This window comes from Streptomyces sp. ICN903 (genome assembly GCF_022015835.1).
In the GTDB taxonomy this organism is placed as follows: Bacteria; Actinomycetota; Actinomycetes; order Streptomycetales; family Streptomycetaceae; genus Streptomyces; species Streptomyces fenghuangensis.
The window spans coordinates 1-55290 of the sequence record NZ_JAKMAY010000003.1; the positions used below are offsets into that span (position 1 = coordinate 1).

Annotated in this window: 56 protein-coding genes (1 of these 56 only partly in view); 28 read left to right on the forward strand and 28 right to left on the reverse strand. The window is 75.3% G+C overall.

Annotation, left to right across the window (positions count from 1 at the left end):
* The 4 genes from L7D48_RS00520 to L7D48_RS00530 all read right to left on the reverse strand — a co-directional run.
* Nucleotides 1–2402, reverse strand: a 2402-nt coding sequence (locus L7D48_RS00520; RefSeq protein WP_308312205.1) for a Tex family protein, incomplete at its 3' end; no start/stop codon positions are given.
* 90 nt (nt 2403–2492) lie between these two features.
* Entirely contained in the window at nt 2493–2618 is a 126-nt protein-coding gene (locus tag L7D48_RS29050; RefSeq protein ID WP_256462270.1) for an LPFR motif small protein, read from the reverse strand.
* Between the two features lie 139 nt (nt 2619–2757).
* Nucleotides 2758–3621, reverse strand: coding sequence for a hypothetical protein (locus L7D48_RS00525; protein ID WP_237875922.1), 864 nt, complete (start codon nt 3619–3621; stop codon nt 2758–2760).
* 9 nt (nt 3622–3630) lie between these two features.
* Complete coding sequence (locus tag L7D48_RS00530) at nt 3631–4425, reverse strand: enoyl-CoA hydratase/isomerase family protein (RefSeq protein ID WP_237875924.1); 795 nt, start codon at nt 4423–4425, stop codon at nt 3631–3633.
* A 261-nt stretch (nt 4426–4686) separates the two neighbouring features.
* Between L7D48_RS00530 and L7D48_RS00535 the strand changes: the two genes are divergently transcribed.
* On the forward strand, nt 4687–5301 hold the full coding sequence (locus L7D48_RS00535; RefSeq protein ID WP_308312204.1) for an ATP-binding protein: 615 nt from the start codon (nt 4687–4689) through the stop codon (nt 5299–5301).
* Between the two features lie 76 nt (nt 5302–5377).
* Here L7D48_RS00535 and idi read toward each other — a convergent pair whose 3' ends face one another.
* The 3 genes from idi to galE all read right to left on the reverse strand — a co-directional run bounded on the left by idi (nt 5378) and on the right by galE (nt 8210).
* Complete coding sequence (idi, locus tag L7D48_RS00540) at nt 5378–5938, reverse strand: isopentenyl-diphosphate Delta-isomerase (RefSeq protein ID WP_237875926.1); 561 nt, start codon at nt 5936–5938, stop codon at nt 5378–5380.
* 148 nt (nt 5939–6086) lie between these two features.
* On the reverse strand, nt 6087–7025 hold the full coding sequence (locus L7D48_RS00545) for a cation diffusion facilitator family transporter (protein ID WP_237875928.1): 939 nt from the start codon (nt 7023–7025) through the stop codon (nt 6087–6089).
* A 177-nt stretch (nt 7026–7202) separates the two neighbouring features.
* The gene (gene galE, locus L7D48_RS00550) at nt 7203–8210 is read right to left on the reverse strand and encodes a UDP-glucose 4-epimerase GalE (RefSeq protein WP_237875930.1); all 1008 of its coding nucleotides are present in this window, start codon (nt 8208–8210) and stop codon (nt 7203–7205) included.
* Nucleotides 8211–8499: 289 nt separating this feature from the next.
* On the opposite strand from galE, the gene L7D48_RS00555 reads away from it, so the two are divergent.
* The 11 genes from L7D48_RS00555 (at nt 8500) to L7D48_RS00605 (ending at nt 20622) form a co-directional block, all read left to right on the forward strand.
* A complete protein-coding gene (locus L7D48_RS00555) occupies nt 8500–10395 on the forward strand; it encodes a DUF5941 domain-containing protein (protein ID WP_237875932.1) in 1896 nt (631 codons plus the stop codon).
* A complete protein-coding gene (locus L7D48_RS00560) occupies nt 10392–11141 on the forward strand; it encodes a sugar phosphate nucleotidyltransferase (protein ID WP_237875934.1) in 750 nt (249 codons plus the stop codon). Before L7D48_RS00555 ends, L7D48_RS00560 begins: the two co-directional genes overlap by 4 nt.
* The gene (locus tag L7D48_RS00565) at nt 11129–12190 is read left to right on the forward strand and encodes an iron-containing alcohol dehydrogenase family protein (RefSeq protein WP_237875936.1); all 1062 of its coding nucleotides are present in this window, start codon (nt 11129–11131) and stop codon (nt 12188–12190) included. The genes L7D48_RS00560 and L7D48_RS00565 overlap by 13 nt, the downstream gene beginning before the upstream one ends.
* The gene (locus tag L7D48_RS00570) at nt 12168–12953 is read left to right on the forward strand and encodes a CDP-alcohol phosphatidyltransferase family protein (RefSeq protein ID WP_237875938.1); all 786 of its coding nucleotides are present in this window, start codon (nt 12168–12170) and stop codon (nt 12951–12953) included. The genes L7D48_RS00565 and L7D48_RS00570 overlap by 23 nt, the downstream gene beginning before the upstream one ends.
* Nucleotides 12954–12967: 14 nt before the next feature.
* A complete protein-coding gene (locus L7D48_RS00575; RefSeq protein WP_237876012.1) occupies nt 12968–13876 on the forward strand; it encodes a glycosyltransferase family 2 protein in 909 nt (302 codons plus the stop codon).
* Nucleotides 13877–13973: 97 nt separating this feature from the next.
* On the forward strand, nt 13974–14921 hold the full coding sequence (locus tag L7D48_RS00580; RefSeq protein WP_237875940.1) for an ABC transporter permease: 948 nt from the start codon (nt 13974–13976) through the stop codon (nt 14919–14921).
* Nucleotides 14908–15732 carry an ABC transporter ATP-binding protein gene (locus L7D48_RS00585; protein ID WP_237875942.1) on the forward strand — a complete coding sequence of 275 codons (825 nt, stop codon included), beginning with the start codon at nt 14908–14910 and terminating at the stop codon, nt 15730–15732. The genes L7D48_RS00580 and L7D48_RS00585 overlap by 14 nt, the downstream gene beginning before the upstream one ends.
* 454 nt (nt 15733–16186) lie before the next feature.
* Nucleotides 16187–17110, forward strand: a complete 924-nt coding sequence (gene hpnC, locus L7D48_RS00590; protein ID WP_237876013.1) for a squalene synthase HpnC — start codon at nt 16187–16189, stop codon at nt 17108–17110.
* A gap of 5 nt (nt 17111–17115) precedes the next feature.
* Nucleotides 17116–18087 (forward strand): presqualene diphosphate synthase HpnD, encoded by a 972-nt coding sequence (gene hpnD / locus L7D48_RS00595; protein ID WP_237875944.1) that lies wholly within the window; start codon nt 17116–17118, stop codon nt 18085–18087.
* Nucleotides 18084–19511: a hydroxysqualene dehydroxylase HpnE gene (hpnE, locus tag L7D48_RS00600; RefSeq protein ID WP_237875946.1), complete on the forward strand. Its 1428-nt coding sequence runs from the start codon at nt 18084–18086 to the stop codon at nt 19509–19511. Before hpnD ends, hpnE begins: the two co-directional genes overlap by 4 nt.
* Nucleotides 19512–19539: 28 nt before the next feature.
* The gene (locus tag L7D48_RS00605) at nt 19540–20622 is read left to right on the forward strand and encodes a polyprenyl synthetase family protein (RefSeq protein ID WP_374490523.1); all 1083 of its coding nucleotides are present in this window, start codon (nt 19540–19542) and stop codon (nt 20620–20622) included.
* Nucleotides 20623–20693: 71 nt separating this feature from the next.
* Here the strand turns inward: L7D48_RS00605 and L7D48_RS00610 are convergent, their stop codons facing one another.
* Nucleotides 20694–21488, reverse strand: a complete 795-nt coding sequence (locus L7D48_RS00610) for a tyrosine-protein phosphatase (RefSeq protein ID WP_237875948.1) — start codon at nt 21486–21488, stop codon at nt 20694–20696.
* 222 nt (nt 21489–21710) lie between these two features.
* On the opposite strand from L7D48_RS00610, the gene L7D48_RS00615 reads away from it, so the two are divergent.
* Both L7D48_RS00615 and L7D48_RS00620 read left to right on the forward strand, forming a co-directional pair.
* Nucleotides 21711–22352 carry an alpha-ketoglutarate-dependent dioxygenase AlkB gene (locus tag L7D48_RS00615; protein ID WP_237876017.1) on the forward strand — a complete coding sequence of 214 codons (642 nt, stop codon included), beginning with the start codon at nt 21711–21713 and terminating at the stop codon, nt 22350–22352.
* A gap of 289 nt (nt 22353–22641) precedes the next feature.
* Nucleotides 22642–23562 carry an alpha/beta fold hydrolase gene (locus L7D48_RS00620; protein ID WP_374490525.1) on the forward strand — a complete coding sequence of 307 codons (921 nt, stop codon included), beginning with the start codon at nt 22642–22644 and terminating at the stop codon, nt 23560–23562.
* 66 nt (nt 23563–23628) lie between these two features.
* Here the strand turns inward: L7D48_RS00620 and L7D48_RS00625 are convergent, their stop codons facing one another.
* Both L7D48_RS00625 and L7D48_RS00630 read right to left on the reverse strand, forming a co-directional pair.
* Nucleotides 23629–24552, reverse strand: a complete 924-nt coding sequence (locus tag L7D48_RS00625) for a transketolase (RefSeq protein ID WP_237875949.1) — start codon at nt 24550–24552, stop codon at nt 23629–23631.
* 32 nt (nt 24553–24584) lie between these two features.
* A complete protein-coding gene (locus L7D48_RS00630; RefSeq protein WP_237875951.1) occupies nt 24585–25235 on the reverse strand; it encodes a transketolase in 651 nt (216 codons plus the stop codon).
* Between the two features lie 156 nt (nt 25236–25391).
* Between L7D48_RS00630 and soxR the strand changes: the two genes are divergently transcribed.
* Both soxR and L7D48_RS00640 read left to right on the forward strand, forming a co-directional pair.
* On the forward strand, nt 25392–25853 hold the full coding sequence (soxR, locus tag L7D48_RS00635) for a redox-sensitive transcriptional activator SoxR (RefSeq protein WP_237875953.1): 462 nt from the start codon (nt 25392–25394) through the stop codon (nt 25851–25853).
* A 119-nt stretch (nt 25854–25972) separates the two neighbouring features.
* Nucleotides 25973–26317 carry a DUF3140 domain-containing protein gene (locus L7D48_RS00640; protein ID WP_237875955.1) on the forward strand — a complete coding sequence of 115 codons (345 nt, stop codon included), beginning with the start codon at nt 25973–25975 and terminating at the stop codon, nt 26315–26317.
* Between the two features lie 77 nt (nt 26318–26394).
* On the opposite strand, the gene L7D48_RS00645 is transcribed toward L7D48_RS00640, so the two are convergent.
* Nucleotides 26395–28590, reverse strand: a complete 2196-nt coding sequence (locus tag L7D48_RS00645; protein ID WP_279948761.1) for a bifunctional diguanylate cyclase/phosphodiesterase — start codon at nt 28588–28590, stop codon at nt 26395–26397.
* Nucleotides 28587–29402, reverse strand: a complete 816-nt coding sequence (locus tag L7D48_RS00650) for an SAM-dependent methyltransferase (RefSeq protein ID WP_237875957.1) — start codon at nt 29400–29402, stop codon at nt 28587–28589. Before L7D48_RS00650 ends, L7D48_RS00645 begins: the two co-directional genes overlap by 4 nt.
* A 193-nt stretch (nt 29403–29595) precedes the next feature.
* On the opposite strand from L7D48_RS00650, the gene L7D48_RS00655 reads away from it, so the two are divergent.
* A complete protein-coding gene (locus L7D48_RS00655; RefSeq protein WP_237875959.1) occupies nt 29596–29946 on the forward strand; it encodes a hypothetical protein in 351 nt (116 codons plus the stop codon).
* A gap of 138 nt (nt 29947–30084) precedes the next feature.
* Here the strand turns inward: L7D48_RS00655 and L7D48_RS00660 are convergent, their stop codons facing one another.
* On the reverse strand, nt 30085–30519 hold the full coding sequence (locus tag L7D48_RS00660) for a DUF2267 domain-containing protein (RefSeq protein ID WP_237875961.1): 435 nt from the start codon (nt 30517–30519) through the stop codon (nt 30085–30087).
* Between the two features lie 160 nt (nt 30520–30679).
* Between L7D48_RS00660 and L7D48_RS00665 the strand changes: the two genes are divergently transcribed.
* The gene (locus L7D48_RS00665) at nt 30680–31081 is read left to right on the forward strand and encodes a ChaB family protein (protein ID WP_237875963.1); all 402 of its coding nucleotides are present in this window, start codon (nt 30680–30682) and stop codon (nt 31079–31081) included.
* A gap of 93 nt (nt 31082–31174) precedes the next feature.
* Here L7D48_RS00665 and L7D48_RS00670 read toward each other — a convergent pair whose 3' ends face one another.
* The 12 genes from L7D48_RS00670 to L7D48_RS00725 all read right to left on the reverse strand — a co-directional run bounded on the left by L7D48_RS00670 (nt 31175) and on the right by L7D48_RS00725 (nt 44243).
* The gene (locus L7D48_RS00670; RefSeq protein WP_237876023.1) at nt 31175–32089 is read right to left on the reverse strand and encodes a glycosyltransferase family 2 protein; all 915 of its coding nucleotides are present in this window, start codon (nt 32087–32089) and stop codon (nt 31175–31177) included.
* Nucleotides 32090–32135: 46 nt separating this feature from the next.
* Nucleotides 32136–33008: a glycosyltransferase family 2 protein gene (locus L7D48_RS00675; protein WP_237875965.1), complete on the reverse strand. Its 873-nt coding sequence runs from the start codon at nt 33006–33008 to the stop codon at nt 32136–32138.
* On the reverse strand, nt 33005–33964 hold the full coding sequence (locus L7D48_RS00680) for a glycosyltransferase family 9 protein (RefSeq protein ID WP_237875967.1): 960 nt from the start codon (nt 33962–33964) through the stop codon (nt 33005–33007). Before L7D48_RS00680 ends, L7D48_RS00675 begins: the two co-directional genes overlap by 4 nt.
* Before the next feature lie 62 nt (nt 33965–34026).
* A complete protein-coding gene (gene rfaE2, locus L7D48_RS00685; RefSeq protein WP_237875969.1) occupies nt 34027–35643 on the reverse strand; it encodes a D-glycero-beta-D-manno-heptose 1-phosphate adenylyltransferase in 1617 nt (538 codons plus the stop codon).
* A gap of 4 nt (nt 35644–35647) precedes the next feature.
* On the reverse strand, nt 35648–36376 hold the full coding sequence (locus L7D48_RS00690) for an SIS domain-containing protein (RefSeq protein ID WP_237875972.1): 729 nt from the start codon (nt 36374–36376) through the stop codon (nt 35648–35650).
* Nucleotides 36373–37593, reverse strand: coding sequence for a glycosyltransferase (locus tag L7D48_RS00695; RefSeq protein WP_237875974.1), 1221 nt, complete (start codon nt 37591–37593; stop codon nt 36373–36375). Before L7D48_RS00695 ends, L7D48_RS00690 begins: the two co-directional genes overlap by 4 nt.
* Nucleotides 37590–38555, reverse strand: coding sequence for a glycosyltransferase (locus L7D48_RS00700; RefSeq protein WP_237875975.1), 966 nt, complete (start codon nt 38553–38555; stop codon nt 37590–37592). Before L7D48_RS00700 ends, L7D48_RS00695 begins: the two co-directional genes overlap by 4 nt.
* Nucleotides 38552–39616 carry a glycosyltransferase family 9 protein gene (locus tag L7D48_RS00705; protein ID WP_237875977.1) on the reverse strand — a complete coding sequence of 355 codons (1065 nt, stop codon included), beginning with the start codon at nt 39614–39616 and terminating at the stop codon, nt 38552–38554. The genes L7D48_RS00700 and L7D48_RS00705 overlap by 4 nt, the downstream gene beginning before the upstream one ends.
* Complete coding sequence (locus L7D48_RS00710; RefSeq protein ID WP_237875979.1) at nt 39613–40323, reverse strand: HAD-IIIA family hydrolase; 711 nt, start codon at nt 40321–40323, stop codon at nt 39613–39615. Before L7D48_RS00710 ends, L7D48_RS00705 begins: the two co-directional genes overlap by 4 nt.
* A complete protein-coding gene (locus L7D48_RS00715; protein WP_237875981.1) occupies nt 40320–41381 on the reverse strand; it encodes a glycosyltransferase family 2 protein in 1062 nt (353 codons plus the stop codon). The genes L7D48_RS00710 and L7D48_RS00715 overlap by 4 nt, the downstream gene beginning before the upstream one ends.
* Nucleotides 41378–43015: a carbamoyltransferase C-terminal domain-containing protein gene (locus tag L7D48_RS00720; protein ID WP_237875983.1), complete on the reverse strand. Its 1638-nt coding sequence runs from the start codon at nt 43013–43015 to the stop codon at nt 41378–41380. Before L7D48_RS00720 ends, L7D48_RS00715 begins: the two co-directional genes overlap by 4 nt.
* A gap of 262 nt (nt 43016–43277) precedes the next feature.
* A complete protein-coding gene (locus tag L7D48_RS00725) occupies nt 43278–44243 on the reverse strand; it encodes an NAD-dependent epimerase/dehydratase family protein (RefSeq protein WP_374490540.1) in 966 nt (321 codons plus the stop codon).
* A gap of 83 nt (nt 44244–44326) precedes the next feature.
* Here L7D48_RS00725 and L7D48_RS00730 point away from each other — a divergent pair, with 83 nt between their 5' ends.
* Together L7D48_RS00730 and L7D48_RS00735 are read left to right on the forward strand one after the other, a co-directional pair.
* A complete protein-coding gene (locus tag L7D48_RS00730) occupies nt 44327–44554 on the forward strand; it encodes a DUF6480 family protein (protein WP_237875987.1) in 228 nt (75 codons plus the stop codon).
* 14 nt (nt 44555–44568) lie between these two features.
* Nucleotides 44569–45603 (forward strand): polysaccharide pyruvyl transferase family protein, encoded by a 1035-nt coding sequence (locus L7D48_RS00735; protein ID WP_237875989.1) that lies wholly within the window; start codon nt 44569–44571, stop codon nt 45601–45603.
* Between the two features lie 29 nt (nt 45604–45632).
* Here the strand turns inward: L7D48_RS00735 and L7D48_RS00740 are convergent, their stop codons facing one another.
* Both L7D48_RS00740 and L7D48_RS00745 read right to left on the reverse strand, forming a co-directional pair.
* On the reverse strand, nt 45633–46766 hold the full coding sequence (locus tag L7D48_RS00740; RefSeq protein ID WP_237875991.1) for an NAD-dependent epimerase/dehydratase family protein: 1134 nt from the start codon (nt 46764–46766) through the stop codon (nt 45633–45635).
* Nucleotides 46763–46954, reverse strand: coding sequence for a hypothetical protein (locus L7D48_RS00745; RefSeq protein WP_237875993.1), 192 nt, complete (start codon nt 46952–46954; stop codon nt 46763–46765). The genes L7D48_RS00740 and L7D48_RS00745 overlap by 4 nt, the downstream gene beginning before the upstream one ends.
* A gap of 171 nt (nt 46955–47125) precedes the next feature.
* Between L7D48_RS00745 and L7D48_RS00750 the strand changes: the two genes are divergently transcribed.
* The 8 genes from L7D48_RS00750 (at nt 47126) to mnhG (ending at nt 54223) form a co-directional block, all read left to right on the forward strand.
* Nucleotides 47126–47509 carry a hypothetical protein gene (locus L7D48_RS00750; RefSeq protein WP_237875994.1) on the forward strand — a complete coding sequence of 128 codons (384 nt, stop codon included), beginning with the start codon at nt 47126–47128 and terminating at the stop codon, nt 47507–47509.
* A complete protein-coding gene (locus tag L7D48_RS00755) occupies nt 47506–47706 on the forward strand; it encodes a DUF2180 family protein (protein WP_237875996.1) in 201 nt (66 codons plus the stop codon). Before L7D48_RS00750 ends, L7D48_RS00755 begins: the two co-directional genes overlap by 4 nt.
* 147 nt (nt 47707–47853) lie before the next feature.
* Nucleotides 47854–50772, forward strand: coding sequence for a Na+/H+ antiporter subunit A (locus L7D48_RS00760; protein ID WP_237875998.1), 2919 nt, complete (start codon nt 47854–47856; stop codon nt 50770–50772).
* On the forward strand, nt 50769–51233 hold the full coding sequence (locus L7D48_RS00765) for a sodium:proton antiporter (RefSeq protein ID WP_237876000.1): 465 nt from the start codon (nt 50769–50771) through the stop codon (nt 51231–51233). Before L7D48_RS00760 ends, L7D48_RS00765 begins: the two co-directional genes overlap by 4 nt.
* Complete coding sequence (locus L7D48_RS00770) at nt 51230–52912, forward strand: Na+/H+ antiporter subunit D (RefSeq protein WP_305853116.1); 1683 nt, start codon at nt 51230–51232, stop codon at nt 52910–52912. Before L7D48_RS00765 ends, L7D48_RS00770 begins: the two co-directional genes overlap by 4 nt.
* On the forward strand, nt 52909–53508 hold the full coding sequence (locus L7D48_RS00775) for a Na+/H+ antiporter subunit E (RefSeq protein ID WP_237876025.1): 600 nt from the start codon (nt 52909–52911) through the stop codon (nt 53506–53508). Before L7D48_RS00770 ends, L7D48_RS00775 begins: the two co-directional genes overlap by 4 nt.
* On the forward strand, nt 53505–53771 hold the full coding sequence (locus L7D48_RS00780; RefSeq protein ID WP_237876027.1) for a monovalent cation/H+ antiporter complex subunit F: 267 nt from the start codon (nt 53505–53507) through the stop codon (nt 53769–53771). Before L7D48_RS00775 ends, L7D48_RS00780 begins: the two co-directional genes overlap by 4 nt.
* Nucleotides 53768–54223, forward strand: coding sequence for a monovalent cation/H(+) antiporter subunit G (mnhG, locus tag L7D48_RS00785; RefSeq protein WP_237876002.1), 456 nt, complete (start codon nt 53768–53770; stop codon nt 54221–54223). The genes L7D48_RS00780 and mnhG overlap by 4 nt, the downstream gene beginning before the upstream one ends.
* A 28-nt stretch (nt 54224–54251) precedes the next feature.
* Here the strand turns inward: mnhG and ggt are convergent, their stop codons facing one another.
* Nucleotides 54252–55290 carry the 3' portion of a gamma-glutamyltransferase gene (gene ggt / locus L7D48_RS00790; protein WP_237876004.1) on the reverse strand. The gene runs 866 nt beyond the window's last position, so only the last 1039 of its 1905 coding nucleotides appear in the window; its start codon lies beyond the right edge, outside the window — the gene reads right to left on this strand; the stop codon is at nt 54252–54254.

Here is a 55290-nt window from a genome sequence, read left to right on the forward strand (position 1 = left end):
CCCCCGCCTCGCCGGTCGCCCTGGCGCGGGCGCGGAGCGGAGGAGCGCCGACCGCCCTCACGCCGACCGCCCTCACGCTGTCCGCCCTCACGCTGTCCGCCTCCGCGCTGCCCGCGCGCCGGGCGGCCGCCGTCGCCCGCGCCGGGGCCGGTCTCGTCGTCCAGCCGCAGCGTCAGCGAGATCCGCTTGCGCGGCACGTCCACGTCCAGCACCTTGACCTTCACCACGTCGCCGGACTTCACCACCTCGCGCGGATCCTTCACGAACGTCCTCGACATGGCCGAGACATGGACCAGGCCGTCCTGGTGGACGCCTACGTCCACGAAGGCGCCGAACGCGGCGACGTTGGTGACCACGCCCTCCAGGACCATGCCCGGCTCCAGGTCGCCGATCTTCTCCACGCCCTCCCTGAAGGTGGCCGTCCGGAACGCCGGACGCGGGTCGCGGCCGGGCTTCTCCAGCTCCCCGATGATGTCGGTCACCGTCGGCAGGCCGAAGGTGTCGTCCACGAACTCCTGCGGCCGCAGACCGCGCAGCACCTTGGTGTTGCCGATCAGCGCCGCGACGTCGCTGCCCGTCGCCTTCACCATCCGGCGCACCACCGGGTACGCCTCGGGGTGGACGGCGGAGGCGTCCAGCGGGTCGTCCCCGCCGCGGATGCGCAGGAAACCCGCGCACTGCTCGTACGCCTTGGGGCCGAGCCGGGGGACGTCCTTGAGCGCCTTGCGGCTGCGGAAGGGGCCGTTGGCGTCACGGTGGGCGACGATGTTCTCCGCCAGGCCCGCGCCGATGCCCGACACCCGCGAGAGCAGCGGCGCCGAGGCGGTGTTGACGTCCACGCCGACGCCGTTGACGCAGTCCTCCACCACCGCGTCCAGCGAGCGCGACAGCTTCACCTCGGAGACGTCGTGCTGGTACTGGCCCACCCCGATCGACTTGGGGTCGATCTTGACCAGCTCGGCCAGCGGGTCCTGCAGGCGCCGGGCGATGGAGACCGCGCCGCGCAGCGAGACGTCCAGGTCCGGCAGCTCGCGGGAGGCGAAGGCGGAGGCGGAGTACACCGACGCGCCCGCCTCCGAGACCATCACCTTCGTCAGCTTCAGCTCCGGCTGCGCGGCGCACAGTTCGGCGGCCAGCCGGTCCGTCTCGCGGGAGGCGGTGCCGTTGCCGACGGCGATCAGCTCCACCCGGTGCTCCCGCGCCAGCCGCGCCAGCGTGGCCAGCGACTCCTTCCAGCGGTTCTGCGGGACGTGCGGGTAGATCGTCTCGGTGGCGGCGACCTTGCCGGTGGCGTCGACGACGGCGACCTTCACGCCCGTGCGGAAGCCCGGGTCCAGCCCCATGGTGGCGCGGGTGCCGGCGGGAGCGGCCAGCAGCAGGTCGCGCAGGTTGGCCGCGAACACCGCGACCGCCTCGTCCTCGGCGGCGGTGCGCAGCCGCAGCCGCAGGTCGATGCCCAGGTGCACCAGGATGCGGGTGCGCCAGGCCCAGCGCACGGTGTCGGCCAGCCAGCGGTCGGCCGGGCGACCGCGGTCCTCGACGCCGAACCGGCGGGCGATCGCCCGCTCGTAGTCGGAGGGACCGGTGGTCTCGCGCAGGGCCCCGCCCTCGGCGGCCTCCCCGGCGGGCTCCGGCTCCGGCTCCAGGGAGAGGTCGAGGACCTCCTCCTTCTCGCCGCGCAGCATCGCCAGCACCCGGTGCGAGGGCAGCTCGGTGAAGGGCTCGGAGAAGTCGAAGTAGTCGGCGAACTTGGCGCCCTGCTCCCGTTTGCCTTCGCGCACCTTCGCCACCAGCCGGCCGCGCCGCCACATCGTCTCGCGCAGCTCGCCGATCAGGTCGGCGTCCTCGCCGAAGCGCTCGGTCAGGATCGCGCGGGCGCCCTCCAGCGCGGCGGAGGCGTCGGCCACCCCCTTGTCCGGGTCGACGAACGCCGCCGCGGCGGCGGCCGGCTCCACGGACGGGTCGGCGAGCAGGCCGTCGGCCAGCGGCTCCAGGCCCGCCTCGCGGGCGATCTGCGCCTTGGTGCGCCGCTTGGGCTTGTAGGGCAGGTAGACGTCCTCCAGGCGGGCCTTGGAGTCGGCGGCCCGGATGCGGGCCTCCAGTTCGGCGTCGAGCTTGCCCTGGGAGCGCACGGACTCCAGGATCGCCGCCCGCCGCTCCTCCAGCTCCCGCAGGTAGCGCAGCCGCTCCTCCAGGTCGCGCAGCTGCGCGTCGTCCAGGCCGCCGGTGGCCTCCTTGCGGTAGCGCGCGACGAACGGCACGGTCGAGCCGCCGTCGAGCAGTTCGACGGCGGCCCTGACCTGCCGTTCCCGTACGCCGAGTTCCTCGGCGATCCTGCCCTCGACGGACGCCGCGCCGGACGTGCCGGCCGGTGCCGCGCCCTCGACGGGCGTCTCTCCGATGGACTGTGTCACGATCCGTTCCGCCTTACTCGGTGCTGGGTGCTTCCCCGGTAGCCCGCATTGTTACAGGCCGCACCGACAGGCGGACGGTCAGACGCGGCGTCCGGCGTGCGAAGCCCCGCCGAAGAGGCGGGCCAGTAGTCGGAAGGGCAGCGTCACCACGGTCGCGATGGCGCCGCCGACGGTACGGAGTGCGTCTGCTATGGCTTTGAACATGCAGTACGCGTGACCGCTCACGCGCCGGACAAACAACCTTCCATCCGCTCCGGCCGGTTTCCGCCTCCCCGGCGCTCCCGCTCCGGGGCCCTCCCCGGAGCCCCGCCGGGCCTTCCCGGGAGAGGGCCCCGAGCCCGGCTCAGCCCTTGCCGAACAGGTCGGCGGGGAAGGCGCCCGAGGCGAGGGCCGCGCCGGTGAAGGCGCCGCACAGCTCGGTCAGCCGCTCGGTGCCCGCCGCGCCCAGGTGCTCGTACGGCGCGGCGTCCAGCCGGTCGGTCTCCGCCTCCAGTTCCTTGCGCAGGGCGGTGCCGGCCTCGGTCAACTCGCCCTCGCCGTCCAGCAGTCCGCGCCCGCGCAGCCGCTCCTGGGCCTCCTCCCAGTCCCGGCGGCTCCAGCCGCGGGTGGCCAGCGCCCACCCGGGGCTCATGCCGCGACCGCTGGCGGTGTGGCTGACCAGCGCCTCCATCGGGTCCAGCCCCGCGTGCTGGAGGACGGCGACATGGGCGTCGCCGCGGTGCTCGCGCAGCAGCGAGGCGCCGTGCCACAGCGCCAGGTGCGGCGCCTCGGGCACGGGGAGGTCGGCGAGCGCCGCGTACAGCGGGCGGCCCGGGCGGACGCACCCCTCGGCGGCGCGCAGCGCCAGCTCGGCGGCCTCGGCCATCTCCTTGGACGCCACCGCCTCCTCGCCCAGCAGGCGCCGCAGCATGGAGTCGGCGGCGCGCAGCCGGGCCGCGAGCACGGTCTCGGGGGCGGCCAGCTCCCACACGGCCGGCAGGTGGCGGGCGACGAGGGCGTGGTGGAAGTTGTGGAATGTCGCGGTGACGACCCCGGGGCCGACCCGGCCCAGCGCCGCGGCGCGGCCGGCGAAGTAGACCGCGGAGGGGTCCTCGATGCCGTAGGGGGCCAGCTCGCGGGCCAGGTCGGGGGCGAAGTAGAGAGCCGAGTGCAGCGGGTTGACGGCGTTGTGGCAGCGCCGTCCGGCTTTGGCGGGGAGGGACGTCATACCCGCACGCTACCCGTCGGTAAGTGGCCAGGTGAAGACCGGAGGGCGCCGTTCCAGGAAGGCGGCCACGCCCTCGGCGCGCTCACCGCTCTCCCGGGCGCGCTCCTCCCAGTAAGCGACCCGCTCCGGCGGCACGGGGCCGGCCCCGGCGCCGTTCGCGAACTCCTTGGCGGCGGCCTGGGTGAGCTGCGAGCGCGAGACGAGCAGCCGCGCGAACGCCGCGACCCGCTCCTCCAGTTCGCCCCCCGGGTGCACCTCGTCGACCAGCCCGGTGCGCAGGGCCCGCTCGGTGCCGATCAACTCACCCGAGAACAGCAGGTACTTGGCGGTGGCCGGGCCGACCAGGGAGACCAGGCGCCGGGTGGAGGAGGCGCCGTAGACGATGCCGAGCCTGGCCGGGGTGATGCCGAACAGGGCTCCCTCGGCGGCGAAGCGCAGGTCGCAGGCGACGGCGAGCTGGCAGCCGCCGCCCACGCAGTGCCCGCGCACGGCCGCGAGCGTGGGCCGCGGGAAGGCCGCCAGCGCCTCCTCGGCGGCCACCGCCAGACGGCGGGACTCCTCGTCGCCCTCGCGCAGGGCGGAGATGTCGGCGCCCGCGCAGAAGGTGCCGCCCCCGCCGGTGAGGACCAGGGCCCGTACGGCGGGATCGGCGGCGAGCCGCTCCAGCACGGCGGGCATCCGCCGCCACATGTCCGGCGTCATCGCGTTGCGCTTGGCCGGATTGTCGATGGTGAGGGTGGCGACGCCGTCCTGGACGGAGACCGGCAGGGCCGGGCCGCCGGCCGGCGGGGTGTGCGCGGACATGGGCCGGATCGTAACGGCAGGAGGCGCGAGGGCCGAGACGGGGGCCGAGACGGGGCCGCAGAAACGATCGCGCAAGGGCGGTCACAGCCGCGAACGGCGCGTAAGTCTTCTGTCAATTGCCATCGATAAGTGCCGACTTGCAGTCACAGGAGCGGGCCGTGCGCACCATGGGCCGACACTCTTCGGAGAACCGGTCCGGGACCGGCCCGGAACGGAGCCGGACGGAAGCGGCCGGCGGGAGCCGAGATCGGGGTGCGGCAGATGGACATCCGCGGGGACTTCCTCCCTGACCGGGACGGCCGGGCGCCGGTGGCGGTGCCCGGCCGTCCCGCCGGGCCGTCGCGACCGCGACTCCGCCCCCGCCCGCAGGAGCAGCCGCGAGAACGACTGCGGGAGCAGCCGCAGCCGTACGCCCGGCCCGAGCCCCCGCCCCACCCCCGGCCGTACGAGGGCGCCTGGCGCTTCACCGTCCCGGTGCACGAGTCCTCCGTGCCCCAGGCGCGCCGCGCCGTGCGGGACCTCCTTGGCCGCAGAGGGGCCCCACTCGCCGACGAGCTGATGGACGGCCTGCTGCTGATCCTCTCCGAGCTGGTCACCAACGCCGTGCGGCACGCGGCCCTGCTCTCCACGGAGATCGGTGTCGAGGTCCGCCTCGACGCCGGCCGGGTGCGCCTGGGCATCGAGGACGGTCACCCCTACCGCCCCGCGGCGCCGGCCGCCGTCCCGGAGCGTGAGCACACCGGGGGGCGGGGGCTGCTCCTGGTCAAGGCCGTCGTCGCCGAGGCCGGTGGCTTCTGCGAGACCGAGCGGACCGCGTCCGGCGGCAAGGTGATCCGGGTCACGTTGCCGCTGACCCCCCTGCCGCCGGCGCCGTGAGCGTCCCCGGCGCCGTGAGCGCCGCCGGCGCGGGCACGGCCACAGGTACGGCCGCCGGCCCGCGGTGCCGCGTGCCTCACCAGCCGGCCGAGGCCCCGGTCACCTCGCGGATGCCGCCGCGCGCCGCGTCCAGCACCGTCATGAACCAGGCCGAGAACGGCTCCGCCTCGTGCCGCTTGAGCAGCTCCTCGGGCGTCACGAACGCCGTCTCGGCGATCTCCTGCGGATCCGGCCGGGGCATGTCCCGCACCAGCCCCGCGAAGAGGTGGTTGTACTCCTGCTCGACCAGGCCGGATGCCGGGTCCGGGTGGTTGTAGCGCACCGTCCCCGCCTCCCGCATCAGCTGGGGCGCCACACCCAGCTCCTCGCCGACCCGGCGCGCGGCGGCGGCGAAGGGCCGCTCGCCGGGGTAGGGGTGGCCGCAGCAGGTGTTGGACCACACACCGGGGGAGTGGTACTTGCCCAGCGCCCTGCGCTGGAGCAGCAGCCGGCCCATCTCGTCGAAGAGGAAGACGGAGAAGGCCCGGTGCAGCCGGCCCGGGGCCTGGTGGGCGGAGAGCTTCTCCGCGGTCCCGATCGTCCTGCCGTCCTCGTCGACCAGCTCGAGCATGATCGGGTCCGCCGTGCCGTTGGTCATGTCCGCCCTTCACCGTGCATGTGTCGGAACGGCATTTCTCCTATGTTCCGACTGTCCGCTCCAGTGTGCCGTACACGGACGGGGGCCGCTCGCCGGGCGGGCGGTACGGGGGTCTCGCGGCGTCGGCGGAGATGCGGCGAGGGGGGCGTCAGTGGCACAGCCGCCCTTCGCGCGCCGCGTGCCCGTGCGGCTCCAGCTGGAAGGTGCAGTGCTCGACGTCGAAGTGCCGGCCCAGGCAGCCGTGGAGGTCCCGCAGGATCCTGTCGTGGCCCCCCTCGGCCTCCAGCGCCTCCCGGCCGACCACCACGTGAGCGGAGAGCACCGGCATGCCGGAGGTGATGGTCCACACGTGCAGGTCGTGCAGGTCCTCCACCCCGGGCACGCCCAGGATGTGCGCCCGCACCCCGGCCATGTCCACGTTCCGGGGCGCGGCCTCCAGCAGGACGTCGATCGCCTCGCGCGCCAGCCGCACCGTCCGCGGCACGATCAGCACCGCGATCAGCAGCGAGGCGACGGGGTCGGCCTGCCGCCAGCCGGTGAACATGATGACCAGCGCGGCGGCGATCACCGCCACCGAGCCCAGGGCGTCCGCCGCCACCTCAAGGAAGGCACCCCGCACGTTCAGGCTCTCCCGCTGCCCGCGCATCAGCAGGGCCAGGGACAGGCCGTTGAGGGCCAGGCCGACGACGCCGAACAGGACCGTCAGGCCGCCGGGCACCTCCTCGGGATGGCGCAGCCGCTCGACGGCCTCCACCAGGATGTAGCCGCCCACCCCCAGCAGCAGCAGGGCGTTGAGCAGCGCGGCGAGGATCTCGGCCCGGGCGAGACCGAAGGTGCGCCGCTCGCTGCCGGGCCGGTTGGCGACATGGATCGCCAGCAGCGCCATCCCGATGCCGACCGCGTCGGTGGCCACGTGGCCGGCGTCCGCCAGCAGCGCCAGCGAACCGGTCAGCGCGGCGCCCGCGAGCTCGGCGAGCAGCAGGACGACCGCGATGGCCAGGGCCGCGCGCAGCCGGCCCCGGTACGCGGCTCCCGCCGTACCCGGCCCGGCCGGCCGCGGCCCGCCGTGGTTGTGCCCTGCGCCCATGAACGATGCCTCCCGTACGGCGGCCGGTGCCGCCTGCGACCGGTGCGGACGATCCCAGTGAACTACGGGCGGGGGGTATGGGGCAACGCGGCACTGAACACCGTTGTCATCCCCTCTGACCTGCGCTTTCCATTCACCTGGCGGACGGCGCCCGCTCGTTCGGGGGACCGGCCCGGATCACTCGGGGAGCGCGGCCGCCTCCCGCCGGAGGCCGTCGGCGCCGCGCAGGCGCCAGCCCTCCCAGGCCGAGGCCACCATCTCGCGTACCCCGTACCGGGGTGCCCAGCCCAGCTCCACGCCGATCCGCTCGGCCGAGGCCACCACCCGCGCCGGGTCCCCCGGGCGGCGCGGGACGACCACCGGGGCGGGCTCGCGGACACCGGTGACCTCGGCGACGAGATCGGCCAGCTCACGCACCGACACGCCCTCTCCGGTGCCCACGTTCACCGTCAGGTCCCCGCCGGCCGGGAGCCCGGCCAGACGGCGGGCGGCGGCCAGATGGGCCTCGGCCAGATCGGCGACGTGGATGTAGTCGCGTACGCAGGTGCCGTCGGGGGTGGGGTAGTCGTCGCCGAAGATCCGCGGGGCCTCGCCGCGCGTGAGGGCGTCGAAGAACATCGGGATGACGTTGGACACGCCGACGTCGGACAGCTCCGGCCGCGCGGCCCCCGCCACGTTGAAGTAGCGCAGGCAGGCGGTGGACAGCCCGTGCGCCCGCCCCGCGGCGCGCACCAGCCACTCGCCCGCCAGCTTCGTCTCGCCGTAGGGGCTCATCGGGACGCAGGGCGTGTCCTCGGTGACCGGGTCCACGTCCGGCATGCCGTAGACGGCGGCGGAGGAGGAGAACACGAAGCGCCGCACCCCGGCGGCGACCACGGCCTCCAGCAGCACCGTGAGCCCGTACAGGTTCTCCCGGTAGTACGTCAGCGGGTGCTCCACCGACTCGCCCACCTGCTTCTTCGCCGCCAGATGCACCACGCCGGCGACCTCGTGCCCGGCGATCGTGCGGTCGAGCAGCGCGCGGTCGGCGACCGAGCCGCGCACCAGGGGCACGCCGGGCGGCAGCCGCTCGGGCAGGCCGCTGGAGACGTCGTCGAGCACGACGACCCTCTCACCGGCCTCCGCCATCGCCCGCGCCACATGGGCGCCGACGTATCCGATCCCACCGGTCACCAGCCACGTCATGGCTGCAGCCTAACCACCGGTCGCAGGCCGTCGCGGACGCGCTCCTTGTGCGAGTCGGCGGGATCGAGGATCCTGGAACGCGGTCCGTGGTGTTCTGTCACCTTTCGTGACGGCGGGGCGCTTCCGCCCGGTGAATGCGGGGTGAACGGGCGCTTCCACCTATCCGATAACCTCTGGCCACATGCTGCCTGCCCCGAACGGGTGATGGCGCACTGTGACCGCTGCCCGGATGCCGCTCGCTTACGGACCGCGCCGCGGACAGTACGGCTTCCAAGGAGTGAGTTCGTTCTTGTCGACCGCCATTCTCACCGGTCCGCCGGTCGCGGGGGCGCCCCTGGAGGGCGGTCTGCGGTCGCTGGGTTTCGACGTGCGGGTGGCGGAGGACGCCGCCGGGGTGGAGGCGGCGCTGGCGGCCGTCCCGGCCGGTGAGCGCGTCGCCCTCGTCGACCCCCGCTTCGTCGGGCACACGCACAGCCTGCGGCTGGCCCTGACCGACCCGCGCTTCCCCGCCGCCGCGATCCCCGGCGCACTGGCCGTCCAGCCCACCGCGCGCGCCGCCCTGGTCCGAGCCGTGTCCGCCGCTTACGCGGCCTCCGCGCCCTCCGCGCCCCCCGCGGCGGGAGGCGCGGCACGCACCGCCGCCCCCGAGCCGGCCGGACTGCCCGACCGGGCGGCCGCCGCCCTGGAGGCGGACGACCGGGCGCCGGCCGTGCACCGTCCCGAGCTGGGCGTCCTCGTCGCCGCCGTGCCCGCCGACGGCGCGGAGCGGGCCGGGGCCGAGCGGGCCGTGGCGGCCGTCGACGAGGAGCGGGTGCGGCTGCGCTCGGCGGTGAAGTCCCGCGACGGCTTCTTCACCACCTTCCTCGTCAGCCCCTACTCCCGTTACCTCGCCCGCTGGTGCGCCCGGCGCGGACTCACCCCCAACCAGGTGACCACCGCCTCGCTGCTCACCGCGCTGGTCGCCGCCGCCTGCGCGGCCACCGGCACCCGCGGCGGCTTCGTCGCGGCCGGGGTGCTGCTGATCGCCTCGTTCGTGCTGGACTGCACCGACGGCCAGCTCGCCCGCTACGCGCTGAAGTACTCCACGCTCGGAGCCTGGCTGGACGCCACCTTCGACCGGGCCAAGGAGTACGCCTACTACGCGGGCCTGGCCCTCGGCGCGGCCCGCGGCGGCGACGACGTGTGGGCCCTCGCACTGGGCGCGATGGTGCTCCAGACCTGCCGCCACGTGGTGGACTTCTCCTTCGGCGAGGCCGACCACTACAGGAGGGACGGCGGGCAGGAGCGCGAGGGGGAGCCCGCCGCCGGGAGCGCCAACCCCGCCGCCGCCCTGTCCGGGAAGCTCGACCGGGTCGGCTGGACGGTGTGGGCCCGCCGCATGGTCGTGCTGCCGATCGGCGAACGCTGGGCGCTGATCGCCGTCCTCACAGCCCTCACCACACCTCGCACCACCTTCACCGTGCTGCTGGTCGGCTGCGCGTTCGCCGCCTGCTACACCACCGCCGGGCGGGTGCTGCGCTCCCTGGCCCGAAAGGGCGTGCGCACCGATCGCGCCGCACGGGCCCTGAGCGAGCTGGCCGACTCCGGACCGCTGGCCGAGGGCGTGGCCAGGGCCGCGGCGTCCCGGACGCGCGGGGCGCGGCCGTCCGCGTTCGCCGCCCCGGCCCTGGCCCTGCTCGGCTCGGCCGGTCTGGCGGCCGCCGCGCTGTGGGCCCCGGTCGGTCCCTGGCTGCCGGCCGCCGCGCTCGGCTACGCCGTCCTGTCCGGGCTGGCCGTCGCCCGCCCGCTGACGGGCGCGCTGGACTGGCTGGTGCCGCCCTTCTTCCGCGCGGCGGAGTACACCACGGTCCTGGCGCTGGCCGCCCGGTCGGACGCGGACGGGGCCCTGCCCGCCGCGTTCGGGCTGGTCGCGGCGGTCGCCTACCATCACTACGACACGGTGTACCGCATCCGCGGCGGCACCGGCGCCCCGCCGCACCGGCTGGTGCGGGCGATCGGCGGGCACGAGGGACGCGCTGTGGCGGTCACGGCCGCCGCCGCCCTCTGGGCCGCCGGGCAGGGCTTCACGATCGCGCTCACGGCCCTGGCCGGGGCCCTGGCGCTCACGGTGCTCACCGAGAGCGTCCGTTTCTGGGTGTCCTCACACGCACCCGCCGTACACGACGAAACAGGAGAACCCGCATGATCGGCCTCGTGCTGGCCGCCGGCGCCGGACGGCGTCTGCGCCCCTACACCGACACCCTCCCCAAGGCCCTGGTGCCGGTGGACCCGGCGGGCGAGGGCACCACCACCGTGCTGGACCTCACCCTCGGCAACTTCCGCGAGGTCGGCCTCACCGACGTCGCCGTGGTCGTGGGCTACCGCAAGGAGGCCGTCCACGAGCGCAGGGCCGCCCTGGAGAAGAAGTACGGCGTCAAGCTCCACCTGGTGGAGAACGACAAGGCCGAGGAGTGGAACAACGCCTACTCCCTGTGGTGCGCCCGCGACGTCATCAAGGAGGGCGTGATCCTGGCCAACGGCGACACCGTCCACCCCGTCTCCGTCGAGCAGACGCTGCTTCAGGCCCGCGGCAAGGGGCAGCGGATCATCCTCGCCCTCGACACGGTCAAGAAGCTGGCCGACGAGGAGATGAAGGTCGTCGCCGAGCCCGGCAGGGGCGTGCGCCGCATCACCAAGCTGATGGACCCGGCCGACGCCACCGGCGAGTACATCGGCGTGACCCTCATCGAGGGCGACGCCGCCGCCGACCTGGCCGACGCGCTGAAGGCCACCTACGAGCGCGACCCGCAGCTGTACTACGAGGACGGCTACCAGGAGATGGTCGACCGCGGCCTCACCATCGACACCGCCGCCATCGGCGACGTGAAGTGGGTCGAGATCGACAACCACGACGACCTGAACAAGGCGCGGGAGATCGCGTGCCAGTACTGACCCGGCTCATCCCCTCGCCGGTCGTCGTCGACATCAGGCCCGGTGCGCTGGACGACCTGGCGACCCTCCTGGTCGACCAGCGCATCTCGGCCTCCGGCAAGCTCGCCATCGCCATCAGCGGCGGCTCGGGCGCGGCCCTGCGCGAGCGGTTCGCGCCCGCCCTGCCGGGCGCCGACTGGTACGAGGTCGGCGGCGGGACGCTGGACAACGCGATCAAGCTGGCCGACGCGATGAAGTCCGGCCACTACGACGCGGTCGTCGGCATGGGCGGCGGCAAGATCATCGACTGCGCCAAGTTCGCCGCCGCGCGCATCGGTCTGCCGCTGGTCGCCGTCGCCACCAACCTCAGCCACGACGGCCTGTGCTCGCCCGTGGCCACGCTCGACAACGACGCCGGCCGCGGCTCGTACGGCGTGCCGAACCCGATCGCGATCGTGATCGACCTCGACGTCATCCGCGAGGCCCCGATCCGCTTCGTGCGCTCGGGCGTGGGCGACGTGATCTCCAACATCTCCGCCGTCGCCGACTGGGAGCTCTCCCACAAGGTCACCGGCGAGTCGATCGACGGCCTGGCCGCCGCCATGGCCCGCCAGGCCGGCGAGGCGGTGCTGCGCCACCCGGGCGGCTGCGGCGACGACGAGTTCCTCACCGTGCTGGCCGAGGGGCTGGTGCTCACCGGCATCTCCATGTCGGTCGCAGGCGACAGCCGCCCCGCCTCCGGCGCCTGCCACGAGATCAACCACGCCTTCGACCTGCTCTACCCCAAGCGCGCCGCCGCCCACGGCGAGCAGTGCGGGCTCGGCGCCGCCTTCGCGATGCACCTGCGCGGAGCCGAGGAGCAGACGGCGCTGATCGTCGACGTACTGCGCCGCCACGGCCTGCCCGTGCTGCCCGGCGAGATCGGCTTCAGCGAGGACGAGTTCGTGCGCGCGGTGGAGTACGCGCCGCAGACCCGGCCCGGGCGCTACACGATCATCGAGCACCTGGACCTGTCCACCGACCAGATCAGGGACGCGTACGCCGACTATGTCAAAGCCGTCAGTAGCTGAACTCCGCCCGGTCGTCCACCCCGCCGGGGTGAAGGACCGGCGCAGCGGTGAGCACTGGGCCGGGCGCCTGTACATGCGGGAGATCTCGCTGCGCTGGACCCGGCACCTGGTGAACACCCGGATAACGCCCAACCAGCTCACCTACCTGATGGTGGTCGCCGGCGTGGCGGCCGGCGCCGTGCTGCTGGTGCCGGGTCCGACAGGGGCCGTCCTGGCCGCTCTGCTGATCCAGTTCTACCTGCTGCTGGACTGCGTGGACGGCGAGGTCGCCCGCTGGCGGAAGCAGACCTCCATCACCGGCGTCTACCTCGACCGGGTGGGCCACTACCTGGCCGAGGCGGCGCTGCTGGTCGGCTTCGGGGTGCGGGCCGCGGACGTCTTCCGCACCGAGGGGGCCTCCGCGAACTGGCTGTGGGCCTTCCTGGGCACCGTGGCCGCGCTGGGCGCGATCCTGATCAAGGCCGAGACCGACCTGGTGGACGTCGCCCGCTCCCGCAGCGGCCTGCCCGCGGTGAAGGACGAGGCGGCCGTGCCCCGCTCCTCGGGGCTGGCGCTGGCCCGCCGGGCGGCCGCGGCGCTGAAGTTCCACCGGCTGGTCGGCGGTGTCGAGGCCTCCCTGGTGATCCTGGCGGTGGCGATCGCCGACGCAGTGCACGGCGGCCTGTTCTTCACCCGGCTGGGCGTCGCCGTCCTGGCGGCCATCGCGGTCCTGCAGACGCTGCTGCACCTGGTGTCCATCCTGGCGTCGAGCCGGCTGCGGTGAGGGCGGTGAACGACATGACCGAGGGCGCGCGGTCCTCCTCCGGCAGGCCCCTGACGCTGGGCGCGGTCGTCCTCACCATGGGCAACCGCCCCGAGGAGCTGCGCGCCCTGCTGGACTCGGTCGCCAAGCAGGACGGCGACCCGGTCCAGGTGGTGGTCGTCGGCAACGGCGCCCCGCTGCCGGAGCTCCCGCCGGGGGTGCGGACGGTGGAGCTGCCGGAGAACCTGGGCATCCCCGGCGGCCGCAACGTCGGCATCGAGGCGTTCGGGCCCGGCGGGAGCGAGGTGGACGCGCTGCTCTTCCTCGACGACGACGGGCTGCTGCCGAACACCGACACCGCCGAGCTGGTCCGGCAGGCGTTCGCCGCCGACCCGGAGCTGGGCATCATCAGCTTCCGCATCGCCGACCCGGACACCGGGGTCACCCAGCGCCGCCACGTACCGCGGCTGCGTGCCTCGGACCCGATGCGCTCCTCGCGCGTGACGACCTTCCTCGGCGGCGCCAACGCCGTGCGCACGGCGGTCTTCCAGGAGGTCGGCGGGCTGCCGGACGAGTTCTTCTACGCGCACGAGGAGACCGACCTGGCCTGGCGGGCGCTGGACGCGGGATGGATGATCGACTACCGCGCGGACATGGTGCTCCACCACCCCACCACCCTCCCCAGCCGCCACGCGGTCTACCACCGCATGGTCGCCCGCAACCGCGTGTGGCTGGCCCGGCGCAACCTGCCGCTGCCGCTGATCCCCCTCTACCTGGGCGTATGGTTGCTGCTGACCCTCGCCCGGCGCCCCTCGCGTCCCGCGCTGCGCGCCTGGCTGGGCGGTTTCCGGGAGGGCTGGACGACTCCGTGCGGTCCTCGCCGTCCCATGAAGTGGCGTACGGTGTGGCGTCTGACCCGGCTGGGCCGCCCTCCCGTCATCTGACAAGCTCTGTGCGAGAGCATCGGGTCCGGTGACAGGAGCCGGGGCCCGCTGCGCTCATTCCATCCCGGCTGCGCACTGTGAGGACGAAAGTTTCAACGTGAGCGAGACAACGCACGGTGGTGCGATCGCGACGGGCGAGCCCCCGCGTTCACCAGACGACGGCCTGTCCCCGGCCGAACTCGCCGCCAAGTACGGGCTGACGGTGAGCGGCGCCCGGCCCTCCCTGACGGAGTACGTCCGGCAGTTGTGGGCGCGGAGGCACTTCATCCTCGCCTTCTCCCGGGCGAAACTCATGGCCCAGTACAGCCAGGCCAAGCTGGGCCAGCTGTGGCAGGTGGCAACCCCGCTGCTGAACGCCGCGGTGTACTTCTTCGTCTTCGGCATCCTGCTGGGCGGCCGCGAGGGAGTGCCGGGCGGCAAGGGGAACTACGTCCCCTTCCTGGTCACGGGCGTCTTCGTCTTCACCTTCACGCAGACCTCGGTGATGTCGGGCGTCCGCTCCATCTCCGGCAACCTGGGCCTGGTGCGGGCCCTGCACTTCCCGAGGGCCTCGCTGCCCATCTCCTTCTCCCTGCAGCAGCTCCAGCAACTGCTCTACTCGATGATCGTCCTGGGGGCCATCCTCCTCGGCTTCGGCCACTACCCGCGGTGGACCTGGCTGCTGGTGGTGCCGATCCTGGCCCTGCAACTGGTCTTCAACACCGGCCTGGCGATGATCATGGCCCGGCTGGGGAGCAAGACCCCGGACCTCGCCCAGCTGATGCCCTTCGTGATGCGCACCTGGATGTACGCGTCCGGCGTGATGTTCTCCCTGGAGTACATGATCAGGGAGCGCACCGGTGCTCCGGAGTGGCTGGTCATCGCGGCCCAGGCCAACCCGGCGGCCGTCTACATGGACCTCATGCGCTTCGCGCTCATCGACGGCTACACCCCCGCCGACCTCCCGCCGTACGGCTGGGCACTGGCCGCGGGGTGGGCCGTGGTGATCGGCCTCGGCGGATTCGTGTACTTCTGGAAGGCGGAGGAGCGTTATGGCCGTGGCTGAGAAGAGCGCAGCCGCCGCGTCGGCGGACAAGGGCGCGAAGGCCGTCTCCGCCGAACGCCGGCCGACCGTCATCGCCGACGACCTGCACATCGTCTACCGCGTCAACGGCGGAGGCCGGGGCAGGGGCAGTGCCACCGCGGCCCTCAACCGGATCATCCGCCGCAAGGCGTCCGCGGGCATGCGCGAGGTGCACGCGGTCAAGGGCGTCAGCTTCACCGCCTACCGCGGCGAGGCCATCGGCCTGATCGGTTCCAACGGCTCGGGCAAGTCCACGCTGCTGCGCGCCATCGCGGGCCTGCTGCCGGCCGAGCGCGGCAAGGTCTACACCGACGGCCAGCCCTCCCTGCTGGGCGTCAACGCCGCTCTGATGAACGACCTGACCGGTGAGCGCAACGTCATACTGGGCGGGCTGGCGATGGGCATGTCCAAGGCCCAGATCCAGGAGCGCTACCAGGACATCGTCGACTTCTCCGGCATCAACGACAAGGGCGACTTCATCAGCCTGCCGATGCGGACCTACTCCTCCGGCATGGCGGCCCGGCTGCGGTTCTCCATCGCCGCCGCCAAGGACCACGACGTGCTGATGATCGACGAGGCGCTGGCGACGGGCGACAAGAAGTTCCAGAAGCGCTCGGAGGCCCGTATCCGCGAGCTGCGCAAGGAGGCCGGGACGGTCTTCCTGGTCAGCCACAACAACAAGTCCATCCGGGACACCTGCGACCGGGTGCTGTGGCTGGAGAGCGGCGAGCTGCGCATGGACGGCCCGACCGAGGACGTGATGAAGGCGTACGAGGAGTTCACCCGCAAGTAACACGGCTCCCCGGCCGCTCTCCGGCGGCGTGTCCCCGGCCCCCGCGCCCCTCACGGGCGCGGGGGCCGGGGTGCGTCCGGGCGCGTGCCCACCCGTGCGGCGGGGCGCCCGCGCGCACGACGTAAGCTGAGCCGGTGCCGGTGGGCGGTGCGCCGGACGTCCGGCACCCGGTCGGACGAGCAGCGGACCATGCCCCGGGCGTGCCCGAAATAGGATGTTCCGTACGCGGATCCCGCGAGTGCCGTCCGCGGGGGAGAGGCGTCGCCGACGCCGCGGGCACCCCGGCACCGCAGGCCCTCCCGGATTCCGTGGTGTCGCGGACGCCGTCGGTGGCATGCGGACACAGGCGGGCCACGGACGGGACACGGATGCCGTGGACGCCACCGCTTCGGAAGGACGGGACTGTCGGTTGGAGAGACGCAGAGGTGACGGCGATGGCAGCGGGCGGCCCCCGGTGACCCCCGCGCGGGACGCGCGCGGCCGCGCCGTCCTGGACAAGGCGGCGCGCGAGAACTTCCCCGTGGCCCCCCGCTTCCTGCCCCGCGCCTGGCGGGACGACCTGATGGCCGTGTACGGCTGCGTCCGCCTCCTGGACGACATCGGCGACGGCGACCTGCCCCCCGGCGGCGCCGACGCCGCGCTGCTGGGAGTGGACCCCGACCGGGCCGACGACCGCGGCGCACTGCTCGACGCCTTCGAGACCGAGCTGCACCGGGTCTTCCGCACCGCCCGGGACACGGGCGCCGAGGGCCGGGACGTCCCCCGCCACCCCCTGCTGTACGCCCTGGTGCCGACGGTGCGCCGCCACGCGCTGACCCCCGAGCCGTTCCTCGCCCTGGTCGAGGCCAACCGGCTGGACCAGAAGGTCCGCCGGTACGGCACCTGGGAGGAGCTGCTGGGCTACTGCGAGCTGTCCGCCAACCCCGTCGGCCGGCTCGTCCTGGCCATCACCGGCACCACGACCCCCGAGCGCGTCCGCCGCTCCGACGCCGTCTGCACCGCGCTGCAGGTCACCGAGCACCTCCAGGACGTCGCCGAGGACCTCGCCCTGCGCGACCGGATCTACCTCCCCGCCGAGGACCTGGAGCGCTTCCGCGTCACCGAGGCCGACCTCGCCGCGCCCACCGCGAACGCCTCGGTGCGCGCCCTGATCGCCTGGGAGGCGCGGCGCGCGCACGAACTGCTGAACGAAGGAGTCCCGCTGGTGGCCAGTGTCCCCGGCATACCGAAGATCCTCATCGCCGGATTCACCGGCGGCGGACGGGCGGCCCTGCGCGCCCTGCGCTCCGCCCGGTACGACGTCCTGGGCGGCGCCCCGCGCCCGGGGAAGGCCGGTGTGCTGCGCGAGACCGCGGCCGTCCTGGGAGCGGCGAGGTGAGCCCGGTGGCGAGGCGGAGCGCGAACGCGGAGCGGGCCGCGCGGCAGGCGCCGCCCTCCCCGCAGGTCTTCGCCGCCTACCGCTACTGCGAGGCCGTCACCGGACGGCAGGCCCGCAACTTCGCCTACGGCATCCGGCTGCTGCCCACCGACCGGCGCCGGGCGATGTCCGCCCTGTACGCCTTCTCGCGGCGCGTGGACGACATCGGCGACGGACCGCTGGAGACGGAGGTCAAGCGCGCCCGGCTGGAGGAGAGCCGCGCCCTGCTCGACCTCGTCCGCACCGGAAAGGTCCCCGACGACGCCACCGACCCGGTCACCGTCGCCCTGGCCGACGCCGCGGAGCGCTTCCCGATCCCGCTGGGCGGGCTCGACGAGCTGATCGACGGCGTCCTGATGGACGTCCGCGGCCGCGCCTACGAGACCTGGGACGAGCTGAAGGAGTACTGCCGCTGCGTGGCCGGCGCCATCGGACGGCTCTCCCTGGGGGTCTTCGGCACCGTGCCGGGCGCCCCGGGCGCCGACCGCGCCCCCCACTACGCCGACACCCTCGGCCTCGCCCTGCAGCTGACCAACATCCTGCGCGATGTGCGCGAGGACGCCGCGGAGGGCCGCACCTACCTGCCCCGCGAGGACCTGGCCGCCTTCGGCTGCGACACCTCGCTGGACCGCCACGCGCCGCCCGCCGGCGCGGACTTCGCCGGTCTGGTGCGCTTCGAGGTGGACCGGGCCCGCGCGCTGTTCGCCGAGGGGCTGCGGCTGCTGCCGCTGCTGGACCGCCGCTCGGCCGCCTGCGTGGCGGCCATGGCGGGGATCTACCACCGCCTGCTGGCCCGTATCGCCCGCGACCCGCACGCCGTACTGCGCGGCCGGGTCTCCCTGCCGGCGCGCGAGAAGGCCTACGTCGCCCTGCGCGGCCTGTCCGGGCTCGACACCCGGCTGGCCGCCCGCACGGCCACCCGGGAGAGCGCGACGTGACCGGCGCACCCGACCCGCGCGCCGTCGTCGTCGGCGGGGGGCTGGCGGGCACCGCCGCCGCACTGCGCCTGGCCGACGCCGGGGTGGCCACCACCCTGGTGGAGAGCCGGCCCCGGCTGGGCGGGCTCGCCTTCTCCTTCCGCCGCTCCAGCGCGGCCGGCGAGCTGACCGTCGACAACGGCCACCACGTCCACCTGCGCTGCTGCACCGCCTACCGCTGGCTCCTGGAGCGCATCGGCGCGAGCGAGCTCGCCCCCCTCCAGCCCCGCCTGGACATCCCCGTCCACGACGCCGCGCGCGGCAGGACGGGCCGGCTGCGGCGGGCGGCCCTGCCCGTGCCGCTGCACCTGGGCGCCTCCCTGGCGCGCTACCCCCACCTCTCCCCGGCCGAGCGGCTGCGCGTGGGGCGGGCGGCCCTGGCGCTCGGACGCCTGGGCAGGATCGACCCGTCCGACCCCGCCCTGGACGGCCAGGACTTCGGGAACTGGCTGCGCCGCCACGGCCAGTCCCCGCGCGCGGTACGGGCGCTGTGGGACCTGATCGGCGTCGCCACCCTCAACGCCCGCGCACCGGACGTCTCGCTCGGGCTGGCCGCGATGGTCATCGGCACCGGCCTGCTCAGCGACCCCGGCGCGGCCGACATCGGCTGGTCCCGCGTCCCGCTGGGGCACCTGCACGACACGCTCGCCGCCGCCGTGCTGGAGAAGGCGGGCGTACGCGTGGTGCGGCAGGGCCGGGCGCGGGAGCTGGCCCGGGAGCCGGACGGCACCTGGCGGGTCGCGGTGGACACCGGCGCGCGCCGGACCGGCGAGACGCTGCGGGCCGGCACGGTCGTCCTGGCCGTACCCCAGCGCGAGGCCCACCGGCTGCTGCCCGAGGGCGCCCTGGAGGAACCGGAGCGGCTGCTGCGCATCGGCGACGCGCCGATCCTCAACGTCCACGTGGTCTACGACCGCAAGGTGCTCCACCGCCCCTTCCTCGCCGCGCTCGGCACCCCCGTGCAGTGGGTCTTCGACCGCACCGCGGCCTCCGGGCTGCGCAACGCGCCGGGAGGGGCCGCGAGCCAGTACATCGCGGTGTCCCAGTCCGCCGCGCAGGAGGAGATCGACCTGCCGGTCGCCGTCCTGCGCGACCGCTACCTTCCCGAACTGGCCCGCTTGATGCCCGCCGCACGCGGCGCGAAGGTGCGCGACTTCTTCGTCACCCGTGAGCGCACCGCCACCTTCGCTCCCGTGCCCGGGGTCGGCCGCCTGCGCCCGGCCGCCCGCACCGGTGCGCCGGGGCTGTGGCTGGCCGGGGCGTGGACCGCCACCGGATGGCCCGCGACGATGGAGGGCGCCGTGCGCAGCGGGCTGACCGCCGCCCGGGAAGCGCTGGCCGCCCTCGGCCGCCCGCACGACGACGTCTTCCAGGAGGCGGCGTGAGCACGACACCGAACGCAGAGGAGACCCCGTGACCCCGGCGACCCCGAGGACCCTGACGGACACAGCCGTCGACACCGCGAGCGTCATCGAGCTGCTGGAACGCGGCCGCACGCTCGCCACGCCGATGCTGCGTGCCGCCGTGGCACGGCTCGCGCCGCCCATGGACTCCGTCGCCGCCTACCACTTCGGCTGGATCGACGCACAGGGCAACCCCGCCCGCGGCGACGGCGGCAAGGCGGTGCGCCCGGCGCTGGCCCTGCTGTCGGCCGAGGCCGCGGGCGCCGAGCCCGCCGCCGGCGTCCCCGGGGCGGTGGCCGTGGAACTGGTCCACAACTTCTCCCTGCTCCACGACGACCTGATGGACGGCGACGAGCAGCGCCGCCACCGCGACACCGTGTGGAAGGTGCACGGCCCGGCGCAGGCCATCCTCGTCGGCGACGCCCTGTTCGCGCTGGCGGGCGAGGTGCTGCTGGAACTGGGCACCGCCGAGGCCGCGCACGCCACCCGCCGCCTGACCCTGGCCACCCGCAAGCTCATCGACGGGCAGGCGCAGGACATCTCCTACGAGCACCGCGAGAAGGTCACCGTCGCCGAGTGCCTGGAGATGGAGGGCAACAAGACCGGCGCGCTGCTGGCCTGCGCCAGCTCCATCGGAGCGGTTCTCGGCGGGGCGGACGAGGCCACCGCCGACGCGCTGGAGGCGTACGGCCACCACCTGGGCCTGGCCTTCCAGGCCGTCGACGACCTGCTGGGCATCTGGGGAGACCCGGCGGCGACCGGCAAGCTGCCCTGGAGCGACCTGCGGCAGCGCAAGAAGTCCCTGCCGGTGGTCGCCGCCCTGGCCGGTGGCGGGCCGGCCGCCGAGCGGCTCGGGGAACTGCTGGCCGCGGACGCCACCAAGAGCCAGCGGGAGTTCGAGGACTTCAGCGAGGAGGAGTTCGCGACCCGCGCCGGGCTGATCGAGGAGGCCGGCGGCCGCGAGTGGACCTCCCAGGAGGCCCGTCGGCGGCACGCCACCGCCCTCGCCGCCCTGGACGGCGTGGACATGCCGGACCGGGTGCGCGAGCGGTTCGCCGCCCTCGCGGACTTCGTCGTCGTCCGCGAGGGCTGATCCCGCCGACGGGGGCGGCCGACAGGGGCCGGCGGGCCGCCGGAGCCGGGACACGGGCAGGGCTGCGGCGGTCAGAACTCCAGCAGGCGGTCGCGCAGCCGCTCGCGCAGACCGGGGGTGAGACCGAGCCCCTCGGAGAGGTAGGACTCCACCCCGCCCCAGGTGTCGGTGATGGTGTCGAACGCCGCGTGCAGATAGGCGGGGCGGACCTCGAAGAGGGGCGCGAGCAGCTCCCTGACCTCGGGCGACATCCCGCCGCCCGCACCGGGGGAGCGGTGGATCCGGTAGCGGCGGTGCGGGGCGTTGGACTCCAGGTAGTCCGCCTCGATCGCGTCCCGCTCCACGTCCAGTGCCAGCAGCGTCACCGCGATCGACAGCCCGGCCCGGTCCTTGCCCGCCGCGCAGTGCATCAGGGCGGGCACGCTCTCCTCGGCCAGCTCCCGCAGCAGCCGGCCGTGCTCGGCGGTGCGCTGCCCGACCATCAGCCGGTAGGAGGCCACCATCCGGGCCTCGGCCTGTCCGTCGCCGAGCAGGGACCGCAGCAGCGGCAGGTCGCCCTCGCGCACCATCGTCCAGAACTCGGCGCCCTCGGCCGGGTCCGACAGCGGGATGTTCACGTTCCGCACGCCCGGCAGTTCCACGTCCGGGCCCTCCAGGGCCTGGTCGGCGGAGTTGCGGAAGTCGAAGACCGTGTGCAGGCCGAGCCGGGACAGGAAGGCGGTGTCCTCCTCGGTGGCGTGTGCCAGGTGCCCGCTGCGGTAGAGCACGCCCTGGCGCACCCGCCGGCCGTCGGTGGTCGGCAGACCGCCGACCTCGCGGAAGTTGCGCACCCCCGTCAGCACGGGTTCCACGGTCTCGGATGTCATGGGCACTCCTTGTTCCGGCCTCGCTCCGGCGGTCGGGACGGCGGGGTCGGCGCGCGGCCCGCCGCGCGGTCCCGCACCGGCCACTGAGACCCTACGGCATGAGGGCGCGGGCGGGCCGGGTCCGCACGGAGATGGGGCGGAAGCGTGGAGATCCGGTGCGGCGGTGGTGCCGGGACCGGTGCCGGTCCGGGGCCGGGAGGTGAGGTGGAGGACGTGGAGGACGTGGACGACGGACTGTTCCGGCTTCCGGCGGCCGAGGTGGCGCCGGGCGCGGTGCACCTGCCCGGCCACCTGGGGGAGGCCGGGCAGCGCGAGCTGCTGGACGCCTGCCGCGCCTGGGCCCGTCCACCCGCCGGGCTGCGCACCGTGCGCATGCCCGGCGGCGGGGAGATGTCGGTGCGCCAGGTCTGCCTGGGCCTGCACTGGTACCCGTACGGCTACGCCCGCACCGCGGTGGACGGCGACGGCGCGCCGGTCAAACCCTTCCCGGCCTGGCTGGGGCAGTGGGCGCGGCGGGTGGTGGAGGAGGCGTACGGGCAGGGGCCGTGCACGGTCCCGTACGACATCGCGCTCGTGAACTTCTACGGGGGAAGGGCCCGTATGGGGATGCACCGCGACAGCGACGAGCGGTCCCGCGCCCCCGTGGTCTCGTTCAGCCTCGGCGACACCTGCGTCTTCCGGTTCGGGAATCCGGAGGGCCGCGGCCGTCCGTGGACCGACATCGAGCTGCGCAGCGGCGACGCCTTCGTGTTCGGCGGTCCCTCCAGGTACGCCTACCACGGCGTCCCGCGCGTCCGCCCGGGCACCGCGCCGCCCGGAACCGGACTGCGGGGGCGGGTCAACGTGACGGTCCGGGCACGGTGACCCGCCCCTGGCGGGCGAGGGTCGCGATCGTGCCGCCCCTTCCCGCGGGGCGACGGTGCTTTCGCCCGTCGACGGCCGGCGAAACGGTGGAGCGGATCCACCGGCGTGGGCAGGGCGCCCGGGCGGCACCCGCGGAACCGATCCGCCGGGCGGCCCGTCGTGCCGGGTCCGGGTCCGGGTCCGGGTGCGCGGAGGGCGGAGAGGTCCCGTTCGGCCGGGGCCGCGGCGGGGAAGGGTCCTTGCCGACCCGCCGACCCGCCGACCCGCCGAGACCGAGGAGCGAGAGAACGTGACCCTGCGAGCGGACACCACCCGGGCCCAGGACGGACTGCCCGTCGCCACCTACACCTGGTTCCCGGCGGAGGGAACGCCCCGCGCGCTGGTGCGGATAGCGCACGGCGCGGCCGAACACGCCCTGCGCTACGACCGGTTCGCCCGTTTCCTGGCCGGGCACGGCTACGCGGTCGCCGCCTCCGACCACCGCGGCCACGGCGCCACCGCCGAACACACCGGCGGATACGGCGTGGTGGGGGAGAGCGGCTGGCGGGCCGTGGTGGAGGACCTCAGGGCGGTCGGCGACCGGCTGCGCGCCGAGCTGCCCGGTGTGCCCCACGTCCTGCTCGGGCACAGCATGGGCTCCCAGCTCGCCCGCGACTTCGCCCAGGAGTACGGCGGCGAGCTGGCCGGGCTCATCCTGTCGGGCACCTTCCGGTCGCTGCCCGGCGCGGAGCCGCAGGGGGCGGTGGAGCGGCTGCGGGAGGAGATCGACCGCGGCGGCCGCGCCGCGCCCTCGGACTTCGTGCCCGCCCTCTTCGGCTCCTTCAACGACCCCTACGAGCACCGCACCGGATTCGAGTGGCTCTCCCGCGACGAGGCGGAGGTCGACGGTTACGTCGCCGACGAGCGGTGCGGCTTCCCCTTCAGCGCCGGCCTGGCGCTGGACTGGGTGCTGGGGGTGCGCAAGGTCAACGACCCGCGGCAGCTCGACCGCGTGCCGCGCGACCTGCCGGTGCACATCGCCGTCGGCGACCAGGACCCCTGCCACCAGGGCATGACGCTGGTGTACGAACTCCTGGAGGACTTCCGCTATCTGGGGCTGCGCGACCTGACCTGGCGGGCCTACGGGGGCGCCCGGCACGAGATCCTCAACGAGACCAACCGCGACGAGGTCCAGGCGGACCTGCTGGCCTGGCTCGACGACCGGGTGTGAGGCGGCGCGGAGGGCGGGGCGCACGGCGCGGAGGGCCGCTGCGCCCCGGTCCTCCGCGCCGCGCCGTCAGACCGCGGCACGGGCGGTGAAGGCGGTGATCCGCTCCCGCAGCGAGCGCGGGTCCAGGCCGTGGGCCGCCAGATGCTCGGCGGCCGTGCCGTAGCGGCGCAGCTCGGCCCGCGCCGTCCCCAGGCCGAGGATCCGGTGCGGAACGTCGGCCAGGGCCTCGGCGGCGGCGGCCGTGGAGGTGCCGGCCAGATACGGCTCGACCAGGACGGCCTCGGGGGCGCTGGAGCCGGCGACGGCCGCCCGCAGCGCGGCCGCGTCGAAGGGGCGGACGGTCGCGGCGTACAGGACCGTCGCGTCCAGCCCCCCTACGGCGTCGAGGACGGAGTCGAGCAGCGGGCCGACCGCGACGACCACCGGCGCCCCGGGCCCGCCGCGCCGCACGGTGAGGAAGCCCTCGCCGGTGACCGGCCGGGGGCGGGCGTTGGTCTGCGCCGACAGCCGGACGTACACCCGGTCGCCCCCGCTCCCGCCCGCGCAGGCGCGGCGCAGCAGCGACTCGGCCTCGTCCGGGTGGCCGGGGACGTGGACGGTCCAGCCGTCCAGGGTGTCCAGCAGCGCCACGTCGCCGGGCGCCATGTGGGTGAAGCCGCCGGCCGGCCAGTCGTAGGACCCTCCGGCGCTCACCAGCACCCCGCCCGTCCCCTGGTGGCCGAAGTCCAGCTTCAGCTGCTCGAAGGGCCGCTCCACCAGGAAGGAGGCGAAGGTGTGCAGCACCGGGCGCATCCCGGCGAGGGCCAGTCCGCCGCCCACCCCGACCAGCAGCTGCTCGCGGATGCCGACGTTGACCACCCGGTCCGGGTGGCGTTCGGCGGCCCGGCGGAAACCGTCCGTGCCGATCTCGGCGAGGACGACCGCCAGACGCGGATCCTCGTCCAGCAGGCCGGAGACGACGGAGGCGAAGCGTTCGCGCATGGTGTCCATGTCCGGTGTTCTCCTCGTGTTTTCCGGGCCGGTCAGGCGTGCTTGGGTTCGACACGGGCGACCACGGCGTGCGGGCGTCCGGGGTGCGGGCGGGTGTACGCCGCGTACAGCGCCTCGTGGTCGCGGCCGTCGACGGTCAGCGCGGACCAGCCCGCTGCGGTGAAGCGGGAGGCGATGCCGCCGGGCAGGGGGTGGGAGGCGGAGGAGTTGTCGATCACCAGGGTGTGCAGGCGGTCGAGCCCCGCGGCGCCCGCGAAGTCGATGGCCTCGTGGTTGCTGCCCTCGTCCAGCTCGGCGTCCCCGACCAGTACCCACACCCGCGGCCCGGTCAGTTTCCGGGCGCGCAGCCCGAGTACGGTCCCCACGGCCAGCGGCAGCCCGTGCCCGAGCGAGCCGCTGCCGATCTCCACACCGGGGACCAGCGTGCGGTCCGGGTGGTGCCCCAGCGGCGAGTCGTAGGAGCCGAAGCCCGGCAGCCAGTCGGCCGGGAGGAAGCCCCGGGCGGCGAGCACGGCGTAGTACGCCATCGGGCCGTGCCCCTTGGACAGCAGGAAGCGGTCCCGGTCCGGGTCGCCGGGGCGGTCGGGGCGGACGCGCAGCACCCGGTCGTACAGCACCCACAGGGCGTCCAGGGTGGAGGTGGCGGCGGCGTCGTGCTTCTCGTCGCCGGTCATCAGGGACATCAGCGCCGGAAGGGAATCGAATCCGGAGCTCCGCGGTGGTTCGGAGCCGGGTGTGGGGCCGGGCGCGGGGCCGGAGGCGTGCGGTGGTGTCGCGGTCGTCATGCCAAGAGGCTGCAACTTCAAGGCGACTTGAGGTCAAGCGATATGCTCGCCGACATGACCGACCGAGACGGACGCCTCGCCATCGGGGAGCTGGCCGCCCGCTCCGGGCTCGCCCCCTCCGCCCTGCGCTACTACGAGGAGATGGGCCTGATCCACTCCGAGCGGACCACGGGAAACCAGCGGCGCTATCCACGCACCGCCCTGCGCCGGGTCGCCTTCGTACGGGCCGCCCAGCGGGTCGGCCTGTCCCTGGAGGAGGCCCGCGCCGCGCTGGACCGGCTGCCCGTGGACCGGGCGCCCAGCGCCACCGAGTGGAACACCGTGGCCCGCACCTGGCAGCGGCGGATCGACGCGCGGATCGGCGAACTGGAGCGGTTGAAGGAGCGGCTGACCGGGTGCATCGGCTGCGGCTGCCTCAGCCTGCGCAAGTGCGGCCTGTACAACCCGGACGACGTCGCGGGCTCGCAGGGGCCCGGCGCCCGCTACCTGGAGGGGGACGCGCTGCCGGAGAGCTGAGGAGCGCGGGCGCCGCGCGAGTGCCGCGTCCGCCGCGCGGGCCTCTCACGCACCGGCCCGGGTTTCCGCGCGCCGGTGCGCGGGCACTCGCGCGGCGCGAGAGACCCGGGAGGTTGACGATGGCCGACATCTCCGAGCTGGAATTGGACGCTCTGTGGGACGAGTTCCACGCCGTGGTGAACATGACGTCGAACGAACTGGAGGCATGGCTCAGGACGAGTGTCGCCGGTGAGCGGACCGAGGAACTGCCCGAGCAGGCCGGCTCCGAGCGGGGACGGCAGGTGCTGGCGATCCTGCGCAAGCGCCGCACGGACCTCACCGACGGCGACGTCGCGGTGATGCGCGAGGTCGTCGACACCGTCGGCGCCGAACGCGAGCGGGTGCGTGTCGCCGAGGCGGTACGGGACCCGGACTGGCGCCACCGGATGATGTCGCTGGGCCACGACCCCGTCAGGGCGTCCTGACCGCGGTGCGGGCCGGGCGCCGTGCGTCCGGTCCGCACGTCATCGCGTGTCACCACACGTCACCGCACGTCCGCCCGTCACTGTCCGGCGGCCAGCGGCAGCGCCCGCGACGACAGGCGCTCGGGCGGGCCGGGCCGGGCGTAGTACCAGCCCTGGGCGGAGTCGCAGCCCAGCTTCCGCAGCTGGTCGGCCTGGGCCGCGGTCTCCACGCCCTCGACGGTCACGGCCAGCTCCAGGGCGTGCGCCAGCGAGACGATGCCCTCGACGACCTTGAGGTCGACCGGGTCGGCCGGGTCCTGCTGGAGGCCCCGGGTGAAGGAGCGGTCCAGCTTCAGGGTGGTCGCGGGCAGCCTGCGCAGACTGGCCAGGTTCGAGTAGCCGGTGCCGAAGTCGTCCAGGGCGATCCGCACCCCCAGGTCGGCGAGCCGGCGTAAAGGTTTCAGCTCCGCGTCGTCGGCGCGGATCAGGGCGCTCTCGGTGACCTCCAGGCAGAGCGAGGCCGGATCCAGCCCGGCGTCCTCCAGCACCGCCACGGTCTCGGAGACCAGCTCCGGATGGTGCAGCTGCCGCGGCGAGAGGTTGACGTTCACCCGCAGCGGCCGGGTGCCGCCGATGCCGCGCACCTGCCACTCGCACGCCTGCCGCACCGCCTGCTCCAGCACCCAGCGGCCCAGCGGCACGATCAGCCCGGTGTGCTCGGCCAGCGGGATGAAGCGGTCCGGGCCCAGCACCCCGTGGAGCGGATGCGCCCAGCGCACCAGGGCCTCGGCGCCCTCCACGCTGCCGTCCTCCATCCGCACCAGCGGCTGGTACTCGATGAAGAACTCCTCGCCCTCCAGCGCGGCGGGCAGATGGGTGGTCAGCATGTGGCGGCTGATGGTGCGGGCGTCGCGGTCGGGGTCGGCCAGCTCGTAGCGGTTGCCGCCCCTGGCCTTGGCCCGGTACATGGTGATGTCGGCGCTGCGCAGCACCTCCGCCGGTGTCAGCTCCCCGACCGGCCCCTCGACGACGCCGATGCTGGCCCGCACCGGCAGCTCCCGGCCGGCCAGCGGGATCGGGCAGGACAGCGCGTCCAGCGCCCGCCGGGCCAGGTCGGTCACCTCCGAGCGCGAGGCGGGATCGCTGACCAGGGCCACGAACTCGTCGCCGCCGATCCGCGCGACCATGTGGCGCGGGGAGGCCACACAGCTCTGCAGCCGCTCGGCCACGTTCACCAGCAGCTGGTCGCCGACCGAGTGGCCCAGGCTGTCGTTGACCGTCTTGAAACCGTCCAGGTCCAGATAGCACAGGCCGATCCGGGCGGTGCCGGAGCCGGGGGAGAGGACGTGCTCCAGTCGCTCGAAGAACAGGGTGCGGTTGGGCAGGTCGGTCAGCGCGTCGTGGGTGGCCTCGTAGCGCAGCCGCAGGTTCAGCAGGCGCCGCTCGGTGATGTCCTCCATCAGCGCCAGCATGTAGCGCGGCTCGCCGTCGGGTCCGCGCAGCAGCGAGACGGTCAGATTGGTCCACAGCACGGTGCCGTCGCTGCGCGTGTACGGCTTCTCCACGCGGTAGTGGTCGCGTTCGCCGCGCACCAGCTCGTCGTGGACCCGCCAGACGCCCGGCGCGTCGTCGGGGTGGACCCAGTCGGAGACCCGGCGGCTGCGCACATGCTGCTCCGAGCCGCCGAACATCTTCGCGAGCGCGCTGTTGATGTCGAGGATGGTCCCGTCCATGTCGGCGATCCCGATGCCGACCGTGGCGCCCTCGAAGACCGCCCGGAAGCGGGTCTCGCTCTCGTGGAGGGCCTTCTCGGCGCTCTCCCGCGCCGCGAGCGCGGACCGGGCCAGCGCCTCCTGCTCGAAGCGGGTGCGCTCCTGCAGCGCGCGGGCGAACCCGGCCGAGACGGCGTGCTGGAGGCGGGCGCAGCGGGCCCGCCCGTCCTCGGTCGGCAGCACCGACGGATCGCTGCAGTACAGCAGCAGGTAGGCGTCCACCACGCCGAGCACCTGCGGCAGGGCCTCGGGCGAGGTGCAGTGCGCCTCGACGAGCGCCGCCCCCACATCGCGCCCCGGCGAGGGGTCGAAGGGACGGGCGTGCAGCGCCTCGCCGAGGGTCCGCGCCAGGGGCAGGAGGTAGTCCTCGAACTCGGTGCGGGTCATCGAGGTGGCCGTGGCGGGGTAGACCGCGCGGCTCCAGATCCGGGCGAAGCGGCGGTATCCGTCGTGAGGGTCGCCGGAGGCCTCCGGCGCGAGGGGGCGGCCGGAGGCGGCGGGCCCCTGCGGAGTGGGGCTCACGCCTTGCGTCCCACTCCGCCGAAGCCGGTGAAGATCACGGGGTCCTCCTGGTCCACCGGTCCGTCCGGGCGCCAGTTCGGCATGGACACCAGACCGGGCTCGACCATCTCGAAGCCGTCGAAGAAGCGTTCCACCTCGGAGCGCGAGCGCATGATCAGCGGCGAGCCGATGTTGCGGTAGACGCCCTCCACCTCGTCCCCCTGCTCGGGCCTGCGCGGGCCGCCCTCGACCGAGGCGTGGGTGAGGACCAGCAGGCTGCCGGGGGCGAGCGCGTCGCGCAGCTCGGCCACCTTCGCCCACGGGTCGTCGCCGTCCTCCAGGAAGTGCAGCAGCGCCACCAGCAGCAGGGCCACCGGGCGCTCCAGGTCGAGAAGGCGCCCGACCTCCGCGCTGCCGAGGATGTCCTCGGGCTTGCGGAAGTCGGCGGCGACGACGCCGGTGCGCTCCTCCTGGCCCTCCAGCACGGCCCGGCTGTGGGCGACGGCGACGGGGTCGTTGTCGACGTAGACCACCCTCGCCCCGGGCGCGGCGGCCTGCGCGACCTCGTGGACGTTGCCGAAGGTCGGGATGCCGGAGCCGACGTCGAGGAACTGGGTGACGCCCTGCCGCGCGGCGAAGCGGATGGCCCGGCGCATGAACGCGCGGTTGGCCTGCATGATCTTCGGCAGCCCCGGGAACACCTCGATGGCCCGCCGGGCGGCCTCCCGGTCGGCCTCGAAGTTGTGCGACCCGCCCAGGTAGTAGTCGTAGATGCGGGAAACGCTCGGCACGGACAGGTCTATGTCCTGTGGAGCCCAGGCGGGACGCTCCATCAAAGTCTCCAACCGGTCGGTGAATATGACAGGGACTCCTGAGGCTACTGATCCCAGGCTGACAGGTACACGGATCCGGAACGCCGACGTTCCGGCACCGGCCCGCTACGTATAGCTTGCCCCGGTTCCTCCATCGGGATAATCATGGCGGCCACCGGGTTTTCGCGGCCCCCGGCCCGGACACCCGGGGTGGATGAGTAACACCGATCACGACGAACTCCCGTTCCCCGACTACGATCACCTCTCCGCGGGCGAGCTGGAGCACCGGATCCGGGCCCTGTCGCACGACGACCTGGAGCGGCTGCTCCACTACGAGCGCGAACACGCCGGCCGTACCCATGTGATCGCGCTGCTGACAGCCCGTATGCAGCAGCTGGAGGAGGGCAGCCCGCGCTCCCCGGGCGGCGCCGAGCCGCCCTCGGGGCCGCAGGGCGAGCCCGGCGGATCACCCGTCAGCCCGGCGACCTCGCCGGAGCCGTACAACCCGCCCCCGCACGGCACCCCCGACCAGCGCGCCAAGCCGGTGGGCAACCGCTTCCGGTAGAAGCCGCCCGGCAGGCGAGGCCCCGGGAGCCTGTCCCCGCTCCCGGGGCCTCGCCCGTGCCCGGCCTGTCCGCGTCGGGCCGCCCTTCCGGAAGGGCGGCCCGACGCGGACAGACCGGAGGCCGGAGCGGCCCGGGGCTCAGTACTCCTCGGCGCGGGTGGACGGCAGCAGTTCGCGGATGTCCGGCGGCAGGACGTGGCCCACCTTGGTCATCAGCTCGGGCGAGACCGCCGCGTCGAGCACCTCCAGCACCGCCGTGGCCTCCCGTACCGCGGTGTCCTCCGTGGCGCGGGACCGCCAGGCCACCCGCCCGGCGAAGGTGGTCAGGTCGAACGGTTCGCCGTGGGTGCGGGCGTCCGCCCGCCGCTGCGGCGAGGCCTCGTGCCCGGCCACCGCCCGGCGCAGCGACTCCGCCGCCTCCCCGGGCAGCTGGGCGGCCAGGTGGTCGGCCACGCCGTCCGGTATCCGCTCCGCCAGCGTCTCCAGCGTGGCCCGCAGGGCCCGCTCGGCCGTCTGCCGGTCCGGCAGGTCCGCGTGCGCCTGCACCTGGCCGGTGAGCTCCTCGTACCGCATGGTCGGCACTCCTCTCGGCGTCTGGTCGGGATCTCGTGGGAGGGCCCCGCCGCGGCCCCCTCGGAAGCGGGTGACCCTGCCGGTGCGCATCGACACCTGCCGTTTCCGTGACCGGCGGCCGGGAACCCGTAACGGACCCGACCGATCGGAGGTGAGGAAGGTGCCCGCACGGAAGGAGCTTCCGTCGACCCTGGAGCGCTCCCCCGAGGAGGCGCAGCGCACCTGGATCAAGGCCCACGACTCCGCAGTGGAGGAGTACGGAGAGGGCCGGCGCGCACACCAGACCGCCTACAGCGCCCTGAAGCACAAGTTCGAGAAGGTGGGCGACCACTGGGAACGCAAGGAGGGCGGCCGCAAGGGGCCCTCCGACGAGCGGGCCGCCCGCCCGCGCGGCAGGGGCGGACGCAGCGGCGAGGGCGTCGACGAGAACGCCAGCAAGGAGCACCTGTACTCCATCGCGCAGCGGCTGGACATAGGCGGACGCTCCCGGATGACCAAGGACGAGCTGCTGCGGGCCATCCGCAAGGCCAACCGCTCGAAGACCCGCGAGGCGCGCTCCTAGCCGCTCCTGGCCGGTCCTGGCCGGGCAGTACGGCCGAAGCCGTGCCGGGCGGGAGCACTCCGGCCCGGCACGGCGCCGGCGGGGCCGCCCGCCTCAGCCGACGTAGCGGCGGGCGGCGGAGCGGCGCTGCTCCTCCTCCAGCAGCCGCAGCCGCTCCTCGACCTCCGCGGGCACCGCCCGGCGCTCGCGCAGCACCCACGGCAGCCCGGCCAGCGCCCGGCCGAAGGCCCGCGCCGACGCCGCGTCGCGCGGCACCGTGCGCGCCAGGCGCCAGGTGCGGCGCAGCGCCGCGGGCAGCGGGCGGCGCAGCCAGCCGAACCACAGCGTGTTGCGCAGCCCGTCCTCCCGGCGCGCGGTCGCGTCCCGCACCGCCGAGGGCGCGTGGTGGACCGTCAGCTCCCCGGCGTAGGCCAGCCACCAGCCGCGTACCATCAGATCGGTGGCCAGCAGCTCCTCCTCGCCGCCCAGCCACAGCCGGGGCGAGAAACCACCCGCCTCCCGGAAGGCGTCGGTGCGCAGTACCGTGGCCGCGGCCAGGAACGAGCCCAGGGCCGGACCGGGCAGCCACTCGGGGCCGGGGACGGGCGAGTCGCGCAGCTCGGCGACGATCGGGTCCTCGGTCCCGCCGGGCTCCACCACGATGCGCGCGGTGACCGCCGCCAGGCGGGGGCGGGCGTCGAGCAGGTCGGCGGCCCTGGCCAGCGATCCGGGCTCCCACCAGGAGTCGTCGTCGCAGAAGGCCACGTACGGCGTGGTCACGCGCTCCACCGCGACATTGCGCCCCACCGCCCCCAGATTCCGCTCCGCCCGCAGCAGCCGCACCCACGGGTGGACGCGTGCGACGGTCTCGGCGGTGCCGTCCGCCGAGGCGTTGTCAACGACGAACACCGGTGGGCGCTCAGGTAGTTCGGCCAGCCGGCCCAGGGTGCGCAGCAGCTCCTCGCGGCGGTTGTGGGTGATCACCACGACCGAGACCCGGGAGCCGGTCTCCCCGCCGGCTTCGGTGATCCCCTCGGCTTCGGCGGCTTCGGCGGCTTCGGTGGTTCCGGGGTGCTCAGGGGCCACGGAGCTGTCCTTCCACACGGCGTGCGGCTTCCTCGGTGTACGGCGGCAGGGGCCTGCGGGCGCGCACCGCCGACGGCAGCCGGGCCAGCGCGCCGAGCAGGGCGCGGCGGGCCTCCGGATCGCGGGGTGTCCGCGCGGCCAGCGCCCCGGTGCGGCGCGCGGCCAGCGACAGCGGCCGGCGCAGCCAGGTGGTGAGCAGCTCGTTGCGCAGCACCCGGGAGCCGCGCCCGGAGCGCGGCGAGGGATCGGGGTGGTGGTGGGCGACGACCTCGGGACAGTGGGCGACCCCCCAGCCCCGGGCGGCCAGGTCGTAGGCGAGCAGGGTCTCCTCGGCGCCGAAGAACAGCAGCGGATGGAACCCCCCGGCGTCCAGGAAGGCCGACCGCCGCACCACCGAGGCGCACCCCAGGAAACCCAGCACCTGCGGGCCCGGCAGATCCCGGGCCGTGCCCAGCGGGGAGCCGGCCAGCAGGTCGTTCAGGGGATCGGGGTCCTCCTCGGGGCCCACCAGGGTGTGGGCGGCGATCAGCCCCAGCCGCGGATGGGCGTCGAGCAGGTCGGCGGCCTTCTCCAGCGATCCGGGCTCCCACCAGGAGTCGTCGTCGCTGAAGGCCACGTACGGGGTCTCCATCGCCGCCACGCCCAGGTTGCGGGCGATCGCCCCCCTGTTCTCGGGCAGCGGCATCAGCGCCACCTGGGGGAAGAGGGCCGGGACCATGGTGCGGGTGTGATCGGTCGAGGCGTTGTCGACCACCAGCACCGGCGGGCGTTCGGGCAGTGAGGTCAGCGCGCGCAGCGTGCGCGCGAGGCTGTCGGCGCGGTCGCGGGTGGCGATGACCACGCCGATGGGCGAGTCGTTCAAGCGGTACGCACCTCCGGCAGCAGGGACAGCGCCTCCAGTACCTCCTTCGGCCGGATGCGCAGCAGCAGGGGATCGGGGCGGCGGCCGTGGGGGTCGCCGGGCGGGCCCGGGTGCCACAGCACCCGGTGGCGCTCCAGCGGCGGCGGGCCCCACAGCGCGGGCGGCACCGGCCCGAACAGGGTCACCGACGGGGTGCCGTGGGCCACCGCCAGATGGGCCACACCGGTGTCGCCGCTCACCACGGCCGAGGCGCCGGCGACCAGCGCCGACAGCCGCTCCAGCGGCGGCTCGCCGTGGACGTCCGCGTCGGGCAGGCCGGCCGACTTGGCCAGCCGCGCCAGCAGGTCGTACTCGTGGGCGCCGCCGGTGACCACCACCCGGCGCCCGGCACGCCGCAGCCCGGCGGCGACCTCCGCGTACCGCTCGACGGGCCAGCAGCGGGCCGGGGAGCCCGCGCCGGGGTGGAGCAGTACCGCCCCCGGAGCGGGACAGGCCGCGGCGGGCGGCGGCAGCCGCAGGTCGGCGGGGTCGGCCGGGACGCCGTACCAGGCGAGGAAGCGGCACCAGCGGTCGCGTTCGTGCTCCTCGGCGTACCACCGCGGGCCGTCGCCGGCGGCGAAGGCCAGCAGGCGGCCGGGGTTCAGCGCCGCCAGCGCCCGCATGCTCTCCGGCCCTTTGCCGTGCAGATCGACGGCGACCCGGGGCGGCGGCCCGTGCCACCCGGTGATCCGGGGTACGGCGCGGCCCGGCGCCGAGGCGGGCAGCAGGGTGTCCACCGCGCCGCTCGCGCGGACGAGGGGGGCCAGTTCCGCGGGGGCGGCGAGTACGGTCTCGTGACCGGGGAACGCCCGGCGCAGCGCCCGCAGCGCGGGCACCCCGGCCAGCAGGTCGCCCAGGCCCAGGGCGCGCAGCACCAGCAGCCGGGGCCGGTGGGGGGCGCCCGCGGAACCGTTCACGGGGGCGTCCGGCCGGGCGCCCGCGGCCTCCCCTCCCGGACCGTTCACCGTGTTCCCCACGTTCACCGCGCCCCGTTCCGGGACACGGACACCGCCGCGCGCTCGGCGATACGGCTGCTGGAGCGGCCGTCGAGGTACGGCAGCAGCACCGCCTGCCCGCCCCAGCTCTCCACCAGCGCGGCCTCGGGCAGATCGGCCAGCGCGTAGTCGCCGCCCTTGACCCACACGTCCGGGCGCAGCCGCTCCAGCAGCTCCTCGGGGGTGTCCTCGTCGAAGACCGCCACCGCGTCCACGCACTCCAGGGCGCGCAGCACCCGGACGCGGTCGGCCAGCGGGTTGATGGGCCGGCCCGGCCCCTTGCGGCGGCGCACCGAGGCGTCCGAGTTCAGGCAGACCACCAGGCAGTCACCGGTGCGGCGGGCCGCCTGGAGCAGCCCGACGTGGCCGGCGTGCAGCAGGTCGAAGCAGCCGCCGGTGGCCACCACCGTGCCGCCCGCCGCCCGGACCCGGGCCACCAGCCGCTCCGCGTCCTCGCCGCGGGCGGCCGAGGGGGGCCGGGGCGCGGCCCGGTCGGGGAAGGCCAGCGCGGCCGCGCCCCCGGCCGCCACATAGCCGGTGGCGGCCGCCACCGCGCCGCGTACGGCGTTCTCCGGCAGCGCGCCGTCGGCCAGCAGCCCGGCCGCGGCGGCCGCGAACTGGTCGCCGGCGCCGCAGGAGTCGCCGCTGTGCCGCGCGGGCGCGGGCACCAGCAGCGGATGGTCGCCGTAGGACAGCAGCGCGCCGCGGTCGCCGAGGGTGATGGCCACCGAGGCCGCGCCCCAGGCCTCGGCCAGCGCCCGGGCGTGGTGGGCCGCCGCGTGCAGGCTCTCCGACTCGCCGGACGGCTTCGCCGGCCTCGCGGGCCCTGCCGCCCGCGTGGCCTTCGAGGGCCGCGAAGCCCCGCCGGCCCTCGCCGGGGCCGCGCCGGCCGCCGGGCCGGACGGACCGCCGGGACCGCCCTCCAGCCGCCCGGCGAACAGCCTGGCCTCCGCCGCCGTCGGGGTCACCAGACGGGTGCCCGGGACCGGCTCGCGGCCGCGCGGATGCGGATCCCACACCAGCGGCACCCGGACGGCCCGCTTTGCCAGCAGCCCGCGTACGGCGTCCGCCGTGCCCCGGCCGTAGTCGGAGACCAGCAGGGCCGGGGCCGAGGCGATCGCCTCGCGGACCTCCTCGGGCACGGTCCCGCCCCCGCCGGACGGGGCCCGGCCGTCGCCCCGGTCCATCCGGACCACCGGGCGGCCGCCGGCCAGCACCCTGGTCTTCTCCGACAGGGCGCCGTCCAGGGGCAGTGCGGCCACCGACACCCAGGGGGCCAGCAGTTCGCGCAGCCGCGCGCTCGCCGGGTCCTCCCCCAGGGCGGTCACCAGGGTGACCGGGCGGCCGCCGAGCGCCGCCACATAGGCGGCCAGGGCGGCGCCGCCCGGGCGCAGCCGCTCCTCGCAGTCCTCCAGCACCGGCACCGGAGCGTCCGGGGCCAGGCGGTCCGCGCGGCCGACCAGATCGCGGTCGAGCAGGGCGTCGCCGACCACGACCAGCGGTGCGGCGCCGCCGCCCGGCGCGGTGGAGGCGCCGGGCTCCGGGCCGTACAGCGAACCGGGCAGCGAACCGGGCGGCGTGTCGGGCGTCGGCTCGGACATCGGATCAGGCGTCGGTGGCATCGTCCGCGCTCCCCCCTTCCAGGACGCCCTTCAGAGCGGCGTCGAACGCGGCGCACACCATGTGCACCGTCACCAGGTGGAGCTCCTGCACCGTCGCGGTGGAGCCCGCCCGCACGCACAGCGACTCGTCGCTGCCCGCGGCCAGCGGGTTGGGCGCGGGCCCGGTCAGCGCCCACACGGACATCCCCGCCTCGCGACCGGCCTCGGCGGCCGACAGCAGGTTGGCGCTGGCGCCGCTGGTCGACAGCAGCATCAGCACGTCGCCCTCGCGCCCGTGCGCCCGCACCTGCCGGGCGAACACCTCGTCCACGCCGTAGTCGTTGGCGATCGCGGTGGTGGAGGAGGTGTCGGCGTGCAGGGCGATGGCGGAGAAGGGCGGGCGGTCGTCGCGGTAGCGGCCCACCAGCTCGGCCGTCAGATGCTGGGCCTGGGCGGCGCTGCCGCCGTTCCCGGCCGCCAGCAGCCGTCCGCCGCCCGCCAGCACCCGCGCCAGGCGCTCGCCCCAGCTCTGGGCAGTGCCGGCCTGGTCGCGGAAGGGCGCCAGCGCGTGCAGCAGCTCGTCGCAGTGGCCGGCGACCGGCCCCGTCGCCGGGGCGGGGGCCGGAGCCGGTGCCGGGGCCGCCCGGACGCGGCGGACCTTCGCGCCGTTCCCGGCCGCGGACCCGGCTGCGGACTTGGAGCCGTTCTTCGCGGTGGTCCTGGGTGTCGTCATCGGATCGCCCCCGTCGGAACGCGGTGGCGCGCGACCACCTGGGCGTACACCTGCTCGGCGCCGTCGGCGACCCGCTCCCAGGAGAAGCGGGCCAGGGCGCGCTCACGACCGGCCTCGCCGTAGCGGCGCAGCAGCTCGGGGGAGCCGGTCAGCTCGTTGACGGCGCGGGCGAGCGCGCCGGGATCGTCCGGCGGCACCAGCCGCCCGGTGACCCGGTCGGCGACCGAGTCCAGATGGCCGCCGACGCCGGTGGCCACGATCGGCACCCCGCAGGCCATGGCCTCCAGCGGAACGATGCCGAACGGCTCGTAGCGCGGCGTGGACAGCACCAGGTCGGCGCCGCGGATCAGCTCGGGCATCCGCTCGTGCGGCACCGCGCCCAGCAGCCGCACCCGGTCCGCCACCCCCAGCTCACCGGCCAGCCGCCGCAGCCGCACCGCCTCGGGGTCGGTCTCCAGCAGCGCGGGTTCGGGGCCGCCGGCGATCAGCAGCTCCGCGCCGGGGATCTCGGCCAGTGCCGTGATCGCCTGGTCGAAGCCCTTGCGCGGCACCAGGCGGCCGATCGCCAGCAGCCGGTGCGGGCCGTCGCGGCGGGCGCCCCGTCCGGCCGGGTCCGCCGGGCTGAACTCCAGGGTGTCCACACCGCACGGCACCACCGACGTCCGCTCCGGCGGCACGCCCATGGCGGTCAGCTCGAACACCTCGTCGGCGCAGGTCGCCAGGACACGGGCGCACTCGCGGCCGACCCGCCGCTCCACCGCGATCCGCTCGGGCGGGCTGGTGTCGTCCGCGCCCTGGTGGCGCCGCTTGACGGTGCCCAGCGCGTGGAAGGTCTGCACGACCGGGACGCCCCGGCCCTTCGCGCCGAGCAGCGCGGCCGTGCCCGACATCCAGAAGTGCGCGTGCGCCACGTCCGGCCGCCGTGCCTCCCAGCGGCGCGCCAGGTGGTCGCCGAAGGCGGTCATGTGCGGCAGCAGCTCGTCCTTGGGCACCGGCCGGGGCGGCCCGGCCGGCACGTGCTCGACGATCACCCCCGGCGCCAGCGGCACCCGGTCGGGCGGCTCGGGCGAGTCCCGGCGGGTGTGGACGGTGACCTGGTGGCCGCGCCGCGCCAGCTCCTTGGACAACTGCGCGACGTACACGTTCTGGCCCCCGGCGTCGGGGCCGCCGAGCGCGGCGAGCGGACTCGCGTGCTCGGACACCATGGCGATCCTCATCGGGCCACCTCCTTGATCAGCCGCTCCCAGTCGTCCAGGAAGCGCGGCAGCCCGTAGCGGGCCAGTGCCGCCGTGCGCGCCTGCTCGCCGACGTGGCGCGCGTACGCCGGGTCGGCGAGGAAACCGCGGACGGCGTCGGTCAGGACGTCGAGCCGGTTGGAGAGCACTCCGGCCCCCTCGGGCACGGCCGCGGACGCCTCGGTGGTGTCCAGCGCGACCACGGGCATGCCCAGGTGCATGGCCTCCAGCAGCGACAGGCCGAGCGAGGTCCAGCGGACCGGGTGCACGTACACCCGCCGCCGGGCCATGGCTCGGTGCAACTCGCGCTGGGGGAGTTCGTGGGAGCGGCAGCGCTCCTCGGGAACGCCGAGCCGCTCGGCCAGCCCCCGCGTCCGCATGCCGAAGACGTCCAGCGGCGCGGCCTCGGCGAAGCGCGGCAGCAGGTCGGTGCCGGTGGTGCGGCCGCGGCGCAGCGGCTCGTTGACCACCACCGCGGCCCGCTCCAGATCGCCGGTGTACAGCGGTCCGGGATCGACGATGCCGTGTTCGACGACGGCGGTGGGGGAGGGGCCGCAGTCCCAGAACAGCCGGTTGAAGTGGGTGACGTGGACGATCGGCAGGCCCGGCTGCCCGGCCATCGGGTGGCGGGTGTCGGGCACGTTCCCGTCCGGCGCGTTGTGCTCCAGGTAGACGGCCGGCACATCGCGGCCCGGCAGCCGGCCGCCCAGCCACTGCTCGGCCAGGCCGAGCTCGTGGGGGCGCTGGAGCACCACCAGGTCGACGTCCGTCTCCCGCAGCTCCCCGGGGGCCAGTTCCACCACGCTGTCCGGCCAGTCGAAGGTGACGGCGCGGCCGAGCCCGTCGGGACCCCGGTCCGGGGTGACGGGCACGAGGTAGGTGTGCGGACCCTGGACGAACGCGGTGGTCCAGGAACCGTGCACATGCCACAGCAGGATCCTCATACGGCGCCCTCCCGGCCTGTACTCTCCCGGCCGCCCTCGGCGGCTGTGCTCTGCCGACCGCCTTCGGCAGCGGCCTTCTCCACGGCGGTGACCACGTCCTGAGGCGTCACGCGGTCCAGGCAGGGGTGCCCGGGAACGGGGCAGGCGCGGGCCCTGGTCCCGGCGCACGGGGCCTGCTGGTCGCCCAGCAGCACCAGGGGAACCCGGAAGGGGGCCCAGCGCTCGGCCGGGACGACCGGCGAGAACAGCGACACCACCGGCGCGCCCACGGCGGCGGCCAGATGGGCCGGGCCGGTGTTCCCGGTGACCACGGCCGCCGCGCCCGCCAGCACTCCGGCCAGTTCGGCGGGCGAGGTGCGCCCGCCCAGGTCCAGCCCCGCGCGGCCGGCCACGTACGAGGTCAGCTCGCGCTCCTCGGGCACGCCGGTGACCACCACCCGGTGCCCGGCCTCGGCCAGGGCCTCGGCGGCCTCGGCCGACAGATCCGGACTCCAGCGGCGGGCGGGCACGCTCGCGCCCGGGTGCAGTACGACATAGCCCGGCGGCCCGGCCAGCTCCTCCACCCCGGGCGGCGGCAGCACCCGCAGCCTTCCGTCGTCGCCCCCGGGCAGGGGGAAGCCGGCCGCCTCGGCCAGCGCCAGCGCGGCCTCGGCCTCGTGCGCGTGCTCGTCGCGCCGGTGGCGGACGTCCAGCAGCGAGCCGGGGTAGTGGACGCTGTCGGCGGCGATCCGGGACACCCCCGCCATCCGCAGCACCAGGGCGGTCGGCAGGGGGCTCTGGTGGGCCGAGGCCAGGATCAGGGCGGTGTCGCAGCGCTGCCCGGCGATCAGCTCCACCGCCTCCAGGACACCGTCCCGCGCGGTGGGGGGCGGGTCGAGGCCCACCCAGGGGGCGTCCCAGACGAGGACCTCGTCCACCCCGGGCAGCATCCGCCCGGCGGGCGCGCCGCGCGGACCGCACAGCAGCGTCACATGGTCGGCGCGCGCGGCCACGGCCCGTACCGCCGGGCCTGCCAGCAGCACGTCCCCGAAGCTGTCCAGACGTGCGACGAGTGCTCTCATGACGGCCTCCGGACGGTGGCGGTACGGGCGGCTGTGCGAGTGGAGGTACGGGGGGCCGTGCGGCCCGCGGCGCGGACGGTGGCGGGGGGCTGAACGGCCTGGGCGGTCCGGTCGGCCCGGTCGGCGGGCGTGAACGCCCGCACGGGAGCGCGGCCGTCCCCGGTCCGCTCGCCGGCGGGGCCGGGCCACGGCCCGTCCAGCGCGGCGCGCACCGCCGTGAGCAGGTCGGGGGCGACCGCGGGCGCCTGCCGCACCTCCTCCGGAAGGGTCACGGGGGTCGGAACGAGGATGGCGCGGGCGCCTGCGGCACGCGCGGCGTCCATGTCGGAGCCGATGTCCCCGATCACCACGCACTCGGCGGGGGCCGCGCCCAGCCGCCGGGCCGCGTCCAGCACCAGGGCGGGTGCGGGCTTGCGGCAGGCGCAGCCGTCGTCCGGGCCGTGCGGGCAGACGGCCCAGGCGTGGAAGGGGCCCAGCAGTTCGTCGATCCGGGCGTGCACCCGGCCCATGTCGTCCCAGCCGATCAGGCCGCGCGCGATGCCGGACTGGTTGGTGACCACCGCGGCCGGCACACCGCGGGAGCGCAGCAGCGCCATCGCCTCGGCGGCGCCCGGCATCGGGCGCACCAGTTCCGGGTCGCCGTTGTAGGGGACGTCCTCCACGAGGGTCCCGTCCCGGTCGAGGAGCACCGCGCGCACCGCCGTCATGCCGTGCCTCCCCCGGGGCGGTCCCCGCCGCCGGGCCCGCTGCCCGGGCCCGCGTCCCAGGGGCCGGCGGCGCGGTGGCGCAGCGTCCCGGCCAGCCGGTGGTACACCGCCAGCGGCGGTATGAGCGCGCTGGTCGCCAGCATGGTCGTGACCTCCTCGCGGGTGCGGGGCCCGGGCGCGATCCGGGCGCGGGCGAACTCGGCCGTGCCCAGCAGCCATCCCGCCCCGGCCAGGGCCGCGGCCCACCGCCGTCCCGCCGCGGCCGAGAGAAGCGCCGCGAGCCCGGCCGCGGTGACCGCCGCGTGGCGTCGGATGCGGCCCCGGGGGGCCGCGGCCCGCCGCCACCAGTCGGGGCCGTGCAGCCGCAGCATCAGCGCGTCGTCGGCGTTGCCGCGCTGCATGCGCAGCGACACCCAGCGGTCGGCGGGCCGCACCGGATGTGTGGTCAGCCGGTTGCCGCGCCGGATGCGCCAGCCGTCGCCCAGCACCCGCAGCGCCAGGTCGGCGTCCTCGCGGAAGGCGCGCGGGAAGCGCTCGTCGAAGCCGCCGACCGCCTTGAGCGCCTCGGTGCGGTAGGCCATGTCGGCCGTGGCCCACTGGGCGCGGGCCAGCCCGGCGGTGTTGCGCTCCCAGTCGGTGGGGCGCCGCCCGGTGGGCAGCGGCACGTCCAGCACGCCCTGCACCCCGGCGACGGTGGGGTCGGCCTCGCCCAGGTCGCGGGCCAGGGCCTCGCGCCAGCGGGCGCCGACGCGCACGTCGTCGTCGAGGAAGGCCACCCAGGGGGCGGTGACCATCTGCCAGCCGATGTTGCGGGCGCCGGCCGGGCCCCGGCCGCCGGTCTGCACCACGGTGGCGCGCTCGCGCAGCGGGCCCAGCGCGTGCAGCGGCAGGTCCTCGCGGAGCGGCTCGGGCTGCGGCCGGTCGTCCACGATCACGATCTCGCGCGGCTCGGGGCCTGCCGACCCGCCCAGCGAGGCCAGGCAGTCGGCCAGGCAGGGGCGGCCGACGGTGGGTATGACCACCGAGTAGTCGACGGCGGCCCGGTGCGGGGCACTCACGCGAAGAACCTTCCGCGGCGGACCGCGAACGGTCCGATGGCCAGCAGGTCCACGGGGGAGGAGCCGAAGCACTCCAGCGCGTCGCGCGGGGAGTCCACCATCGGGCGCCCGGCGGTGTTGAGACTGGTGTTGACCACCACCGGAAGCCCGGTGCGGCGCTCGAAGGCCGCCAGCATCCGCGCCACCAGAGGCTCGTCGCCGGAGTTCACCGTCTGGATGCGGGCGGTGCCGTCCACGTGCACCACCGCGGGGATGCGGTCGCGCCACTGTTTGGCCACGTCGTGCACGAACAGCATGTACGGGCTGGGCAGCGGCCCGTCGAAGATCTCCGCGGCGCGCTCCTCGGCGACCATGGGCGCCACCGGGCGGAACTCCTCGCGGCCCTTCACCCGGTTGAGCCGGTCCAGGTTCTCCGCCCGGCCCGGGTGGGCCAGCAGCGAGCGGTGGCCCAGGGCACGCGGACCGTACTCGGCGCGGCCCTGGAACCAGGCCACGATCCCGTCGCCGGCCAGCGTCTCGGCCACGGTCTCGGCGATGTCGGCGGGCCGCTCGTAGGGAACGGCCGCGTCCTTGAGGAAGTCCTCGATCTCCTCGTCCGACCAGCCGCGGCCCAGGTCGGCGCCGGGCATCGGCGGCGGGGACTCGTCGTGCGCGGCGGCCAGGTGCAGGGCCGCGCCCAGCGCGGTGCCCGCGTCGCCGGCCGCGGGCTGCACCCACACCCGCTCGAAGGGCCCCTCGGCGGCCAGCCGGGAGTTGGCCACGCAGTTCAGCGCCACCCCGCCGGCCAGGGTCAGCTCCCGGCCGCCGCCCTCGGCGTGCAGCCAGCTCGCCAGGTCCAGCAGCGTCTCCTCCAGCACGGCCTGGGCGCTGGCGGCCAGGTCGGCGTGGTCCTGGTTCCACTCGGCGCCCGCCTCACGGGCGGGGGCCAGCGCGGCCCACTCCACCCCGTGGGCGGCGAAGCCGCCCCTGCCGTCGCTGTGCACCCACTGGCGCAGCTGGGGCAGGAAGCGCGGCTTGCCGTAGGAGGCCAGCGCCATGACCTTGTACTCGTCGCTGGAGCGCAGGAAGCCCAGGTGCTCGGTCAGCTCCTCGTAGACCAGGCCGAGCGAGTGCGGCAGTTTCTGTGTGGCCAGCACTTCCAGCCGGTCGCCGTGGTAGCGGCCGGACAGGTGGGAGGCGCACTCGCCGCGCCCGTCGAGGACCAGGACCGCGCTGTCGCGGTGCGGCCCGGCGATCCCGGCGGACGCGGCGTGCGCCATGTGGTGCGGCACGAAGCGGACGACGGAGGGGTCCAGGCCCGGCAGCGCCTCGGCCAGGAAGGACGGGGCGCGGCGGGCGTACTCCTGGCGCAGGTGGTCCCAGGGGTCGTTCAGGCCCAGGGACTCGGCCGGCGCCGACAGGGCGGGGTCGAAGGAGTAGGCGACCGCGTCCAGGTCGGCGGGGGTGAGACCGGCCTGCCGCAGGCACCAGGCCGCCGACAGTTCGGGCATCTCCCAGGCGGAGAACGGCACCGGCCGCTTGCCGTGCTTGCGCCGGCTGAACCGCTCCTCCTCCGCCGCCGCGACGGTGCGGCCGTCGATCACCAGTGCCGCCGCCGGGTCGTGGAAGACGGCGTTGATGCCGAGGATGCGCATGAGGGGTGCCTCCGTGGTGTCGGTCCCGGTGCGCCCAGGTGCGTCCGGGTGCCCCTGGGAATGCCGTGGCGTCCGTGGTTACCGTCGGCAGCGATGCCAAACGCCGCAGGTCGACTCTGTACGGGGGAACTGACTCCAACGGGTGACGAGGAGCGCGCCCGGGAGGGCACGGGGAAGGGCCGGGCGCGGCCCGGCCCGTGAGGGCGGGGCCGCGCCCGGCTCCGGTCCGGGGCCTGAGCCGGGTACCGGCCCGGGCGGCGGCTCAGGCGGCGGCCCGGCGGGCGAACCAGTCGATGGTCCGCTCCAGCCCCTCCTGCCAGCCCACGCGCGGCGCCCAGCCCAGCTTCTCCCTGGCCAGGGAGGTGTCCGGGCAGCGCCGGGCAGGGTCGTCGCCGGGCCGCTCGACGAAGGTGATCGGCGAGGCCGAGCCGGTGAGCTTGACGATCCGGCGGGCGATGTCCAGGACGGTGGTCTCCTCCTCGCCGCCGATGTTGACCGGCCCCGGCAGGTCGCTCCCGGCGAGCGCGACGATCCCCGCCACGGTGTCGTCGACATAGCACAGCGAACGGGTCTGGCCGCCGTCCCCGGCCACCGTCAGCGGTTCGCCCGCCAGGGCCTGCCTGACGAAGGTCGGCACGGCACGGCCGTCCCCGGCACGCATCCGGGGGCCGTAGGAGTTGAAGATCCGCACGATCGCGGTGTCCGTGCCGCGCGCCCGGCGGTGGGCGGTGACCAGCGCCTCGGCGTACCGCTTGGCCTCGTCGTAGACGCTGCGCGGGCCGACGGGGTTGACGTGCCCCCAGTAGTCCTCGCGCTGGGGGTGCTCGCGCGGGTCGCCGTAGACCTCGGAGGTGGAGGCCAGGACCATCCGCGCGCCGTCGCGCTCGGCCAGCTCCAGGGCGTTGCGGGTGCCGCTGCTGCCCGTCTCCAGCGTCTCCAGCGGCAGCCGCAGGTAGTCCGCGGGCGAGGCGGGGCAGGCCAGGTGGAAGACCAGGTCGAAGGGGCCGCCGGGCAGGTCCTCCAGGGCGCCCGGCGCGCAGGCGTCGCGCCGTACGAAGGCGAAGCCGTCCCGGCCGAGCAGGTGCGCGAGGTTGCCCTCGGACCCCGAGAGCAGGTTGTCCACGGCCGTCACCGCCAGACCGTCCTCCAGCAGGCGTTCGCACAGGTGCGAGCCCACGAACCCGGCACCGCCCGTCACCACGGCCCGCCGCCGGTCACGTTCACCCATCATCGGCAACCTCTTCCTCTCGTTCCCCGCTTTTGTCCCCGGGAGCTGGTGTAAGGGGGCGTTCCGCTGTGCACTCGGAGACCATGAGCGAAACGCACCCGGATCCGGACCCCAGGCGGTCGCCCGGCCTCGAGAGCGGCGGCGGAGTGCCGCCGGGCGAGACGCCGCCCGGCGAGAGCAGCACGCCCGCGGGCGCCCCGGACCAGAACGCCAACACGCCCAGCGGCTGGGGCCCGGTGCCACTGGTCCTGCTGCTCGTCCTGGCCGTGCTCGTCGCGGGGTTCTTCATCGCCTACGCAGTGGCGCTGTGACCCCGAGTCCCCGGATGACGACACCGAAAACACCGGGAACACCCGGAGCACCCGGAGCGACCGCAACAGCCGAAACAACCGCGACGGCCGGGAGGGCCGGGGCCGCGGGAGCGACCAGAGCACTGCTCACCGGCTGGTTCTCCTTCCTGCACGGCGAGGCCACGGCCGGCGACGTGCTGGCGCTGGAGCGCGTCCGGGAGGTGCTGGACCGCTCCGGGATACCCCACGACACCGCCTGGAGCCCGGGCTTCCGGCCGGACGGACCGCACCTGGAGGACGCGGACCCGGCGCGGTACACCCACGTGGTCTTCGTCTGCGGCCCGCTGCACGGGCCGCAGGTCGCACAGCTCCACGAGCGCTACCCGGACTGCGTGCGCGTCGCCGTGGGCGTGTCGGTCATCGACCCCGGCGACCCCGCCGTACGCGGCTTCCACCATGTGCTGCCGCGCGATGCCGACGGGGCGCCGCCCACCGCGGACCTGGCCGCCGCCGCGCCCGAGGCGCCCGCCGCCCCGGTGGCAGGCGTGATCCTCACCCGGGGCCAGGGGGAGTACGGCGGACGCCGCCGCCACGAGGAGGTCGCCGACCTGGTGACCGGATGGCTGGCGCGGACCGACTGCGCCCGGGTGGAGCTGGACACCCGGCTGGCGGACGGCGACTGGCGGCTGTGCGCCACCCCCGCCCAGCTCCAGTCCGTGCTGGCCCGGCTCGACGTCGTGGTCACCGACCGGCTGCACGGCCTGGTGCTCGCCCTGCGCGCCGGGATCCCGGCCCTGGCCGTCGACCCGGTGGCCGGCGGCGCGAAGGTGACCGCCCAGGCGCGGGTGCACCGCTGGCCGGCCCTGGTCCCGGCCGAGGGGCTGACAGGGCGGGAACTGGACCGCTGGTGGCGGTGGTGCCTGACGGAGGGCCGGGCCGCCGCCCGGCGCCGGCGGCACGCCTTCCGCCGCGCCCCCGACCGGGACCAGGGCGGCGCGCTGGCGCGGCTCCTGCGGCCGGAACCCGGCACCGCGCCCGCGCCTCCCGGCACCGGCCGCGTACGGCGGTAGCCCGCGGCGGCCGGGGTCGGCGGGCCGGGTCAGGCCCGGCCGCCCACCCCGGTGGCGATCTCGTGCCGCCGCCCGCCCGCCACGACGGGCGCCAGCGGGGCGGTGGGCGCCCCCGCCACCTCGCGCATCCCGCGCAGCAGCTCCCGCAGGGCCTCCTGCGCCGACCGCCGGGGCCGCCAGTCCAGCTCCCCGGCGGCCCGCTCGCAGTCCATCACCGGCAGCCGCAGGAACGCGTCCAGCAGCTCCGGCGGCGCGGGCACCAGCCGCAGCCGCCACGCCGCGCCCACCGCGGCCCGCACCGGCCCCAGCGGCACCCGCACCACGCGGGCGCCCAGCACCTCGGCCAGCACGGAGGCGTCCACCACCGGCCCGGCGGCCAGGTTGAACGCGCCGTGCACCGGCCTCAGGACCGCGAGCCGGTACGCCTCGGCGGCGTCGTCGGTGTGCAGCACCTGGAAACGCATCCCCGGGAGGGCGGGCACGGCCGGCACCATCCCGAGTCCGGCCAGCCGCTGCGGCAGGAACGGGCCGGCGAACAGCCTGCGCTGCTCGCCGGCGGCCTCCCGCTTGAAGAGGAAGCCCGGCCGCATCCGCACCACCCGCACCCGGGGGTGGTCGCGCTCGAAACCGTCCAACAGCCGCTCCACGTACGCCTTCTCCCGGCAGTACGCGGCATCCGGCCGGCCGCCGTGGGTCGGCCAGGTCTCGTCCACCGCGCGGTGGACGGGGCCCGGGGAGTAGGCGCCCACCGAGGAGGCGTACACCAGCGCGGGCACCTCGGCCGCCGCCATGGCGCGCAGCACCCGGGCGGTGCCCAGCACGTTGGTGCGCCAGGTGACCAGCGGATCGTGGGTGGGCTGGATCAGCCAGGCCAGGTGGACCACGGCGTCGGCGCCCCGGAACAGGTCCGTCAGCCGCTCCTCCGCGGCCCGCCCGGCCGGGTCCTCGCCGTCGCCGCCGGCCCCGATGTCCGCGCTCGCCCACTCGGTCTTCGGCGGCGTCCACAGCGGTGTGCGGCGGGCGACGCCGAGCACCGAGCCGACGCGCGGATCGTCGCCCAGGGCCCGCACCACCGAGGTGCCCACATTGCCGGTGGCGCCCAGGACGACCACGCGCAGACCGCCTCCGGCGCCCCCGCCGCTCCCGGCCGGCGCCCCGGTCACCGCTCCTCCCGGCGCAGCGCGCCCCGGGTCGTCGCCAACGCCGCCCGGCACTCGCCGCCGCCGTCGTCGCCGACGGCGGCGTTCTCCACGGCGTCGAACAGCTCCCCGATCCCGTCGTGCCGCCGCGTCAGCAGGGCCACCACGTCCTCCTCCGCGACGGCGCCGGGCGATGTGTCCCGTCCAGCCATCTCGCTCCTCCTCACGGCATGCGCTGTGGCCCGGCGCCAAGTACCCGCCCCCCGCGGGGGGGAAACGGCCCGGCCCGCCGAGCCCGCAGGGGCCCGAACCGGCGCACACCCGGTGTTTCCGCCCCCTCGCTCCGGGTACTGCGCGAGGTGCGGAAGGAGGGATGGTGCGGCGTGCTGGTCAGCCTGCTGTTGCTGTTGACGGTCTATGTGTCGGTGGCCCTTGTGACGGCCCGTGTGGTCTACGGCATCGAGCGGGCCCGGGTCATCGAGCTGGAGCGCGACTGGCACGCGGAGGAGGACCCGGTCGAGCGGTTCCGGCGGCAGGGCCAGTCGGCCACCGCGTCGACGGCGTTCCTGTACGGCATGGCCTGGCCGGTCGTCATACCGGCGTACCTCTTCTACCGCTGCGCCGCACTGGTGATCACGGGGAGGCCCCCGCCCGCCCCCTGCGAGCGCGCCGACAGGGCCGAACGGCTGGACGCGCGCATCCGCGAGCTGGAGGAGTCGCTGGGACTGCGCGGCCACGCACTGGACGAGAACGGACCGAGGCCATGAACTGCTACGAGTGCCTGACGCGGGACCGAACCGCCACCGCCGTCGCGGTGTGCTCACGCTGCCATGTGGGCCTGTGCCCCGAACACCTGCGGATCGAGGCCGAGCTCGTCAGCGAGCCGCGGGGAATGGGCCAGGTCACCCAGACGCCGGAGGCCCGCCGGGCACTGTGCGAGGTGTGTGCCCGGGCCGAGGGCTGACGCCGCGTCACCCGGTCCGGCGCCCCCACCTCCGGCCCGGGCCCGGGCCCCCGGCGCGACCGCGCCACGGACGGGTGTACAGCCACGCGGTACACGTCCATTTATGTACGCTCTGTTCGCCCATGCGCGGTTCATCCGGGAGTGCCCTTGCTGGTTCTGATCGCCGCCCACGCCGCCGTGGCCGCCCTCCTCCCCGCCCTCGCACCGCGTGCCGGGCGCGCCGTGTGGTGGGTGGCCGCCCTGGTACCGCTGGCCACACTGGTCTGGGCGGTGGCGCTCACCCCTTCCGTGCTCGACGGGGACGCGCCCGTGGAGCACTTCGGCTGGGCGCCCTCGCTGGGTCTGGAGGTCGTCCTGCGGCTGGACGCGCTCTCACTGCTGATGACGGTGATCGTCAGCGGCGTCGGAGCCGCCGTCCTCTTCTACGGCGCCCGCTACACCTCCGAGGGGCACGGCCGCGAGTCCGCGCTGCTGCTCGCCTTCGCCGGCGTCATGCTCGGCCTGGTCACCGCCGACAACCTGCTGGTCCTGTACGTCTTCTGGGAACTGACCACCGTGGTGTCGTTCCTGCTCATCGCGGGCCGGGGCAGGACCCGGGAGCACCGCGAGGCGGCCCAGCAGGCCCTGGTCGTCACCACCGGCGGAGGCCTGGCGATGCTGCTCGGCTTCGTGATGCTGGGGGAGACGGCCGGCACCTACCGGATCTCGGAGCTGGTCGCCGATCCCCCGGACGGCGGATACGTACCCGCCGCGCTGGTGCTCGTCCTGGTGGGCGTCTTCACCAAGTCGGCGCAGTTCCCCCTGCACGGCTGGCTGCCCGCCGCGATGGTCGCGCCGACCACCGTGAGCGCCTATCTGCACGCCGCCGCCATGGTCAAGGCAGGCGTCTATCTGACGGCCCGGCTGGCGCCCGGCTTCGCCGACACCGAGCCCTGGCGCCCCCTGGTACTGACCGTCGGCCTGCTGTCGCTGGTCCTCGGGGCCTGGCGGGCGCTGTGGGAGAGCGACCTCAAACGCGTCCTGGCCTACGGCACCATCAGCGAACTCGGCCTGCTCATCGCGCTGTTCGGATACGGCACCCGCAACTCCGCGCTGGCCGGCGAGGTGATGCTGCTGGCGCACGCCACCTTCAAGGCGTCGCTGTTCCTGATCACCGGCCTGGTCGAGCACCACACCGGCACCCGCGAGATCGGCCGGCTCTCCGGCCTGGGCCGCCGCAGGCCGGTCCTGCTGGCACTGGCCGCGCTCGCCGCCGCCTCCATGGCCGGGCTGCCGCCGCTGGTCGGCTACCTGGGCCACGAGGCGTACTTCGACACCTTCTGGAACGCGGCCCGGCACGGCCCCGGAACGGGCGAGGAGTGGGTGCTGGCCGCCCTGGTGGCCGGCTCCGCGCTCACCGCCGCCTACGCCGTCCGCTATCTGTGGGGCGCCTTCGCGAGCCGGCCCGGCGCGGAGCCGACGCCGCAGGAGGACCCCGGCGACCGGGCGCTCGGCATGGCCGTGCCCATCGCCGCCCTGGTGACGGCCACCGTCGCCCTGGGCGTGTGGTACCCGGGCACCGAGACCCTCACCGAGCCGTACGCCGACCGGCTGCCGTCCGCTCAGAAGCCGTACCACCTCGCGCTCTGGCACGGGCTGAGCCCCGCCCTGCTGCTCTCCGCCGCTGCCCTGGCCGCCGGCCTCCTGCTGTATCGCCTGCGCCCCGCCCTGGCCGCACTGCGCGACCGCGCGCCCCGCGCGCCCGACGCCCAGGAGGGCTACCGGCGCACCGAACAGGTCCTGGACCGGGCCGCGCTGGGATTCACCCGCCGCACCCAGGTCGGCTCCCTGCCGGTCTATCTGACCGTGCTGCTGGCCACCGTGCTGGTGGTGCCCGGCACCGCCCTGCTGCTGCGCGACACCCCCTTCACCGCCCCGCCGCTGTGGGCCTCGGCCATCCAGGTGCCGCTGGGGGTGGTGGTGCTGATCGCGGCGGTCACCCTGGCCCGCGTACACCGGCGGCTGTCGGCCGCCCTGCTGGCCGGGGCGGTGGGCTACGGGGTCGCCGGCCTCTTCCTGGTGCAGGGCGCACCGGACCTGGCGCTGACCCAGCTCCTGGTCGAGACGCTGACACTGGTGATCATCGTGCTGGTGTTGCGCGGGCTCCCGGCCCACCTGGGCCCCCAGCGCGCGCAGCCGCGCACGCGCCGCCTGCGACTGGCGCTGTCCGCCGCCGTCGGCACGCTCGTCGCACTGGTGGCGGTGGCCGCCTCGGCCGCCCGCCGGGACCCGGCGGTGTCCGCCTACTACACCGAGCACGTCAAGGAGGCCGGAGCCCACAACGTCGTCAACGCGATCATCGTGGACTTCCGTGCCATGGACACCCTCGGGGAGATCGCCGTGCTGCTGGTGGCGGCCATCGGCGTGGGGGCCCTGATCCTGCTTCCGGCGGGTGCCAGGAGGGCCGGGGCGCCGGTCCACTCCCGGCCCCCCGCCGCCGACCGGTACCCGGCGACCGCGCGCTGGGGCGTACCGCAGGACCGGTGGCTTCCGGAGGCGGAGAACATGCCCGCCCACGACCGCCTGATCATGCTGGAGGTCGTCACCCGGCTGCTGTTCCCGTCGATCCTGGTGCTCTCGGTATATCTGCTCTACTCCGGCCATCTGCGGCCCGGCGGCGGCTTCGCCGGCGGGCTGGTGGCCGGGCAGGCCTTCACCCTGCGCTATCTGGTGGGCGGCCGGATCGACGCCGCGTTCGCCGGACGGGTCGACCCCCGCGTCATCGCGGGCGCGGGCCTGGCCCTGGCCGCGACGGCGGGCCTGGCCCCGATCGCCTTCGGCGGCGATCCCCTGGCCACCGCGCTGCCGAGCGCGACGCTGCCGGTCTTCGGCCACCTGGAGCTGAGCACCAGCGTGGTCTTCGACACCGGGGTCTACCTGCTGGTCGTCGGGGTGTGCCTGAAACTCCTGGTGGCCATGGGGCCCGCCCAGGCGCCCGCCGGGCAGGTCCCCGGCCCGTCCGGCGGCGAACCCGGTGGAACCGGGCAGCCCGTACCCTCCGACGCATCCGGGAGCCGCGACCGATGACGACTGTGGACCTGACATCGGCCGTGGTGGTGGGCGGGCTGTTCGCGATCGGCTTCCACCTGCTGCTGCAGCGCTCCCTGATGCGCCTGCTGTTCGGCTTCCTCGTCCTCGGGCACAGCACCAACCTCCTGGTCCTGCTGGCCGCGGGCCCGCCGGGCAGGCCGCCGATCACCGGCTACGCACACGGGAAGGACTCGTTCGCCGACCCGCTGCCGCAGGCCATGGCCCTGACCGCGATCGTCATCACCTTCGGCATCTCCATCCTGCTGCTCGCGCTGGTCTACCGGGGCTGGCTGCTGCTCGGCCACGACGAGGTCCGCGACGACGTGGAGGACCGCAGGCTGGGCGAGAGCGAGCACCCCGGCTTCCCCGGCGACACGGCCGGCGAACCGGAAGAGGCGCCCGGGCGCACGACACGGGAGGCACCGCGGGGGACACCGGGGAAGGGGGAGGAGCGATGACCGACTGGCTGCTGATCGCACCCGTTCTGCTGCCCGTACTGGCGGCGGGCCTGTCACTGGCCGTGTGGCGCAGCGCCGGAGCGCAGCGGCTGCTGGGCACCGGCGGGCTGCTGGTGGCGCTGGTGGACGCCGTGGTCCTGCTGGTCCTCAGCGACCGGCGCGGTCCGCTGGTGCTGGACGTCGGCGGCTGGCCGGCCCCGGCCGGCATCACCCTGGTGGCCGACCGGCTCTCGGCACTGCTGCTGACGGTGGCGCTGGCGGTGGCGCTGGCGGTGCTGGTCTTCGCCATCGGGCAGGGCACGGCCGGGAGCGGGAGCGGCGACCCGGTCCACGCCCCCTTCCACCCCTCCTACCTGCTGCTGGCGGCCGGGGTCTCCCTGGCCTTCCTGGCCGGGGACCTGTTCAACCTCTTCGTCGCCTTCGAGCTGATGCTCGCCGCCTCCTACGTGCTGATCAACCTGGACGCCGACGAGAGCCGCATCCGGGCCGGGATGACGTACACCATCACCAGCCTGCTGTCCTCACTGCTCTTCCTCACGGCCATCGCGGTGGTCTACGCGGCCACCGGCACGGTCAACCTCGCCGACCTCGGGGGCAAGGTGCCGGACCTCCCCGAGGGGCTGCGGACCGTCTTCAGCCTGCTGCTGCTGATCGTGTTCGGCATCAAGGCGGCCATGGTCCCGCTGCACTTCTGGCTGCCGGACAGCTACCCCACCGCCCCGGCGCCCATCACCGCCGTGCTGGCCGCGCTGCTGACCAAGGTCGGCCTCTACGCGATGGTGCGCACCCAGACGCTGCTCTTCCCGCGCACCGAGCCGTGGACGCCGCTGCTGGTCGCGGCGGGGGTCACCCTGCTGGTGGGCATCCTGGGAGCCATCGCCCAGCAGGACCTCAACCGGCTGCTGTCCTTCGTCCTGGTCAGCCACATCGGCTACATGCTCTTCGGACTGTCCCTGTACTCCGTCACCGGGCTGACCGGGACGGTGCTGTACGCCATGCACCACATCGCCGTCCAGGCGGCGCTGTTCCTGATCGCGGGCCTGGTGGCCGCCTGGAGCGGCACCGCGTCGCTGAGCAGACTGGCCCGGGCGGCTCCGCCGCCGGGGATCCTGGCGGGACTGTTCCTGGTCTCGGGTCTGAGCCTGGCCGGGATCCCGCCGCTGTCCGGCTTCGTCGGCAAGCTCGTCCTGCTCCAGGCGGGAGTGGAGCAGGGCGGGACGGCCGCCCTCGCCCTGCTGGCCGCGGCCCTGCTCACCAGCCTGCTGACCCTCTACACGATGGCCAAGGTGTGGCGTGCGGCGTTCGCCACCGGCTCCGGGCGGCCGCCCCGGGCGCGGCCCCGCGGCGGCGGGGCGCGGCTGATGGTGGGCGCCACCGCGGGCACCGTGCTGATCGGCGTGGCGGTGGCGCTGGGCGCCGGGCCGGTGGCACGGGTCGGCGAGCGCGCGGCGGTGGACCTGCTGGAGCGCGACGCCTACCTGGAGGCGGTGCTGGGGATGCGGGGCGAGATCCCCACGGACGTCCGGGAGGCCGGGGAAACCGGAGGGGCCGGAGGAACCCCGGGAGCCGGAGGGGCCGCGTACACACGGGGAGCCGGGCGGGACCCGGACGGCGGGCCGGACCCGGGCGGCGAGACGGACCGAGGCATCCACCGAACCGAGGAGCGGGAGCGCCGATGAGTTCCACGGACGACACCACCGCCGCCGCCACCGTGCCCCCCGCCGGGAACCGGCTGCGGGGACGCTGGCCGGTGGTGCTCTGGCTGTGGCTGCTGTGGATCGTGCTGTGGGGGTCGGTGAGTCCCGTGGTGCTGGTCTGCGGCGCGGCGGTGGCGCTGGCGGTGGCGGTGGTCTTCCCGCTGCCGCCGATCGGCCACCGGGCGTCGGTCCACCCCTTCGGACTGGCGGCCATGACCGGATACCTGCTGGTGGACCTGGTCCGCTCCGCCGTGGTGGTGGCCCGGGAGGCGGTGCTGCGCGGGCCGCGGGCCAGGGCCGCGGTGCTGGAGGTGCAGCTGGATGCGGACACCGACCTGCTGATCACCGCCACCGCCCACCTGGTCACACTGACGCCGGGCACGCTGGTGCTGGAGATCGACCGCGGACGGCGCAGGCTGTACGTCCACGCGCTGCCGGTGCGCGACGCCTCACAGGTCCCGGGCCGGCGCGCGGAGACCTCCGAGGAGGAACACCGTGTGGTGCGGGCCCTGGGCACAGCCGAGGCGCGCGAGCGCCTGCTGGGACGGGACGGGCACGCGAAGGGGGTGCGGCGGTGAGCGCGGTCGCCGTGATCGCACTGGCCATGCTCTCGGCCGCCGCGCTGCTGGTCCTGGTCAGGCTGGTGCGCGGCCCGCGCTCCCTGGACCGGATCGTGGCGGTGGAGGTGCTGGTGACGCTGCTGGTCGCCGGGGCATGCGTGGCCATCGCGGTGTGGGAGTACACCACGTTCGTGCCCGTGCTGGTCGTGCTGGCGCTGCTCGGTTTCATCGGGGCGATGACGGCGGCGCGGCTCATCGAGGAACGGGAGGAACTGCGATGACCCGGCTGGCGGCCGACGGCGGCGAGGTCGTGGCGGCCACCGCCTCGGCCGTGCTGCTGCTGACCGGCGCCCTCTTCTGCCTGCTGGGGGCGCTGGGACTGCTGCGCTTCCCCGACACCGCCTCCAGGCTCCACGCCTCCTCCAAGGCCCAGACCCTGGGCGTGCTGCTGTCCCTGCTGGGCGCGGCCCTGCGGGTGCCGCTGCCCTACGCCGGGCTGCTGCTGCTCGTCGCCCTCTTCCAGCTGTTCACCGTGCCCGTCGCCGGTCAGGTCATCGGCCGGGTCGCCTACCGCACCGGCGCGGTGGACCGGAGCACCCTGGTGGTGGACGAACTGGCCGGGCGGCTCGGGCCCCCGGACCCGGAGGCCGTGGCGGAGCCGGACGACACCGGGGACGGGGACGGGGGCGAACCGGAGGACGGTGCCGGGGACGGCCGGCGCCGAGAGGCCTGACGCGGCCCCGGCCGTCCTCCGGCGCCCCCTACCGAGGCTCCTGACGGCGTGAGGGGCGCACCACCATCGCCGAGCCCCCGCCGCGCCGCTCCGGCTCGGCGACGGCCCGCACCCGCCCGTCGGGCAGGACCTCCAGCGCGGCCACCGCGCCGATCTGAGGCGACGGGGCGAACCGGTGGCCCAGCCGCTCCAGCGGCGCCCGCTCGGCGGCGGACTCCAGGAAGGCCGGCTCCGCCAGGGTGGCCGCGGTGTTGCGCTGCGACAGCCGCGGCGCGGCGACCGCCTCGGGCAGCGCCATGCCCAGGTCGATCCGGTTGAGCAGGGTCTGCAGCACGGTGGTGATGATGGTGGAGCCGCCCGGCGAGCCCAGCGCCAGCAGCGGACGGCCGTCCTCCAGCACGATCGTGGGCGCCATGCTGCTGCGCGGCCGCTTGCCCGGGCCGGGCAGGTTCGGGCCGGCCACATCATCGGACAGGGGGGTGAAGTCGAAGTCCGTCAGCTCGTTGTTGAGCAGGAAGCCCCGGCCGGGCACGGTGATGGCCGAGCCGCCGGTCTGCTCGATGGTGAGCGTGTACGACACCACGTTGCCCCAGCGGTCGGCGGTGACCAGATGGGTGGTGGACGGGCCCTCGTGGTCCTCGCCGCCGCCCCGGCCCGCGGAGCAGCCCCAGGAGTCCGGGTCGCGCGGGTCGGCGGGCGCCAGTGGGCCGGTCAGCGCCCGGTCCGGGTCGATCAGGCAGGCCCGCTCCTTGGCGAAGCGCTCCGAGAGCAGCTCCTCGGTGGGCACGTCGGAGAACGCCGGGTCGCCCACCCAGCGGCCGCGGTCGGCGTACGCGATGCGGCTCGCCTCCAGGTAGTGGTGGAGCGCCCGGGCGCGGTCCATCCCGGCGAGGTCGAAGCCCTCCAGGATGTTCAGCGCCTCGCCGGTGGTGGTGCCGCCGGAGGAGGACGGGGCCATGGAGTACACCTCCAGGCCCCGGTAGTCCACCCTCGTCGGCTTCCGGTGCAGTACGCGGTACCGGCCGAGGTCGCCGGTGGTCATCAGGCCCGGCCGCACCCTGCGGTCG

What these genes read in the sequence shown, in the direction of transcription:
- L7D48_RS29050 (WP_256462270.1), bottom strand. Translation starts at nt 2,618, where the DNA reads ATGTTCAAAGCCATAGCAGACGCACTCCGTACCGTCGGCGGCGCCATC.
- L7D48_RS00525 (WP_237875922.1), bottom strand. Translation starts at nt 3,621, where the DNA reads ATGACGTCCCTCCCCGCCAAAGCCGGACGGCGCTGCCACAACGCCGTC.
- L7D48_RS00530 (WP_237875924.1), bottom strand. Translation starts at nt 4,425, where the DNA reads ATGTCCGCGCACACCCCGCCGGCCGGCGGCCCGGCCCTGCCGGTCTCC.
- L7D48_RS00535 (WP_308312204.1), top strand. Translation starts at nt 4,687, where the DNA reads ATGGACATCCGCGGGGACTTCCTCCCTGACCGGGACGGCCGGGCGCCG.
- idi (WP_237875926.1), bottom strand. Translation starts at nt 5,938, where the DNA reads ATGACCAACGGCACGGCGGACCCGATCATGCTCGAGCTGGTCGACGAG.
- L7D48_RS00545 (WP_237875928.1), bottom strand. Translation starts at nt 7,025, where the DNA reads ATGGGCGCAGGGCACAACCACGGCGGGCCGCGGCCGGCCGGGCCGGGT.
- galE (WP_237875930.1), bottom strand. Translation starts at nt 8,210, where the DNA reads ATGACGTGGCTGGTGACCGGTGGGATCGGATACGTCGGCGCCCATGTG.
- L7D48_RS00560 (WP_237875934.1), top strand. Translation starts at nt 10,392, where the DNA reads ATGATCGGCCTCGTGCTGGCCGCCGGCGCCGGACGGCGTCTGCGCCCC.
- L7D48_RS00570 (WP_237875938.1), top strand. Translation starts at nt 12,168, where the DNA reads ATGTCAAAGCCGTCAGTAGCTGAACTCCGCCCGGTCGTCCACCCCGCC.
- L7D48_RS00575 (WP_237876012.1), top strand. Translation starts at nt 12,968, where the DNA reads ATGACCGAGGGCGCGCGGTCCTCCTCCGGCAGGCCCCTGACGCTGGGC.
- L7D48_RS00585 (WP_237875942.1), top strand. Translation starts at nt 14,908, where the DNA reads ATGGCCGTGGCTGAGAAGAGCGCAGCCGCCGCGTCGGCGGACAAGGGC.
- L7D48_RS00610 (WP_237875948.1), bottom strand. Translation starts at nt 21,488, where the DNA reads ATGACATCCGAGACCGTGGAACCCGTGCTGACGGGGGTGCGCAACTTC.
- L7D48_RS00625 (WP_237875949.1), bottom strand. Translation starts at nt 24,552, where the DNA reads ATGGACACCATGCGCGAACGCTTCGCCTCCGTCGTCTCCGGCCTGCTG.
- L7D48_RS00630 (WP_237875951.1), bottom strand. Translation starts at nt 25,235, where the DNA reads ATGTCCCTGATGACCGGCGACGAGAAGCACGACGCCGCCGCCACCTCC.
- soxR (WP_237875953.1), top strand. Translation starts at nt 25,392, where the DNA reads ATGACCGACCGAGACGGACGCCTCGCCATCGGGGAGCTGGCCGCCCGC.
- L7D48_RS00640 (WP_237875955.1), top strand. Translation starts at nt 25,973, where the DNA reads ATGGCCGACATCTCCGAGCTGGAATTGGACGCTCTGTGGGACGAGTTC.
- L7D48_RS00650 (WP_237875957.1), bottom strand. Translation starts at nt 29,402, where the DNA reads ATGGAGCGTCCCGCCTGGGCTCCACAGGACATAGACCTGTCCGTGCCG.
- L7D48_RS00655 (WP_237875959.1), top strand. Translation starts at nt 29,596, where the DNA reads ATGAGTAACACCGATCACGACGAACTCCCGTTCCCCGACTACGATCAC.
- L7D48_RS00660 (WP_237875961.1), bottom strand. Translation starts at nt 30,519, where the DNA reads ATGCGGTACGAGGAGCTCACCGGCCAGGTGCAGGCGCACGCGGACCTG.
- rfaE2 (WP_237875969.1), bottom strand. Translation starts at nt 35,643, where the DNA reads ATGTCCGAGCCGACGCCCGACACGCCGCCCGGTTCGCTGCCCGGTTCG.
- L7D48_RS00690 (WP_237875972.1), bottom strand. Translation starts at nt 36,376, where the DNA reads ATGACGACACCCAGGACCACCGCGAAGAACGGCTCCAAGTCCGCAGCC.
- L7D48_RS00695 (WP_237875974.1), bottom strand. Translation starts at nt 37,593, where the DNA reads ATGAGGATCGCCATGGTGTCCGAGCACGCGAGTCCGCTCGCCGCGCTC.
- L7D48_RS00700 (WP_237875975.1), bottom strand. Translation starts at nt 38,555, where the DNA reads ATGAGGATCCTGCTGTGGCATGTGCACGGTTCCTGGACCACCGCGTTC.
- L7D48_RS00705 (WP_237875977.1), bottom strand. Translation starts at nt 39,616, where the DNA reads ATGAGAGCACTCGTCGCACGTCTGGACAGCTTCGGGGACGTGCTGCTG.
- L7D48_RS00710 (WP_237875979.1), bottom strand. Translation starts at nt 40,323, where the DNA reads ATGACGGCGGTGCGCGCGGTGCTCCTCGACCGGGACGGGACCCTCGTG.
- L7D48_RS00720 (WP_237875983.1), bottom strand. Translation starts at nt 43,015, where the DNA reads ATGCGCATCCTCGGCATCAACGCCGTCTTCCACGACCCGGCGGCGGCA.
- L7D48_RS00725 (WP_374490540.1), bottom strand. Translation starts at nt 44,243, where the DNA reads ATGGGTGAACGTGACCGGCGGCGGGCCGTGGTGACGGGCGGTGCCGGG.
- L7D48_RS00730 (WP_237875987.1), top strand. Translation starts at nt 44,327, where the DNA reads ATGAGCGAAACGCACCCGGATCCGGACCCCAGGCGGTCGCCCGGCCTC.
- L7D48_RS00735 (WP_237875989.1), top strand. Translation starts at nt 44,569, where the DNA reads ATGACGACACCGAAAACACCGGGAACACCCGGAGCACCCGGAGCGACC.
- L7D48_RS00745 (WP_237875993.1), bottom strand. Translation starts at nt 46,954, where the DNA reads ATGGCTGGACGGGACACATCGCCCGGCGCCGTCGCGGAGGAGGACGTG.
- L7D48_RS00755 (WP_237875996.1), top strand. Translation starts at nt 47,506, where the DNA reads ATGAACTGCTACGAGTGCCTGACGCGGGACCGAACCGCCACCGCCGTC.
- L7D48_RS00765 (WP_237876000.1), top strand. Translation starts at nt 50,769, where the DNA reads ATGACGACTGTGGACCTGACATCGGCCGTGGTGGTGGGCGGGCTGTTC.
- L7D48_RS00770 (WP_305853116.1), top strand. Translation starts at nt 51,230, where the DNA reads ATGACCGACTGGCTGCTGATCGCACCCGTTCTGCTGCCCGTACTGGCG.
- L7D48_RS00775 (WP_237876025.1), top strand. Translation starts at nt 52,909, where the DNA reads ATGAGTTCCACGGACGACACCACCGCCGCCGCCACCGTGCCCCCCGCC.
- mnhG (WP_237876002.1), top strand. Translation starts at nt 53,768, where the DNA reads ATGACCCGGCTGGCGGCCGACGGCGGCGAGGTCGTGGCGGCCACCGCC.